The following is a 57,671-nucleotide window of genomic DNA, read 5'->3' on the forward strand; positions in this document are numbered from 1 at the left end:
ACTGGAACATGATTAACGTTCCTCGTCCAAAGCCCGTTCGATAAACGCCCTTATTGCGGTATGATTACGTACAGCGTTTTGCTGTTTAACAGGAGGTACTTATGAGCAAGAAGTCTGCTGGTTTCTTTCTAGGCGCTATTTTTGGTGCTGCTGCTGGCGCTGTAGCTGGTCTTTTCCTGGCTCCACGTTCCGGCGAGGAGACTCGCGCTTTGGCTGCAGATGCTGTCAATGACGCATGGGATTCCGCACTTGATTCTTATGAGCGCACATCTAAGGTTGTGAGCACTAAGATTGACGAGGTCAAGCCTACTGTTGACGCAAAGACCGACGAGCTCCGCGCAAAGGTTGACCTTGCTCGCGAGCGCATGGATCAGCTCCGTGAGTCACTTTCTGACGCTGTGACCTCTGCTTCTAACACTGTCGCAGATGCTGCCGATGTTGTTGCAGACTCCTTTGTTGTTCCAGAGCCAACCGCCACAACCGCTGAGGCTCAGGCTGTTCGCATCGAGAACGTTGAATCCCACGAGCAGGAGCACGCTGGCGAGGGCTACCAGGAGGCATAAGCCTCACTTATAAGCAATGTGACGGGACGCCTTATGACGTCCCGTTTTTTATAGAGAGGTTTCACGTGAAAACAACCGAGCTCCTAGGCGCAAAGGTCCTTCTCCCCAAAAAGCCTGCTACAAAGGGCAAGCACGCGGGAGAAGAGCGGTTTTCCAAGTTAGGAAAAATCCACAACGTGGTTTTTGCACCCTTCAAACAGGGCCAGCCTTCGCAGGTAGTGGGCGTGATGGTTCAGAAGCCCGACATTGCTGGCATGATTAAGCAGGATGACGCGTTTGTCACGCTGGAGTCTCTGGAGACCATTGAGCAGGGGCTTTGCGTAAAAGATCCCGAGAATAACGTCGATAAAGCAGCAATCAAGCGCTTGAACTTGGATTTTGATACCTGCATCTTGTGGCACGGTATGGAAGCTCGCACTAAGAGCGGCAAAACCTTAGGTTACGTAAGTGGCGCTGAGTTTAACCAGTTCACGGGCATGGTTTCGGCATTCCTTGTGGGCGACGGCGCCGGATCAGAGGCACTGGTGGGCTCCTTTGCCATCAAGCCAGAGTGGCTGCTAGGCTACTCCAACGGCGCCATGGTCCTCTCTGATGAGGCAGCAGATGCCCAGCTCACTGGCGGTCTAGCTGCAAAGGCGGGCGAGGGTTACGCGGCAGCTGCCGCAAAGGCTTCTGAGGCCACCGCTAAGGCCGGAAAGGCTGTTGCAGAGGCCACCGAGAAGGGCGCGTTTGCCCTGGGTAAGACGCTGGCCAAGGCAAAGCGTGCTATCGAAGATGCTACCGAGCCTGACGCAGAAGACGATTCCGAGCGCCCAGCTCCCGTTGCTGCAGAGGATGTTCGTCTCGAGAAGCCATCTGCAGAGGAGCAGGTCGCCGCTGACAAAGCCGCTGCAGAAAAGGCCGCTTCGGACAAAGCCGCTGACAAGAGCACAGCTGCTAAGCCTGCAAGCAAATCATCTACGCAGGCCACCGCTAACAAGGCAGCTAAGGGTTTTGGTATGCAACTTGGCCGCATGGGCAAGATGTTCTCTGACTTCAAGGACGAGTTTGACAAGGCAAGCAAGTAATAAGCCGCAGATAATCGCATAAAAATAAAGGGCGAGAAGATCGATCTTCTCGCCCTATTTTTGTGTTGCAGTTGCGTGACGTTTGCTACAAGCCCATGGCCTGCAGAATGAACATCACAATGGTCAGGATGATAACGGTGACGATGGTAAACCAGGTCAGTGCGTTCCAGATGCGGCCGTTGGCGTACTTGCCCATGATGTGTTTGTCGGCCGCAATGATAACCATAAAGACAAGCAGAATTGGCAGCAGAATACCGTTGATGACCTGGGCAGCCATCATAATGCCAAAGAGGCTCATACCCGGAATCAGAACAACCAGCGCAGAAATGACCAGGACGGTTGTAATAATGCCGTGGTAGACAGGGGCCTCCTGCCAGCTACGGTCAGCTCCGCGCTCCCAACCAAATGCCTCGCAGATAGCGCTTGCGGTAATGCCTGGTAGAACGCACGCTGCAAGGAAGGACGCGCCAACCATGCCCAGTGCAAAGAGGGTACTAGCGTACTGACCAGCAAGTGGTTCAAGAGCGCGAGCAGCGTCGGCAGCAGAGTCAACAGAGATTCCGCGAGGGAAGAGGACAGCGCCGGTGGTCAGCATAATGAACCAGGTGATGATCTCGGCCAGGACTGCGCCGGCAACATTGTCTGCACGTTGTGCGGGAATATCGCTGGTATCAAGGTTTTTCTCGACAACATTTGATGCAACCAAGAAGATCATGTACGGACTGATAGTAGTACCAATATTTGCAACTAACAGAGAAATGTATGACGGTTCAGCGGAAGGCTGCGGAATGATGGTGACGCGCAGAGCCTCGCCCCAGTCTGGCTGAGCTAGCACGCCAGCCACTACGTATGTGACAAAAATGCAGCTAATTGCCAGCAAAATCTTCTCGATACGGCGGTACGATCCGCCAACGGTCAGGAGCCACACCATCAGAGCGCTGATAGGTACCGAGACGTACGTTGGGATGCCAAAGAGCTCCATACTGGACGCAATACCTGCGAATTCGGAGAAGGTAACAGCAATGTTGGAGAGCAGCAGCGCGCCCATTGCCAGTGTGGAAAGGCGAATACCAAAGCGCTCGCGCACCAGCGATGCAATGCCTTTGCCGGTAACACAGCCCATTCGAGCTGCGGTTTCTTGAACCACAATCAGCAGGAAGCACATGAGTGGCACGGTCCACAGCTGCGAGTAGCCAAAGGTAGCGCCCGCGCTGGAGTAGGTTGCAATGCCACCGGCGTCGTTTCCAGCAAATGCGGCGAGAAGACCGGGACCCATTGCCATCAAGATGTACTTGAGGCTGTTTTTGTTGACCGGAGCCTTCTCTTTAGATGCGCGTTTGCCCTGCTCGATGGCGTCTTGGCCAGCAGCATCCTGCTCTACAACCGTGCTCTTTACCTCTGCGTTCTCTTGCGCCATTTACATCACACTCACAAGCGAGAGAGCGTAAGAGAGGACGAAGAATGTCACCACCGAAAGGCTCATGGAAATCAGGGTAAGCGTGAGACCTGAAGTTTCCTGGTTTTTCTCCTCACGATGGCGAAGTACAGCCAAGAAAATTGGGGTTAGCAGGAAGGAAATAAGCGTAGAGCCAGCTGCTGCACCAAAGATCTGAATAATGGTCTGGTCAAAGAGCGCGGCGTAGAATACGCCTGCATTTGGATCGTAGGGGTGGAACAGAGCCTCTAGCAGGGCGTGAGCTGCGGCACCAAGGATGCAAATGAGGCCGCTGACCAGAAGACCCAGTAGAAGCGAGCGGAAGGCAAAGCCTAAGATAGAAGGAGACTTCTCGCTGCCAGGATCGTCTGTGAGGAAGAAGTTTGTCACGTAGTTGACGGTATTCTCGCTCAAGTTCAGTGAGATTGGCATAGTAATAGTGCAAAGAGCTGCGAAAATACCCATGGTTGGATTAGATGTTGCAGCTGTTCCTACAAAGGCAGCAATCACAACGGAAGCAACCCAGAACAAAAGCCAGAGGTTGCGGTGGAGGAACCAAATAATGTTGCGGCCACGGTCGCCAGAGTCGGAATCGCTCCTGCCGCCACCAACAATCTGCAGGTCCTCGGCGTGCTCCTCTTCAAGAACGTCAAGAGCATCGTCGACGGTAACAATACCCAGCAGGCGGTTGTCGTCAGAAACAACAGGCATGGCCAGCAGGTTGTACTTTGCAATGTTTCGAGCAACGTCCTCCTGGTCGTCCTCTGGTGAGGCGGTGACCAGGTTCTTATTAGCAATCTCCTCCAGACGAGTTTCTGGTTCGGAGACAATCAGGCGGTTCAGCGAAACGGTTCCGGACAGGCGGCCGTCCTCGTCAGTAAGGTAGAGATAGCGGACGGTCTCAAAGTCTTCGTCCAGGTTGCGCAGGCGATCAAAGGCGTATGCAACGGTTTGATCCTCAGGAATAGAAAGCGCCTCAGACGTCATAATACGGCCGGCAGTGTACTCGCGGTATCCCAGCAGCTGCCTAATTGCGCGCTGCTCCTTAACGCCCATCAAGCGCAGGAGTTTCTCGGCACGATCATAGCTCAGCTCGGAGACAAGCTCGGCTGCGTCGTCTGGGTCCATCTCGGACAGGATACGAGATGCTTCTTTCTCGTTCAGGCCACCGATGAGCTCAACTGCCATGGCGTCATCGTTGAACTCTGCCATTGCGCCGGCGCGCTGCTCGTCATCAAGCTGGGCAAACACCTGGCTACGCAGACGAGAGTCCAGTCGTTCAATGATGTCAGCGACGTCAGCAGGGTGCAGCTCGTCCAGCGTTTTGTGGGAAACGGAGAGCTTAACGTTGGAGAGGTCGCGCTCAACCAGGTCCATGTAACTCCACGCAATGATGCGCTCCTGCATGGGGTGACCCATAGCGCGCGCAATGCGAGTGACCAGGTGCTCTAGCTGGGGAGAAAGGCTGCGCAGCAGACCGCGTGCGCCAACCTCTGCGCCCAGAAGGCGCAGCTGTGTTGAGCTGGTATCGGAAAGCTTGAGGTCGTTTACGCGGACAACACGAATACCACGCGTATCAACAATCTGCTTGTTCAGAATATCTCGGGCGAGAAGAACTTCGTTAGGCTGCAGGTACGAGAAACGAATCTCAGTTGAAGGCACCTTAAGCCTAATGACGTCCTCATCGTAGGTATCAACATACTTGCGCCAAGAAATCATCATTGGCGTGCGGCCAGGGCCCATAAAAGCAAGGGAAGTAATGCGAGGAAAAACTTCTCCGGTAGCAATTCCAAGGTCAGAGACAGAACCAATCTTCTCGCCTTCTGAATCTAGAACCGGATTACCCATTAACTGGGAAAGATAAATCATGTGTGCTCCTTACATGCGTCCGAAGACTAAAGCGTGGCTTTGGCGAGAAACTCCGCGTAATTGCCACGGGGACTGCATTGCGATTTCACCCCTCACGGTGCAAATCGGCACACCGCAAGAGGTCAGCGACTGTGAGGTCGAGGTTTCATGCTGACCTTTCTCTTCATCCAATAGAACGTGAATTGTGCTTGCGAGGACAATTCACAGATGTAACTATTTTAACGATTTTCTCGCGAGGCTGTAAAGACTCTTCACATAATCTAGCTGCTCGGATTTACCTGTAGTCGAGGTGCGACCAACGCACGACCAACGCGATCCGCGAAGCTTGACAGCGCACAAAAAAGCCCGGTACCTGCGGAACGCAGATACCGGGCTGAGCTGGTACAAAGTGTAACGAAACAGCTCTTAGAACTGTACGTTTGGTGCCTGACGAGCGGACTCGTCGGTAACCTGGAAGCTTGTACGTGGGGAACGTCCACCAGCAAGAAGGTTGTTTGGGAAAACAGCGATGATGTTGTTGTAGTTCATGACAACATCGTTGTAGCTCAAGCGAGCGTAGCTGAGGCGGTTCTCGGTGTCAGTAAGCTCTGCCTGGAGCTCCAGGAAGTTCTGGTTAGCCTTGAGCTCTGGGTAGTTCTCAACAACAGCAAACAGGTTGGTCAGAGCATTGGAAAGAGTGCCGGAAGCCTGCATCTTCTCTTCAGGAGTGCGAGCGTTTGCGACTGCAGCGCGAGCAGAAGTAACCGCCTCAAAAGTCTTAGACTCGTGAGCTGCGTAACCCTTAACGGTGTTGACCAGGTTAGGGATCAGATCGTTACGACGCTGAAGCTGCGTATCGATAGCTGCCCAAGCGTTGTCGCACCTGTTGCTTGCGCGAATGATGTTGTTGTGAATGCTAATGGCCCAGAAAACCAGAAGGACAATAACTACAACTGCGGCAATAATCATGCTAAATCCTTTCAATCACTGACAATCCTGTGTCAGCCATCCATTTGGACAGGTTAATTATACCCAAAACTAAAAATCTAAGGCGTTTTTAATTAAAGCTTTTAACTTGCTAACGAGTCTTTTGGTAAATGGAATGCTCGTCCACACACTGGCGAGAAGAACGTTGAGCTAGAAATAACGTGGAATGGAATGAAAGTTCTGAAGGTAAAACGTTAAGTTGAGGTCCGCCAAAAAATGGCGGAGAGGGAGGGATTCGAACCCTCGGAACGGGGACACCGCTCAACGGTTTTCAAGACCGCCGCATTCAACCACTCTGCCACCTCTCCAAAGCGGTAATATCCTACCTCATAATTCAGTTTTTTGCGAGTAGGGGATTTAGCAAGTTAGGTTTTGCTTCATAATTGAGAGTAGATAAATAAGCGTCAGAGTCATGAAAGATTTACGTCAGAATCGCGACAGAACAGCGACAGATTAGTAGCAACAACCAGACAAGAGAGGAGCAGCTATGAGTAACGAAGCGCAAGAGCCTTTGACCCCACAGGCTGCTCTTGATCAAAAGTACATGAAACTTGCTCTTGAACAGGCAGAACTTGCAGCGCAGATAGGAGAAGTACCTATCGGCGCAGTTGTAGTGTGCGATGGAGAGGTTATTGCCGTTGCACATAATCGCCGTGAGATAGATAACGACCCTTCTGCACACGCTGAGTTTCTCGCTATGCAAAAGGCTTCAAAAAAGCTTGGCCGCTGGAGACTTTCGGGCTGTACGGTTTACGTGACGCTGGAACCTTGCTTGATGTGTGCAGGGCTGATGGTCAATGCTCGTATTGATCGCTGCGTGTTTGGCGCGTTTGATCCCAAGGGCGGCGCAACGGGCACGTTGTTTGACGTGAGCAGTGATCCAAGACTTAATCACGAGTTTGCAGTCTCAGGCGGAGTATTAGCAGACGAGGCATCTGCCCAGCTTAAAGCCTTCTTTAAAGAGCGTCGTAAAAGCAAAAGTTTGGAAAAATAAGAAGTCTGGAAGAACTATTTAAAAGATATTTTGATTCCAGCAGCGTTTATCAGCAAAGCTTCCAGACCAATGAAGATTATTACAAGAATGAGCTTTATGGCCATTGAGATACTGAATACAAAAGATAGAGACGCGCTTACTAATAGAAATAATGCAAATGCAGAGATTGTAATCAAAATCAATTTGTTATTACTTTCAGCGTCCTGAGCCTGAACTGTGTCTCCTTGGATATTTTGAACAGTCACATTCTTATTAAAGACTATGGAAAGTGTGATAAAAGAATTTATAAGCACGAGAAGAGCATAGAGATACCAATAGTTGTAAGAAACGAGAAAATAAAGAAAGCAGCCAGATAATGCAGTCCTAAAAAATGAAACCTTACCTGTTCTATAAAATGAATGAAGACCTGCAAAACCGCCAATAAAAGCTAATAACCCATAGGTTAAGTAGGACTGGTGTTTGCTCAGGGTTGGTTGTTTAGATAAATTCCTGCCATCCGTCTCAGCCATAAGGGCCTCCAAAGTATGCCATAAAATACTCTTATAAAATAGTAAAATAATTTATAATAGTATTATATCACAATATGGAATAAATCTCATAAAATGTTCTTTGAAGAATGGACTGTAGGTTTTAAACTACCTGGAAAATGAAGAAATCAAGGTAGTGGCTCTCGGGAACACCCCAAAGAATTGGGTGGTCAGGAGCTTGTTGGCGCTCTTCAATTTGTTTAAGCTGCACGTTGGTATGGTGAGCTGCCTCGGCAATTGCCTGGGCGAGAAGATCTCTGGTCATGAAGTGTGAGCAGGAACAAGTTGCCAGGTAGCCACCTCGAGGCAGTAGCTTCATGGCCGCAGCGTTGATTTCCTTATAGCCACGCATGGCGCTTCGAACCTTGTCGCGTGTCTTAGTGAATGCGGGTGGATCCAGAATGATGAGGTCAAACGGACCTCCCTCTGCTTTGAGCTGAGCGCGGTCTTGCGCTAACTCTGGGAGGTATTCAAGAACATTTGCACAGGTAAAGTCCATGCGGTCTGCCAAACCGTTGAGTTCTGCATTGTGGCGAGCAAGGTCAATGGCAGTTTGGCTAACGTCTACACAGCGGACAAATTCTGCTCCACCAGCTGCGGCGTTAAGACCAAAAGGACCAACGTGGCAGAAACAATCCAGTACACGGCGACCTTGTGCAAGCTGACGGACTGCTCGGCGGTTATATTTTTGATCTAAGAAAAAGCCTGTTTTTTGACTATTCTCCAGGTCAAGATTGAACTTGAGTCCGTTTTCTGTTGCAAGAACATGAGTTGAAGGCAGAGTAAGGGTGCTTTCTGCAATCAAGCCATTCTCGTCCGGTGAAGAGCCTGTCCACCAGCCTTTATGTTGCGGAAGTCCTTCTTTAAGGCGCGAAGGAGAATCGTTTCTTTCGTAAATGCCGTCGATTACCTGGCCGTCTGCAGAGAAAACTTCAAGTAGCAGTGGATAGATAGCATCACGCAGACGCTCCATGCCAACGGTTCCTACCTGCGCAACAAGCACATTCTCGTAGCGGTCAACGATTAAGCCAGGAAAGCCATCGGCCTCAGAGAAGATGACACGGCAACAATTGGTATCGGGCTCAGTGCCTGGTAGAGCGCGGTTTCCCATAGTGGTTTTGCGATGTTCCCACGCCCAGCTAATCTTGCGACTCCAAAATGCTTCATTGAGCCTATCGTTGGCGTTTCTTGTCACAATTCTGACGCGAATCTTGCTCATTTCTGACAGAAGACCAGTTCCCTGGTAGGTGCCGTTCTCTTCGAAGACATCAACAATGCAACCATTTTGAGCACACTCGCCACTTTCTGGAGATGGCTCTACACGGATGACCTCGCCCTCAAAGACCCAAGGATGTCCGCCTGCAAGTGCACGAGCAGCTTTCTTGGTGATAATAACCTGTGGATAAGGGCGGAGTTGCTTCATGATGGTCCTTCTCGCGAGAAGTGCTTACAAAAGGCTTGGTGCTTGTATGTGCTCAGTGTCGATGCTCAAAAAGTTACATAAAAAAATTGCAGAGAGCCATAAGAGGGAATATTGCCTGCTTGATAGCTGCAGAGCGTTTGTCGGGAGAAGTCACAAAGAGAAGAATTGCGGCAAATTCCATTGAACAAACAGCAAAGACAACAAGCGCTTTACCTAGTGGATTTCTGTTAGCCATCAAGAAGACGCCAACGAATACCTCAATAGCAAGAAAGAGATTATAAAATCCCTGGTTAAAAGCCATCTTCTCAGTGCTCTCTGCCTCTTCTTTTGTCATGTTAAAGGCCTTGAGCGCACCGTCAGAAGTCCAGGCAAATGACTCAAGATAAAATATGACCACGTGTAAAACTGCAGCTCCAAGAGCAAAAATTATACCAGCATTACTAAAAGGGCCCATGTTTTATTCCTTTACTGTATTAGTTACCTGCGTTTTGATTATAGATTACGTGTGTCGGCCATATCTGCCGCCAAATCCAAATCCTTTGCCCCTTGACCTTGAGCCCGAGAACATCGAACGTGTGGTCTTGGTGGTAGAGCGGGAATCCTGGAGCATAATGCGCCCCTCATCATAAGAAAAGCCAGGTAGATCCCATGCAGGAATCAACGCCTTTGTGAAATATTCAATTTCTCTAAGCGGCGTAACTTCGTCTGGTCCCATGAATGTATAGGCCTGACCTGCGGCTCCAGCGCGACCTGTTCGGCCAATGCGATGAACGTAATCCTCGGGATCAAGCGGCACGTCAAAGTTGATAACGGCGTCAATGCCCTGGATATCAATGCCGCGGCTCATAACATCGGTTGCAACAAGAACCTGAATAGCGCCGCTGCGGAATCGCTCCAGCGCTCTTGCGCGAGCCTTTTGCGGACGGTCGGCATGCATAACATCAACCTTTAGACCTGCGGCTTTGAGGTTTTTGTAAATGCTGTCAACGCGCGACTTTGTCCTACAGAACACCAACACACGCTCTGGCGCAGGATCAAAGGAGTCGATAAGTGCCTTTAAGAGCTGCGGCTTTTGCCCTTGGGTAACTGAGCACAAATGTTGCTCGATTGTTGCCGCAGTTTGTCCGGTTCTTGCAATCTCAATGCGCTCTGGATCTTTGAGCAGCGCATCTATGGTTGAGGTAATTGACGCGGGGAGCGTTGCCGAGAAAAGCAACGTTTGGTGCGCCTTGGGCAGCTGTTCCATAATGCGGCGGACGCTTGGCCAAAAGCCCATGTCAAGCATGCGGTCTGCCTCGTCAAGCACCAGCACCTGGATGTTCTCTAGGCTTGTATGTTTCTTGTCGAGAAGATCAATCAAGCGGCCAGGTGTTGCCACCAGCACATCGCAACCTTTTTGCAGCGCGGTTATCTGGTGCTTGTAACGAGCGCCACCAGTAACAATGACGGTTTGCTGACCAGTGGATGTGCAAACGCTTTTAGCAACGTCGTCAATTTGGGCCGCAAGCTCTCGTGTTGGCGTGATGATGAGCGCGCGGGGATACGCGTTGCGTTTGGCGGTCGCGTTGCATTTTGCGCTGCCGCGCTTGGCGCTGCCGCGCTTGGCGTCGCGTCCGGAGGCTACGTTGCGTCCGGCGGCTGCGTTGCGTTTGTCGTCGAGTTTCTCGGCCTCACGGGGTTTCTCGACAGCAATGCGCTGCAGCGTAGGCAACATAAACGCCGCAGTTTTACCTGTTCCCGTTTGCGCAGACGCAACAACGTCCTTGCCCGCTAAGACGGCGGGAATTGCTGCGGCCTGCACGGGAGTAGGCGCGTTGAACCCAAGTGTTGCTACGCCTGCCAGAATTTGCTCGTTTAGCCCGAGCTCGGCAAAAGTTATTTCCATACAAACAAGTATACTTATGTGCAACGATTAGCTAAAGGAAGTTGCCATGCCTATTAATATTCCAGATGGTTTACCAGCTAAGAAGACGCTGCAAGAAGAGCGCATTTTTGCGCTTGAGGAAGAAGTTGCAGAACACCAGGAGATTCGCCCGCTGCGCCTGGCAATTTTGAATTTAATGCCTAAGAAAATTCAGACTGAAACGCAGATTCTCCGTCTGATTTCAAAGTCTCCTATACAGGTTACGTGTGACTTTATGCGTATCTCTTCGCATGAATCTAAAAACACCGCTGCAGACCATCTGGTCACGTTTTATTCAACTTTTGATGACTTCAAAGATAAAAACTATGACGGTTTGATTGTTACCGGCGCTCCTATCGAGGACCTTAAATACGAGGACGTTGATTACTGGGATGAGTTTTGTCGCATTGTTGACTGGTCTCAGGAACACGTCTTTTCTACCATGTACCTGTGCTGGGGCGCACTAGCCGGCCTCTATTACCTGCACGATATTCCCAAGAAGATGCTGGGCGCTAAGCTTTTTGGTATTTTTCCGCAGCGTTTATGCGATGAGTATTGCTTCCTCACCAATGGATTTGACGAGGTACATTACATGCCACACTCTCGTCATGCCGCGATTGAGACATCAGCTCTGGTAGATCATCCTGAGCTTGCCGTGCTTTCTGAGGGATTTACCAGCGGTCCTGCACTTCTCGCCACAAGAGACTTTCACGAGATTTTTGTAACCGGTCATTTTGAATATGATCGCGACACACTTGCAGAAGAGTATTGGCGTGACTTCCACAAGGGTCTGCCTATTCGCTTGCCAGAGAACTACTTCCCTGATAACGATCCAGAAAAGCAGCCGCTGTTTACCTGGCGCGCGCACGCCAACTTGCTGTATCGCAACTGGATTAACTGGGTGTATCAGATGACGCCGTATAACACAGACGAGATACCTGCGGCTATTGCAGATCTTCGTCAGCGTGTTTCCGAGGCTGACCCTGACGCAAGGATGACTGGTAGGTTCTAAGCTGGCGTTTACACGGTGACCGAATTGCCAGCGCTTGTAACTGGTTGGACGCCATCAATACAATAAAATAATTGATTGATACACGCGTATGAAGATACGTGTAGAAACACGTATAGAGAGGATACGTTGATGAAGGTTGTAATTGCTTCAGATATTCACGGCGCTGCCGACTATTGCGAGAAACTCATGCAGGTCATTGAGGAGGAGCAGCCAAAGTACGTTTTGCTTCTGGGAGATCTGCTTTATCATGGCCCTCGCAACGATCTTCCTGCAGATTATGCACCAAAGCGTGTCATTGAGATGCTGAATAGCATTTCCGATAAGGTTATTGCGGTCCGCGGAAATTGCGAGGCAGAGGTTGACCAAATGGTCCTGGACTTCCCTTGCATGGCTGATTACAACATCTTGTTTGACAAAGACCCCAAGACGGGCAAGCAGTTCACCATTTTCTTTACGCACGGCCACGTTTTTGGCCCTGGTATTCATAACAGCGTTGATAAATGGCCTCAGACGCCAAGTATGGACGCGTTTGTGTACGGTCACACGCACAGAAAAGTTAACATGCAAAGCGCTGACCACCCAGAGGTCACCGTGTTCAACCCAGGCTCCGTGGGTATTCCAAAAGACGGCACCCATAGCTGCGGAATCTACGAGGACGGCGAGTTCAGGCACGTCATCCTCGGCGAGTAAGTCTGTGATATCCACACGCAAACAACAAGGCGAGAAGATCGATTGATCTTCTCGCCTTATTTTGTGTCGCTGCTTCAGAGGTCTAGTGCATAGAAATGGTCATGAATTCATAGCCATGCGCATGTCGCGAGATGGAATATTCAAACGCACGACCGTCGTCGATATAACCGATTTGCTCAACCTCTAAGAGGGGATCGCCCGTGCTAATTTCTAGTCTCGAGGCTTCAACCTCTGTAGGCATGACGGCTCTAATAACGCGGTGCGCATTGGCAATTCTGAGCCCAATTTCGCTCTCAATATAGTTGTAAATCGAGTGCTCCAGATGAGCCTTTTTAAGATTGGGTACTAAGCTGATAGGCATGTAGGTATACTCGATGACCTGCGCAATTCCTTCAACAAGCCTGACACGCACAATTCTATAAACAAAATCTTCGGTAGTAATATCAAGAGCTTTAGCAATGTATTCAGAGGGTCGCTCAACTTCAAAGGTGTAGACCTTTGATTTGACGCGCTCACCTCGGGCGGCGTGCTCAGCCATGAAGCCTTCCATTTGACCGGAGACTTCTTTACTTGGCTTAATTTGTGTTCCTTCTTCCAGCTTTTTGACAAAAGTGCCAGAGCCTTTTCGCCTGAAGATAAGCCCTTGCTGTTCAAGAACTTCTAGTGCCTTATTAATGGTAATTTTGCTCACTTCATATTGCTCACAAAGCTGAGCAACGGAAGGCAGACGAGAATAAGCAGGATATGTGCCTATAGCAATATCAGTTTTAAGATCCTGAACAATCAGTTCGTACTTATTCATGACACCTCCTCAGGTAGCAAAATTTTACTTTGCATTCTATCTGATTTGCATTAGTATTCTACATAGAAAATCTAACATATCTGTTTTATAAAGTTGACATGTTAGGTTTAATACGTTTGAGAAAGGATAGGCATGTCGTATCAGTTGCCTGAGAATTTCTTCTTTGGTGGGTCAATGTCTGGCCCACAGACTGAGGGTAAATGGCAAGACGGCGGAAAGCTGCCAAACCTTTGGGATACCTGGTCCAACCTGGACATCCACGCATTCCACAATCGCGTTGGCTCCTATGCCGGAAATGACTTTACAGAAAGAATGGAAGAAGATCTTCAGCTTCTCAAGTCTCTTGGCTTGGATTCCATCCGCACTTCTATTCAGTGGAGTCGTTTGCTGGACATTAACGGCAACCTTAATCCAGAGGGCGAGAAGTACTATCACCACCTTTTTGCTGTTGCTAAGAAGGTTGGTATTGAGATTTTTGTAAACCTCTATCACTTTGACATGCCTGAATACCTCTTCAACCGCGGTGGCTGGGAGTCCCGTGAGGTTGTTGAGGCGTATGCACATTACGCACGTATTGCTTTTGAAACGTTTGGAAAAGAAATCCGCTATTGGTTCACTTTTAACGAGCCAATTGTTGAGCCAGAGGTTCGCTACACATTGGGCGATTGGTACCCCTTTGTAAAGAATTACTCTCGCGCTCGTGCCGTTCAGTACAATATTTCACTTGCTCACGCGCTTGGTGTTCGCGAGTATCGCCGCGCAAAAGCAGCAGGTTTTATGCTTGAGGATTCTCGCATTGGCCTTATTAACTGCTTTGCACCACCATATACCAAAGAGAATCCTTCTGAGGCAGACCTTGAGGCGCTGCGTATGACTGACGGCGTTAACATTCGCTGGTGGCTTGACCTGGTAACCAAGGGAGAGCTTCCACAGGATGTCATTGATACGCTGCAGACTCGTGGCGTTGACCTGCCTATCCGCCCTGAGGACAAGCTCATTCTTGCCGATGGCGTAGTGGATTGGCTGGGTTGCAATTATTATCACCCAGAGCGTATCCAGGCTCCTGCAAAAGATACTGACGAGAATGGCATTCCAAACTTTGCCGATCCCTATATTTGGCCAGAAGCAGAGATGAACGTTTCTCGTGGTTGGGAGATTTACCCACAGGGTCTTTACGACTTTGCCATGAAGGTTCGCGATGAGTATCCAGAGCTTGAGTGGTTTGTTTCCGAGAATGGCATGGGCGTAGAGCGAGAAGATCTTAAGAAAGACGAAAACGGCGTAATTCAGGACGACTACCGTGTTGATTTTGTCCGTCGTCATCTTGAGTGGATTGCTCGTGCAATTCAGGACGGCGCAAAATGCCGTGGTTATCACTACTGGGCCATCATCGATAACTGGTCTTGGGCAAATGCTTTCAAGAACCGTTACGGCTTTGTTGAGGTTGACCTGGAAGATAACTACAACCGCCGTCTTAAGAAATCAGCTGAGTGGCTTAAGCAGGTTGCCACTACACATATAGTTGACTAGAAACTCGTGAAAGGAGTTTGCTCATGGCAAAAGATAATGGCCAAGCATCGTTTCTAGATAAATTTGCAGAAGTTTCTGCAAAAGTAGGTAATCAAGTTCACTTGAGGAGCCTGCGCGATGCATTTGCAACTGTCAGCCCAATTTATATTTTGGCTGGTATTGCAGTACTGATCAACAACGTTCTGTTCCCACTCATCTTTGCAAACGACCCAGTTACCCTGGCTAATTTCAAGGTTTGGGGTGCAGCTGTTGCTCAGGGCACTCTGAGTTTCTCGGCAGTTATTCTTGCAGGCATTATTGGTTATTGCCTTGCTCGTAACAAGCGTTTTGAGAACGCAATTTCTTGTGTTGTTATTGGTATTGCGGCTCTTATCATCATGATGCCTCAGAGCATTGTTGCTACCGCAGGTGCTGTTCTTCACGCAGCTAACGCCGCTGACGCAGCCGCTGCAGCAGTTGCGCTTCCTGTAGCTGATGTTGCTAAGCTCCTGCCAACTGGCTATGCAGTTACCGGCGTTGATGTAACTGGTGCTTTCTCCACTTCCTTCACCGGTACTAACGGCCTCTTTGGTGCAATCATCATTGGTCTGCTTTCCACCACCATCTTCATCAAGCTCTCCAGCGTTAAGCAGCTGAAGGTCAACCTTGGTGAGGGCGTTCCACCAGCGGTTGCAGATTCTTTTAACACCATGATTCCTATGATGTTGACCCTTACCGTCTTTGGTATTGCATCTGCTCTTCTTGCAGTTTGCGCTGGCACTGACCTTATGACCATCATTGCAACAAGCATTTCTGCCCCACTGAAGGGCCTCATGAATGCTGGTCCATTTGCAGTCATCATCATCTACACCTTTGCAAACCTGCTCTTCTGCCTTGGTATTCACCAGTCCACCATCTCCGGTGTTCTGATTGAGCCAATCCTGACCATGCTTATTGTTGACAACATGGCAACCTTCGCAGCTGGTCAGCCAATTCCTCAGGACCACTACATGAACATGCAGATCATCAACACCTTTGCTCTGATCGGTGGTTCTGGTTGTACTCTGATGCTGCTTTTTGACACCTTTGTCTTCTCCAAGAACAAGGCTTCTAAAGACGTTGCAGCACTTTCTCTTCTCCCAGGTATCTTCAACATCAACGAGCCGGTTATTTACGGTTACCCAATCGTCTTTAACCTTCCTCTGATGATTCCATTTGTTCTTGTTCCAGATTTGTTCATCGGTCTGACCTACCTGTTTACCAACCTTGGTTGGATTAGCCCTTGCGTTGCAATGGTTCCTTGGACCACCCCAGTCTTCCTGAGTGGTTGGCTGGCAACCGGTGGCGACGTTCGCGCTGTCATTTGGCAGGTCATCGAGGTTCTTCTCGCCATGGCAATTTACCTGCCATTCATGAAGATCTCCGAGCGTGCACAGGCCAAGCAGGCTGAGGCTCTTGCAGAGAACGCTCAGGATGCAGAGTAGTTTGTAAGCTTATAATCTGAGTATCACTTGAAGCCAGCCATCGTATTCGGTGGCTGGCTCATCAAAAGGAGATCACATGAAAATCTTACTTGCTTGCAACGCCGGAATGTCCACCAGTCTGCTTGTTCAGAAGCTTCAGAAAGAGGCTGCTTCTCGCGGTTTGGACGTAGAGATTATTGCAAATCCTCTTAACAAGGCACTTGAGCTTATTGACGGTGCAGACGTCTTTTTGCTTGGACCTCAGATTGCGTATGCAAAGGCAGACGTTGAGGCTGCAGCAGGATCTATTCCTGTAGCTGTTATTCCTATGGTTGATTACGGCAGGATGAACGCTGCAAAGATCCTTGACGACGCACTTGAGCTTATTAAATAAGCGATAAAAGATTTTCTGAGCTCCCAGGTGCTCACGAAAGAGTATGGGGTAAAAAATGGCTTTAGATGATGGCATGACTGCTACGCAAGAAGCAGCCTTTGAGATTATTGCTACCGTTGGAACGGCAAAGTCAATGTACATTGGCGCAATCCAGAAGGCAAAAACAGGCGATATTGAAGGCGCTCGTGCAGATATTCTTGCTGGTACAGAGATCTTTAATGAGGGTCACAGCACACACCTGAATATGTTGCAGCAGTCCGCAATTGATAACAATAACGTTGAGTTCTCGCTCATCTTGCTCCACGCAGAGGACCAGCTTATGCAGGCCGAGTCTTTCCGCATCATTGCTGAGGACTTCATTGACGTGTACGAGAAGCTCCTTAACAAGTAGCTGGCGAGAAAAACATGTGTGCAGAGACGCTTCTTGGCGCGTAAGCGGCCGGCACGAAGATCGTGGCGTGTAGAGTGTCAGCCGCGTAGAACAACGCTCATTTCACAAACAAATGGCGAGAAGATCGATCGGTCTTCTCGCCATTTTTATCTTGCGACGTGCGGTTTTCTAGCGCGTGTTACTTTCTAGAAAGCGTGTCAGTGTTCCAAGTGCTGCTCTGAGAGCTGATAGTAACGGTTTTGCCGCCGTTGGTAGAGGATAGAGTAAACGGCTCGCTCCTACCGCTGACCTGGCCATTGAAGTCGAGCTCAAGCTTGTTTTCGTCGCCAGTCCAGGTGCCGCGAACCTCAGGCTGACCACCGATGCGCCAAATGACCGTGCCGTCCTTCTGGATGACAACCTCCATTGACTTGCCGTCAGTGCCGGTGCCGCTGTAGGTACCAACCCATTTTTGGGCCTTCTTGCGGTCTTCCTCGGATTTCTTATCTTTGTCCTTCTGCTCTTGCTCTTTTTTGTTCTTCTCGGCAACTCCAGATTTGAGGCTTTCACCCTTCTTTATCTGGTCAGAAACGCGAGAGTGATATGAGTCATACGTTGAATTAGCTCCGGTGTCATCGCCCCAGATTTCCTTCTCGTGCTCTATATCGCCGAGAAGAGCCTGCAGCTCAACAAGCCTGTTTGAAACGGACTTGAGGTCAAGCGTGGTTGCAGAATCGGTATCGTTAAAGCTGTTTGCAGCAAGTCTGCGCTTGTAGTCGGCCTCGAACCAGTCGCGGATGCGCTTCTGACCATCCGAAATTGAGCTGTTTAGGATGTTAACGCCCGAGTCATCGGTGCCGTTTGGAAGGCGGAACTGGCCGTTTTTCTGGTCGCCGGTGATTTGCTCTTCAATTTGATCGAGCTTCTCGTATTGATTGAGGAGCTCAACGCGGCTGCTGTCGCTGCTTGGATTGACGCCAACGCTTTCAATCTGCTCTTGATAGCTGGCAATACGCTGTTGAACGGCACTGCGCTTGGCTGCGTCGTCTTGATGGGATTGGAAAACCCAAGCAACGGCCAATGCGCCTACAACCAGGACAGCTGCAAGCAGGCCAAAGACAACTTTGCGGAGTGCGTCCGAGCCGTCCTTGGTTTGCTTGCGTTCAACGGAGCTAGGTCCGCTTGAAACGACGGTGAACTGCGATGGGTCAAAATGCGAAATCGCAGTTGAATCAAGGTCGTCAGAGGTAAAGACGTTGATGCGGTCAGGGTCGTTGATAAAAGTCGTGGGCTCCTCGGCGTCAGCGATGACGGTGGGGTCGGCGATGACGGTGGGGTCTTCGGCAGCGGCGGGGTCGGCGTCTGCGATGGCGCCAGCGCCCGCAACAACGGTAGGAGCCTCATCTGGGGAGATGTAGGAGTCGTCAGCGGTAGCCTCTAGGAGCGAGGTTTCTGCTGCGGTTGCGTCTTCGTCATCTGCTGGGTACTCTGCAAGGACAGTTGCGTCTGGATCGGCGCTATCTGGGTCAGTGACGGTATCAGCTGGCTCATCAGCCTCTGCTGGTGCGATAACCTCGGTGGCTGTGATGGAGTTGTCGGGTGCGGTTTCTGGTGCAGGTTCTGTGGGCTCAGCGAGCATATCGGGTTTCTCGACGTCCGTAACGTCAGCGACGTCCGAAAGCTTCTGTCCGCAGTTGGAACAGAATTTTGCGTGCTTGCCAATTTCAGCTCCGCAGTTGGGGCAATTCATAGAGTCGCTCCTTAAATCGCCAGTTAGACTCAGTGGCTTTTAATTACACTGGGTTACTATTGTAGCGTTAACAGGAGAAACGCCAAAATGTTTTTAGTTTTGAGGGCGGCTGCACGCGCTGAGAGCCGCGGGATATGGCCCAGCGTTGCGTGTTGCGAGCGCGGATTAGAGCAGAGAAACGCCTGCTTCAGCGCAATGATCCTCGGTTTGCTTGTCCCAGATAGATGCCTGCACCTCTCCGACGTGCGCTTTTTCTAGCAGCAGCATGCAGAGACGGCTCTGACCGATGCCGCCACCAATGGTAAAGGGCAGCTCACCGTCAATGAGCATCTTATGGAATGGCAGCTCAAGACGGTCCTCGCATCCAGCGATTGCCAGTTGCGACTTAAGTGCCTCGGCGTCAACGCGGATGCCCATACTGCTGATCTCAATCGCAGAGTCCAAGGTCTCATCCCAGAACAACAGGTCACCGTTAAGCGACCAGTCGTCGTAGTCGGGTGACCTAAAGTCGTGAGGTTGGCCAGAGTTCAGAGCACCGCCAATACCCACGATAAAGGTGGTTGGATGCTCGCGAACAAACAGATCTTCTCGCTGCTTGGGTGTCTGGGTAGGGTAGAGGTCCTCAAGCTCCTGCGAGGTCACAAAGGTGACTTCGCGGCTGATCTGCGTGTTAAGCTGCGGATAGTGCCACTTGAGCTCGTCGAGTGTGCCGCAGATTGCCTCGACAATGCGGCAGACAGCGTCTTCCAGCGTGTCGGTGTTGCGCTCGTCTTGCGTGATGATGCGCTCCCAGTCCCACTGGTCCACGTAAATGGAGTGCAGGTTATCGGGCTGTTCGTCGCGACGGACAGCGTTCATGTCGCAGACCAGGCCGCGGCCGACGGCAAAGTTGTAGCGCCAGAGTGCATAGCGCTTCCACTTAGCAAGCGACTGGACTACCTCGGCGTTTTTGCCCACGTTTGGCAGGTCAAAGGCAACAGGATGCTCGACACCATTGAGGTTGTCGTTCATGCCGGTAAGCGGATCAACAATCAGCGGAGCGGTGACGCGCGACAGCTTCAGCGCGGCACACAGCTTGGTCAGAAACACGTTCTTGACCTGCTCAATAGCTTTCTGCGTATCGTAAAGCGAAAGGCTAGAACGGTAGCCCTCGGGAATCTTGGTCATGGGGTCTCCTTGGAAGAGAGCGCTAAAAATTTGATTGCGCTGATTTTGCCTTCTTTCTTTAACCCTTTGGCGAGAAACCCGTGTGATTTAACCGTTTTGTCAAAAAGACGGATACAAGTCGTGTGTAGTAGAAAAAAAATAAATGCAGGTTATTGTGGGACTGTGACCTCAAATATTGCATCTCAAAAATTTTTAGAAAGTTTGCATACCTCATCCAAAGAGGGGAATATAGGTAATAAATAGTAATCATTCCTATTTATTAGGAACCAGATAGAAAGGTTTTAACTATGCTAAACGATAAGCTCAATGTTCTTCTCGCTAACTACGCTGTTGAGGCTCACAAGATTCACAACTTCCATTGGTACGTCAGCGGCCCTTCATTCTATAACGTGCATACTGACCTCGACGAGGTTTACGGTGCAATGTATGACCAGCTTGACGAGGTTGCAGAGCTCATCCTGATGAACGACGGCTCTCCACTGGGCTCCATGGATTCCTTCCTCAAGAACGCAACTCTTTCCGAGGCAGCAGAGGGTTTCAAGAATCCCCAGGAGATTTACCAGGCTATTCTTGCTGACTACGAGGCAATCCGTGCACTCGCAACAAAGATCAAGAAGGACGCAGACGCTGAGGATAATTTCCTTGTTTCCGCAGCAATGGACGAGCACATCGCTCTTCTCTCCAAGACCATTTGGATGATTAAGCAGTCCAACAAGTAAGTTTGGCAAATACCCAGCCGGTTCCAACGACCGGCAAAACCTTGTGTTTCTTTCTTTCCCATGTTTTGAAAATGTCGTCGGTTTTCCGGCGGCATTTTTCGTGGGCGCATCTGATCCAAAACCGATGCAATAATGTGTGACTCACTGGTGAATGTAGATTTTTGGAGCTCGATTAATCCAAAAGTGAACTAATTATGTGTCGAGAAATCCACTTTTGGATCGGGTGGACACATAATTACCCGGGTTTTAGATCAATCGACACTGAAAAATCTGCAAGGCATTCCACGACTAGGTCAACTGTCCAACGTGGTGGACACATGACCGCATTTCAATGACTACTATCTGCACTGTTGTAAGTGTTCTTGTTCAAAAAGGCGTTTAACAGGCAAAAGACACATCAAACATAGGAGGAATTATGTCTTTAACACGTCGCGAGTTCATTTATGCAGGTGCTTCTAGTTTGTTCGCACTAGGCTTGGCGGGTTGCGGAAACAGCGGCACAACATCCACCTCTACTTCTGATGCACAGAAGGAAGAGCCAAAGAAGTCAGAGGAGAAGCAGCCGGAAAAATATGAGGTGACCATTGGCACTCTCACACAAATCGCTGATTACAACGGTGACCCAGCAGCAAAGATCACGTTCAGTTTTACAAACAACTCTGATGAGACTGCTGCATTTATGAGTTCAGTGCGCGTAGAAGCGTATCAGGACGGTCAGCAACTTGAAAATGCTGTTTCCAGTGATGTTAATTGGGAAAGCACCATGACAAAGATCAAGACCGGCACAAGCCTTGATGTTGAACAGGCATACAAGCTCATTAGCTCGTCCGATGTTGAGGTAGAGGTGTATCCGCTTTTTGGCAAGGATAAGCTTGCAGCTCAGACTTTTAGCCTGCAGTAAGTTTGCTGTTATCGCTAGACAATCGACACAAAAAAGAGAGCCATCACAAGGTGGCTCTCTTTTAGTTTACGTTGGGATAGCGTAAATGAGGTGTACTTTCCAGGGTGACAATACCCTTAGTGTCCACTTTGTTGGACACGTGAAATTTCGGAAGCATTTAGATTTGTTGCAACAGAGAAAGGAGTTGTAATGGGTCTTGATGCGTTTGTTCGTTGCAGGTGTTTTGAAGAGGGAAAACTTAAACCCGGTCCAATACCTTTTGAAGACCTTTACATTGATGATGAAGAGTTTATCTGTTCAAAGCTTTTAGATCAGAAGCGTAAAGAGCTTAGCTCTGAACAGTTTGAGGAGCTCTATGGAGACCTAGAGCGTGATTTTGTTGATTGGACATATAATGCCTGCGAGCATGAAGATGGTGAAATTTGTTCCGAAAGAGTTGGTAATTTTTGCGGCTTGTTAAGCATTGGTGCAGTTTTAAGTTCAGATGAGGGCGAGTCAAAGTATCCTCTGTTAAATAATATGCTTCCTGATGGCAATGGAGGTGTTTATCCAGTTGAAAAAGCGCAGCCTACCCTTGATGAACTTGATAGATTCATAGAAGAGCATTCAAAGATCCCGGGATATCAGCTCATTGATGAGGAGACGAATAAAGTTCTTATCTCCTGCGCGGTGGATGACGGTTTTTGTCTTTACAGTGACAAATATATTGATTATGGATTCACAGAGGACGCAATGTATTTCCATCAGCTTAAGCCTTCACGTATATTTTACGCTGACCATTTTTGCCAGATTCCAGCTGATGATTTTAAGCAGACGCATAAGGTGGTCGTTTTTTGTGATGATTCAAATAACAGTGCGTCAAACTTTAAAATGACTTTACCAGGTCCAATTGATAGTGAATTAGACAATTCTGTTTTAAGAAGCTTTTCTGTTCAAAAGGCAACTTTAGACTTCAAAGAAACCGGTCATTTTTGGAGGCTAAATAAAATTAGGAACCTCCTTGTAGCATCTATAGAAACAAAACATCCTATTTGTTGGTGTTAAAAACACATGGGCTGCGCTACCTGATTGTGGTCTGACATCATGCCGTCTAGAGATTCAAAAAAGAGGACTACCACCAGGTAGTCCTCTTTTAGTTTGCGCTGGCGAGAAGAACGATGCACTTGAACGATCTTCTCGCCAGATGTTGATCTTAGTAGGTAGGGTTCTCTACCTCAACCTTGTCGACCTCCTGGAAAGGAGCAAGGGTTGAGACCATAACGATGGGCTCGTCATAAGGGTTGTTGACGTAGTGGACCTCGCCGGGCTCAATGTGGATGAAGTCGCCAGCCGAGAGGGTGTGAACCTCGCCGTCTACCACAATGTCAATCTTACCCTGAAGGATGTGGAAGTTCTCCTCCATGATGTTGTGGTAGTGGGCCTGGAAATCCTGGCCTGGCTGGAACTGGACCATGGCATAGTTCATGCGAGGGCCCTTCATCAGGTACTTAGGGCCGTGATCTCCGCACCTATACTCAAAATCGTTCTCGTTGACAATAAACATCTTGCTTTCCTTTCAGGCGCAACTTGTACTGCGACCAAACGTTCTTTTTGCGTGCCACGCGTAACCGCGGCGCGGTGGAGTCCCGGCGTTTACAGACCAGGCGCTCTCCACATGCTCTTGACCTTGCCCTCTTCTGCAAGCTCAAGCTGACTCTTGTAAACATCCTTCCACTGGACATACAGCTGGTCGTAAACAGCCTTGTTGTCTGGGTTGGGGGAGAATGTCTTATCCCATTTAACAACGCGCTTTGCACCCTCAGCGATGCTTGGGTAGATGCCCACACCGTAGCCTGCAAGAACAGCGGCGCCCAGAGCAGTTGCCTCTTTGACCTCTGGAATGCGAACGTTCTTGCCGGTAACGTCGGCAACAATCTGTGCCCACAGAGAACACTTGGAAGCGCCACCTGCAAAGATGAGCTCGCTTGGCTCATTGCCCGTAGCTTCTTTGACCAGTTCAATATGGCCGCGGACGAGAAGGGCGGTGTTCTCCAAAATTGCGCGATAGAAGGTGTACTTATTGAAACGCTCTGGATCAAGCTCAAAGTTGGTGAACGTTGGGCTTGCGTGGATCCAGTGGATGTAGTTCATAACGTCACTGAAGCAGCAAAGCATACCGTGGCTACCAGCAGGAATCTCTGCAGCGCGCTCGTTCATGATCTCATACACGTCATCAATGCCGCGCTCTTTTGCTTCGGCCTTTTCTGCCTGGCAGAAGCCGTCACGATACCAACGCATAACCAGACCAGGCTTGAATGCCAGAGCTTCGTACTGCCAAATCTGTGGAATAGCGTGGCAGTTTACACGGACGCGATAATCTGGGTCCGGAGTGCTCTTATCGGTGTTGAACTCGTACTGCCAGAAGCTACCACCAAAAACGCCAGCCTGGCCAGGCTCGCAAGCGCCAACGCCAATCATGCCCAGCTGGCAATCACCGCCGCCGACAACAACAGGTGTACCTTCGGCAAGGCCCGTCTCTGCTGCGGCGTCTGCAGTTACAGTGCCAAGAACTTCTCCGCACTCGATAACCTGGCCAAAGAGATCATCACGAAGACCGCACTCCTTTGCAATCTCTGGATCCCAAGCGCGTTCTTCCAAGCTCATGATGCCGGTGGTACTGCCGTTTGATGGCTCAACCGCCAGAATACCGGTGAGCTTGTAAGCAAGCCAGTCGTTGAACATTCCAATCTTGGCTGCCTTGTTGTAGATCTCTGGCATCTTGTTCTTAACCCAAAGAAGACGAGGCAGAGCGCCTAATGCATAGGTCTGACCACTCTTCTGGTAAATCTTCTTCTCAAGCTCTGGATCCATATCAATGAGCTGCTTGACCTCGTCAACGCTTCGAGCGTCAACGTTAGCACACGCCCAAATCTCGTTGCCGTCCTGGTCATACAGGAGAATGCCCTCGCGCATGCAAGTAGTGGAAATACCAGCGATTTCTTTAGGATTAATGGAGGTCTTTGCCAGAACCTCTTTAATGCAGTCCAGAGCAAGCTGCCAGTCAGCAACCCAATCAAAGTCCATGCTGCCAGGCCAACGAGGGTCCTCGTGGTGCTCCCACTCGCGCTGAGCAACCCCAACCTGCTCACCGTCAACACTAAAGAGAACGGCGCGAATACTTCCTGTTCCCGCGTCTAGTGCAAGAAGATACTTGCTCATCAGATCCTCCTTGTTTACGAAAGAAGCAGCTCAGCAGCGGTGTCTGAATCCGTAATCAGCACGTTCAGATAGCCGCCGTTAAGTACTGCCTTAATTGCCGAAACTTTATCTTTGCCACCAGCAACGCCAACAACGTTCTTGAGCTGGCGAAGCTTGTCCAGATCGGTACTAATGACGCGATCCTCAATTTCTGTCTGAATAAGGTTGCCGTCTTTATCCATAAAGTGATTCAGGACGTCGCCGACGGCTCCCTGCATTTTAAGCACGGTCAACTCGCCCTCGTTCAGGATGCCGTTGCGCAAAACGGTAGCGCCCTCAACTGCAGCGCCGATGCCAACCACACTCATGTCTGCATATTCCGTCATAGTGGACACGTCTTGCAGGCTTTTTTCGTCAAGAAGTGCATCGCGCACTTGGCGAGAAGAGACAACAAGTGGAGACGGCGTCAGGAACAGGTGCATGGAGTAGGCGGTTGTGCCAACGGATGGCAGGTAGTAGCTCACGCCGCCCGTAAGGCTAACAACGTTGAGTGACTCCTCGCGGTTCTTGGCGAGAAACCCCAGCATGCGGCTGACGGTATCGCCGTAGCCAATGTTGAGGTAGCCGTCCTCGCGCAGGTGATCAGAGACGTAGTGAGCTGCACCCTGAGCAATAGACTGGTTGATTGCAGAGCTGTCCAGGGGAGTGGGAACCACAAAAGCATCCTTGAGGCCAAAGCGGTCAATAAGGAGCTGTTCTGCGGAAACGCGCTGGCTATCGTTCTTTCTGAAGCTGAACTGAACAATGCCCTGAGCGCGAGCTTCCTCAAGCAGACGAATAACTTTTGCACGAGAAACGCCCATGACTTCAGCAATCTGAGCCTGGGTGTTATCTTCCATGTAGTAATACCATGCAGCCTTGGTGGCTAGTGCATAAGTTTGTTCGTCCATGCATCCTCCTGTTGATACTTTTGTTTAATGATAAAACATTTGTATCTAACATACTAGACTTCATTATAGTAATTATTCTCCCTATTAACAGGAAGATATACTACAAATACCATAATTGCGTATAGAGGTATTGCGGACTATTGTTCATGATACAATCAAAAATACCATTCACGGCAGTAATAATACCGTTTGCCGTGACGGTGCTTTGAAGAATGCCTATTTATAGATATCTTCAAAGTGTGAGATTTTGTACGGCCGTTTGTTATTTTTGGTAGGAGGTACTATGGGTGAAACTTTTGACATCGATATCGATGCCACTGACCCAAAGTCGCCTGAAGGAAAAGATGTGTGCGAGCAGTGCGACACACTTCTTTCCGTCCGCGGAATCAAGAAGTCATTTGGTTCCAACGAGGTATTAAAAGGCATTAACTTAGATTTGGCGCCTGGAGAGGTCATCTCTCTTATTGGTGGCAACGGTTCCGGTAAATCTACCCTCATGAAGATCATCATGGGTATTTACTCTGCCGATGAGGGAGAAATTTCTATCGATCGTCAAAAGGTTGATATCTCCAACCCTAAGGCCGCGCTTGCACACAGTATTTATATGGTTCCTCAGGAGCCAATGCTGTTCCCTAACATGACCGTTAGAGAGAACATCACCATTGGTTTTGAGGCTCCTAAGGCAGAGCTCAACAAGATGCTCGAAGACACCATGAAAGAGATTGGCTGGGAGCTTGACCTGGACCGCAAGGCAATGACGCTTTCCATTGCTGAGCAGGGCATGGTTGAGATTCTCCGCGGTCTTATGCGTCACTCCGAGATTCTTATTCTTGACGAGCCAACTTCTGCACTTACCTTTGACGAGGTACAGAGCCTCTTCAAGGTAGTCCAGGAGCTCAAGCAGAAAAACATTGGCATCATTTACATCACGCACCGCCTGGCAGAGGTCTTTGAGATTTCTACCAGCATTGGTATTCTGCGCGACGGCGTTATGGCTATGCGCGGCAAGGTAGAGGACTTTACGCGAGAAGATCTTGTACGCGGACTTCTTCCACCAGACGCAGCAGAGATTAAGAAAGAGATTGCCGAGAGCGCAAACATTGATTACGACGCAGAGCCAATCTTTGAACTTGCTGAGTTCACCGGCTATGGCTTTGCCGACGTAAACCTCAACATTTATCCAGGCGAGATTGTTGGTCTTGCGGGTATCGTTGGTGCTGGTAGATCAGAGATGGCTACCACCATTTACGGTATGGATAAGGTTTTGGGCGGCAAGGTATTTGTCGATGGCAAAGACATTACCGGCAAGTCCACCAAGGACGTTATTGCTGCAGGTCTGAGCTATGTCCCAGAGGATCGCTTTAACGACGGTCTGTTTAGAATTCGTGACGTTGCCGAGAACACCACAAGCTCTCTGCTTGCCAACTCTTCCCTGGGTAAGCTGCTGCTCAACCGCAAAGAAGAGGATAGGGTTTCTCAGAACTACGTTGATAACTTCCGCACCAAGGTCACAGGCCTTGATCAGGAGGTAGGCGGCCTCTCTGGTGGCAACCAGCAGAAGATTGTTATTGGCCGTGCATTCTCGGTTGCTCCAAAGGTTGTTATTTTGGACGAGCCAACTCGTGGTATTGATGCTGCTGCTCGTGGCGATGTATACGCTGTTCTGCAGGAGCTCCGTAAGCAAGGTGTTTCTATTCTTCTGATTTCTTCTGACATGGAAGAGATTATTGAGCTTGCAGACCGTGCGTTCACCATGTACCAGGGACGCATTAATCACGAGTTCAAAAAAGAAGAAATTACGCAGGACAACCTCATGTCCGCTGCATTTGGATTGTAGGAGGTGACGTATGGATCTTGTAAAGCGCCTTCTCAAGGCTAGGGGACTGAGCAGCCTCGCATTTCTGATTGCTCTCTTTATTATTGTTGGTGCAATGAATCCCGCATTCTTGACACCTGCAACAATTGCTGCCTGCTTTAACACGTCCGTTGTCTACACATTGGTCGCTGTTGGTGTGGCCTTCACCCTGTTCATTGGTGAGATTGACGTTTCTGTTGGTTCCAACCTGGGTCTTGTTGCTGTAGTAGTTGGCAGCATGCTCAGAGATGGAACTCCACTTCCTGTTGCTTGCCTGGTAGGTATTCTTATTGGTGTAGCAATTGGTCTGGTCAACGCCTGGGGCGTTGCCGTTATGAAGGCTCCATCGCTCATCTTTACCCTGGGTACCAACGGTGTTCTACGCGGTATTGTTTACGTGTACACCAATGGTCAGTGGGTTGAGAACCTTCCTAAGGAGTTCAAGGACTTCTCGGCAGTAACCGGTATTGGTGACTTCACGGTTTACTACTGCGCAGTTATCGCACTGGTTATTCTGATTCACTTTGCACTAACCCAGACCCGTCGTGGTCGCTGGTTTGCAGCAGTTGGCGATAACGCTAACGGTGCAACCCTGGTTGGTATCCCAGCTCTTCAGACCAAGATTCTGGCATACGTCATCTGCGGCGTTATGGCAGCTATCGGCGGCATTATCTTCTGCAGCCGTATTGGCTTTGTTACCCCAATGAGCGGTAACGGCTACGAGATGAAGGCTATTGCAGCCTGCGTTCTTGGTGGCGTTAGTCTGCTTGGTGGCGTTGGCTCCGTCCTTGGTGCAGCTGTCGGTTCCGTCATCATGGCATCCATCAGCTACCTGTTGGTCTTCATGGGCTTCTCGTCAAATTACGACAACGCAATTACCGGTGTCATCCTGATTGTCATTGTTGTTGTGGACGCTCTGCTTCAGCACCGCTCCATTGTTCAGAACAGACATGCCCGTCTGAACGCACGTGTTTCTCCAAAGGCAACTTCTGAGGTTCTTGCAGAGCAGATTGCAGACTTTGGTGAGACAGCTATGAGCCCTTTGGGTAAGAAGGGCGGTGTTCGCTAATGATGAAGACGCTTAAGGGATTCTTGTCCAAGGGTCAGACAAGTTGGAACATGATCCTCATTGGCCTGCTGGTACTTGAGTTTGTGATTTTTGGTGCTGCAAATGGCAAGTTCTTGCGTCCAGCACTGCTGTTTACCAGCATTAACGATAACCTGCCAGTCTTTATGATTTCGCTCTTTGTAACGCTTGTCATGGTTACTGGCGGTATCGACATTCAGGTTGCTTCCCTGGTTGGCCTCACGTCCATCACCATTGGCGTTGGCTGGCAGGACTTTGGTCTTCCTATCTGGGGCGCCGTGGGTGTTGCCTTTGTCCTGGTTGTTGCTTGTGGCGCGCTTTCGGGCTTCTTGATTGCGTACTGTCGAGTGCAAGCAATGGTTGTTACCCTAGGCGGCAGCTTCCTGTACTCCGGTCTGGCGCTGCTCATCTCCACGCTCTCCAAGACCGAGAGCTACCAGGGAATTGGTGGCTTCCCCGAGGACTTCAAGTTTGTATCTAACTTCCAGCTCTTTGGCGTCATCCCATTCCAGCTTCTTATCTACATCCTGATGCTGGTCGTCGCATTTATTCTGCTGCACAAGACCAAGTATGGTCGTCGCATCACCCTGGTTGGCGTTAACCAGAGTGCAGCTGAGTTCTCCGGCATTAACAGCCGAGCAGTCATCATGTCCACCTACATGCTCACCGCAGTTTCCGCTGTTATTGCAGGTGTTGTTCTGACCGCTTACCTGGGTACCGCTAAGTCCGACCTTGGCGCTGACCTTACCATGGACATCATCACCGCAGTTGTTTTGGGCGGCACGCTCTCCACTGGTGGTAAGGGCTCCATCGTTGGTACCGCGCTTGCTTCGTTTGTCATTGCATTCCTGCGCTTCGGCTTGCCACTGTGCTTCAAGGTAAGCCCACAGTACCTGGATATTCCTGTTGGTGTCCTGCTGGTTGTTGTCATCGTTGCTCGATCGGCAGCAAGCGGAACAAATATTGGTACGTTTTTGAAATCGCTGCTTTCTAGCAGCAGTAAAGCCAAGGCATAAGCTTTGGGGAAATTGTGCCTTAGGCACAGACAAGGGAGGTTACCTATGCAAGAGATTACTCGTCGTGGTTTTATTGGTGCCGCTGGTATCACCGCAGTTAGCGCTGGCCTCGCTCTGGCAGGCTGCAATAATGGTGGTGGCGAGAAGAAGGAAGAGACCAAGAAGTCCGAGGGCGGCGGAGACGTCAAGGGTAAGACCGTAGCATTTATTCCTAAGGTCACCGGTAACGCATTCTTCGAGTCCGCAAATAAGGGCGCACAGGACAAGTCCAAGGAGTGGGGCTTCACCGTTGATTACATCGGCGACGCAACCGCTTCCGTTTCCGCTCAGGTTTCCGTCATCAACCAGGCAGTTGCTAACGGCGTAGACGCAATCAGCATCTCCACCGTTGACGCAAAGGGCGTTTCCGACGCACTGAAGAAGGCAACCGCTGCTGGTATCGTAGTTACCACTTGGGACTCCGACGCTAACCCAGAGGATCGTACCCTCATGGTTTCCCAGGGTACTCCAGAGATCCTTGGTCAGATGCTTGTTGACATGGGCGTTGCTGGCCTCAAGGAGCGCGGCAAGGACCCAGAGAAGGACGAGATCACCTACGTCTGGCACTACTCCCAGGCAACCGTTACCGACCAGAACTCCTGGCAGGTAGCTGCACAGAAGATCATCAAGGAGAAGTATCCTAAGTGGAAGAACGTCCACGAGAACTACTACTCCAACCAGGACGCTGAGCAGGCAATCACTATTGGTGAGGCAATTCTCGACGCTTACCCAGATATCGACCTAATCATCTGCAACGACTCCACCGCTCTTCCTGGTCAGCTCCAGGCTGCAGAGAACAAGGGCTACGACGAAAAGAAGATCACCATCACCGGTTTTGCTTCTCCACAGTCCATCAAGTCCTACTGCGAGCACGGCACCATCTACAACTGGGGCCTCTGGGACTGCGCAGTTCAGGGCGCTATGGGCTGCTACGTTGCAGCATTCCTTGCAGCTGGTAACGAGGTCAAGGTTGGCGACACCATCTCCATCCCAAGCATTGGCGATGTTAAGGTTGAGCCTAACGACTCCATCGCCGAGGGCGCAAAGACTGGCGACAAGAACAACGGCGTTGTCCTGCTTCCTGAGCGCCTTGTCTTCACCAAGGAGAACATGAACAACTACTCCTTCTAATCAAGGCGTAAGTTCACGGCGTAAGTTTGCGGCTGGCGAGAAGACCGATCTTCTCGCCAGCTTATGAGGTAATTCAGCCGCAGAGGGAAGTGGTCTTCCTAGGGCGGTCGCCCAAAGAGGCGCGTCCAAGAAGCGCGTTCTCTTACGAGGCAGCTTCGCCGAAGAAGGCGCCTCCTCTGCGTGCTTTAAGGTTTTATTGAAAGGATTTTCATGGCAGATCTGGACGGATTGAAAGTAGCTAAGGATTATCACGTAGACACTCCTTTTGCTAACAATCAGGGATTTTATGTAAAGGGTGCAAACAACCTCGACTGGGGTATGCAGAAGCACCTCTCCAACATCTTTGATCCAAAGAGCGGCAACACTGTAATGTTCGCATTTGACCACGGTTACTTCATGGGTTCAACCGCTGGTCTCGAGCGTCTTGACCTGCTGCTTCCACAGCTTGCTCCTTACGTTGACTGCTTCATGGGAACCCGTGGCGCAATCAGGACCTGCGTTTCTCCTGAGGTTTCTAAGGGCATCGCTCTTCGTGTTTCTTCTGGTTCTTCTATGTTGCAGGCAGACCTCTCTCACGAGGTTATCGCTGTTGACATCGAGGACGCTATCCGTATGAACGCAGACTGCATGGCTGTTCAGACCTTCATCGGCGCTGATGGCCAGCTCTCCAGCATCGATAACCTGAGCCAGGTTATCAACGCTGGCTTCCGCTACAGCATTCCTACCCTTGGCGTTTGCGCTGTTGGTAAGGACATGGAGCGCACCGGTCGCTTCTTCAAGCTTGCAACCCGTATCATTGCTGAGATGGGCTGCCAGATTGTTAAGACCTACGACTGCGAGGGCTTCGAGGAAGTTGTTGCAGCATGCCCAGTTCCAATTGTTGTCGCTGGTGGCAAGAAGCTTGCTGAGCGCGACGCTCTGCACCTTGCATACGACGTTATCCGCAAGGGTGCGCGCGGCGTTGACATGGGCCGCAACATCTTCCAGAGCACCCATCCTCTGCAGATGGCTGAGGCTGTCCGCATGATCGTTCACGAGGGCGCAACCGACGCTCAGGCATGGGAGTTCTTCGAGGACGCAACCCACTAAGCGCGCACAGGTCCACGCGACCTCCAAGTGCGGCATTGTCGCAGGTACGACGGGTGCGAGCCCGCACGACCTCCGGGCGTAAAAGCGCTGATCACACGTGGTTTTCTCATGTGGCGAGAAACATACTGACCTTGAGCTGGTAATCCTTTCGGATTACCAGCTTTTTTCTGTAGCGTGTTAGCATTGTCTTTAAGCTTGGCGCGCAAAACAGTGCAGCTTTGGTAGGTCTCGCTGGGGATCGCCTAGCTTTTAACCACGATAACCAGAAAACTAGAGCATCTTGCCTGACGGCTAGGTGGTCTCACTAACCGATATACATTTATATGCATAAACTATATTTAATATGCTGAATAATGAATAGAGAAATATAAAGAATTTAACTATGGGTAAATTCCGCTTCTAAGGAACACACCTATGACAGATATTCTGCACAATTGCGGGCATATTACACACCTAATGAAGATAATCTGCACGTTTGAGGTATTTTCAGCGTAATGTATACGTCTTTTTGACAGATTATCTGTCTTAGGTGTGTTTTGGAGGTCCGAAATTTGCCTCCTGAGTCGATGACGAGAAAGCCCGTTTTTTCGCAAGCTATGTACCTGCGATTTTATGTGATTGCATATTTTATAAGTTCGGAGATTTATATAAAAAATTTCATGGCAACTTTTGGGTCACACTTGAATCACATTCAAGATGTATTTAAGAGCTATTGCCATGTCATTGCCATGACATTCGTAGAAATCCAAAAGATATTTGTGCAGCTATTTGTAACCCTTTCCGGAAAATTTAAATCAGCTTAACAGCGATTTAACACCCCTTCTGTTGTACTAGAGCCAGGAGAAGGGAGTATCTATGAAATCAAAGCAAACTTGCGGCTGGAGCTGCCGCCTACGTATCCTACCTATTCTATTTTTGCTGCTAGGATGTGCATTTGTAGTCTATGGCGCTTCTCGCGGAGAGGTTAGTGTCGTATTGGGAAAAGCGGTACGAATCTGCCTTGAGTGTGTAGGTATTGGTTAGGTGACCTGCGGTGAAAGTGCTCTCAGGGATAAAATTTCTTGGAAAGAAAGTGCGAGAATTTATCACTAAAAGAGGTTTTGTACAGGCATGCGCAACCTTTCTGACCAACCCTCACCTAACAAATTTTGCTAAGGGAACTATCTATACTGGTCCTGCAAAGTCAGTCTGTGTTCCTGGGCTTAATTGCTATTCTTGCCCAGCAGCTACGGGCGCTTGTCCCATTGGAGCATTTCAGGCGGTAGTTGGATCTTCTAAATTCAGCTTCTCGTATTACATTACGGGCATTTTGATTCTTATTGGAACTTTGCTGGGCAGGTTTGTCTGCGGATTTCTTTGCCCATTTGGCTGGGTACAAGATCTTCTCCACAAGATTCCATTCCCAAAAAAATTTAGCACTAAAAAGCTCAAAGCCTTGCGCTACTTGAAGTACGTCATATTAATTGTGCTTGTCTGGGCTCTACCAGCTTTGATTCAAAATGCCGTAGGAATGGGAGAGCCTTATTTCTGTAAGTATGTTTGTCCACAGGGAATTCTTGAGGGAGCAATTCCGCTTTCTTTAGCAGATGTCAGCATTAGGGCAGCTCTGGGCACACTTTTTACGATGAAGTTCAGCATTCTGGCAACTGTCGTACTGTTGAGCATCATGTTTTATCGTCCTTTTTGCAAATGGATTTGCCCGCTCGGGGCTTTTTATTCTCTGTTCAATCGCATCTCAATTTTGCAGTATCGAGTTGACGAGAAGACCTGTGTAAGCTGCGGAAAGTGTGCGCGTACATGCAAGATGGACGTAGATATTACGAAGAATAACGCAGCTCTTGAGTGCATTCGCTGTGGAGAGTGCATAAAGGTATGTCCCGTTCATGCGATTGATGCAAAACTCCTGTTAATCAACAAGAAAATTGAGCAGTCGGAAAAGGTTGCTACAGCAAAGCACTTGGCTGATCTACAGGCGACAAGCTCAATAAAGTAAGTGTCATAAAACGTGTATAGCTACGTTTCGTACGTAGAAAAGACAGAAAGGACTATGAAATGAAAAAATTCGTAACAAAATCTCTGACGTATGTCGCCGGCCTACTTATGGCAGTTGCGCTTGTTGGATGTAGCGTCGGCGGCACTGGCAACACAGGCACAACAACCGCTCCAACTGCCGAGCAGCAGAATTCCGCTGCAGTTCCACCTGAGGCAGCATCAAAATTGCACCTCAAAGACGGTGATACCTTCCCAGATTTTAAGGCAACAGATATCACTACTGGCGCTACCTATGACAACACCGTCTTTGGACAGAATAAGGTCACTGTTTTGACCTTCTGGTTCAATGGCTGTACTGGTTGCATTCAGGAGATGCCAATGCTTCAAGAACTTGCTGATACCTATAAGGACAAAGGTGTCAATGTCTTGGGTGTCAACGCTGAAGCCGCATATACAGACGACGCTAAGAAGGAGGCTGTGAATATTCTCCAGAAGCAGGGCGTTACCTATGGAAACGTCGCTCTTGATCCGCATAGCGACGGCGGCCACGTTATCGAAGGCCTAACAGCGTTCCCAACTACTATGGTCATCGATCAGAACGGTAGACTCGTGGGCGATCCAATCACCGGTGGAGCCAACAAGCTCCAGGGTAGCGAACTTCAAAAGCGCGTTGACCAGGCTCTCGCTCAAGCAAAGTAGGTTATAGAAACTTACATACCGCTCACGGCACACGGCGAGAAGAACTTCTCGCCGTAGGGTTCAATCGGTTAGCATTTGTAGTGTTGTAGAAGTACGCCTGGGCTGAGTCACTTGAGCTTGGCCCAGGCGTACTCTAATACTTGCAAATAGCATCAAGCTGCATTTGAAAGGGAAGAATTGAAAATCCTTGTAGTGGAAGATGAAAAAGAGCTTCTTGCCTCTATTGGAGAGGGGCTTGAGCTGGACGGTTATTACGTTGATCTTGTTGACAACGGCACTCAGGCTCTTGAAATGGCTCAGCTTGAACAATATGACCTGATTCTACTTGACCTCAACCTTCCTGGTATCGATGGGCTTGATTTGCTACGCGCCCTGCGTGCAGAGCACTCAGAGACTAAAGTATTGATTCTTTCTGCGCGGTCATCGGTATCTGATCGCATTGTTGGATTAGATGCGGGCGCTGATGACTACCTTATAAAACCCTTTGCGTTTGGTGAGCTCGAGGCCCGTATGAGGACACTCTTGCGCCGCGAATATACGCATGGAGAAGCGTCTTTGACGTTGGGAGAACTTCGGTTTGACACTACGGCTCGACAAGTTTTTGTTGGAGACGCTCAGGTTAATTTCACCAAGAAAGAGCTCGCAATTCTAGAGTATCTGATGCGACATGCTGGAGCGGTTGTGAGCAGTGAAGAGCTCATGACTCATGCATGGGACAGCAACGTGGACTTATTCAGCAATTCTGTGCGTGTTCACATTTTTTCAGTACGAAAAAAGTTACGAGAAGCTCTTGGATATGACCCAATTTCTAACAAAGTAGGAGAGGGTTATTGCTTTAAGAGGGACAGCGATGACTAAGATAAGTGAAATAATCCCAAAGCCAATGCAGTCAATTCGCGCCCAGCTCACCCTTTTTATGGTGGGTTTATTGGTGTGCTGTTGCGTTGTTTTGACTTGGCTTGTGTATCGCTCGACTTCTGAGCTGCTGGAACTAGCGGCAGCCAACGCCATCAATCAGGGAGCCCTTTCTATCGTTTTGGATGTAGATGCTATCGAACGCTCTATTTTGTTTGACGCGCTGGGTATCTTGCTTGTTGTGATTGTTGCAGGAAGCTGTGTAGCTTACTTTTTAATTGGCCACTATACCAAGCCAGTTCAACAACTCTCTGCTCACATGAAAGAAATTAGTCCAAATACATTGTCTGATTCCATTGCAATTGAAGGCGGTGGAGAAGAGATTCAAGAGCTGGTTAAGTCATTTAATCAGATGACTGAGCAACTAGATGAAGCATTTGCAATGCAGAGGCGCTTCTCGGCTAGCGCAGCTCACGAGCTTAGAACGCCAATTGCAGTGCTAAGAACCAAGCTGGATGTTTTTAAGAAAAAGAAACGCGAACAGCATGAATATGACGAGCTTGTAACTACGATAGAGACATACATTGACCGCCTATCTTCCATCATCACTGACCTTTTGGAATTTGCGGAGACATCTGAGCTAGGAGAGGTTGAGGACGTTTCTCTTGATTCAGTAATTAAAACGGTCGTGGATGATCTTGAATCGGTTGCTCAAAATAATATGATCAACATGCAGATTGACGAACAGTCCATGACTCAATCTGAAGCACAGACCTTTATCGTTAAAGGAAATACCAACCTGCTATATCGAGCTCTTTACAACCTGGTTGAAAATGCCATTCGTTATAACAATGAAGAAGGTTCAGTCAACATTACTCTAGAAACCAGGGGTCAAGAAGGCGTGATTATAATTGCCGATACAGGAGTAGGCATAGCTCCTGAGCAAAGAGAACTTGTATTTGAGCCGTTCTACAGGGTGAATAAGTCACGATCCAGAGAGTTTGGCGGTGCGGGTATTGGTCTCTCGCTGGTTAAAACTATCTTAAAGCGACATGGAGCTTCCATAACAGTCTCTGAAAACAACCCTCAGGGTTCTGTATTTACCATTAGGATTCCGCTGGTTAATTCAATAGATTTTGACTAACTTCTACATACTTTATCGGTGCTGCCGTTTGGAGACAGGACAAAATAAGACAGAATGCTATGAGTCAATACAGGGTACAATTGTCCTACATAATAATACCTGTTCAAAGGCAGAAATGATGTTTTTAAAAGAACGCCAAGATAAGATTGTGGAGTTCGTTAATACAAACGGAAGAGCTACAGTAATTGAGCTTTCAGAAAAGTTTAGCGTTACTGAAGACTGCATCAGGAAAGACCTTAAGCACCTTGACGGTCAGGGTCTTTTAAAGCGTGTTTACGGTGGTGCTATCAGCACATCGGTCCAGCCTAACTGGAATATCAGCACTCGCATCAATACCAAGATCCCCGAGAAGCGCATTATTGCAGACAAGGCTTATGAGCTCATTGAGCCAGGTGAGACCGTCTACCTGGACATTTCCACAACTAATATCGCCTTGGCAGAGAAAATCGCTGCTGGCACTAAATACATGACGGTCATTACCAATATGATTGACATTCTACAAGCACTGAGTGGAAATCCTGCCATCAAGGTTATTTCGACCGGTGGAACCGTTAACTATGAGCTCAACAGCTTTTACGGATCGGCGGCAATTCAGACACTCGAGTCATATCATTTTGATAAGGTGTTCATGGGTGCTATTGGCATTAACTTGGATACGGGTGAACTTCTCACCTACGATATTGACGACGGAGCCGTTAAGCGCCAGGTAATCAAGACGGCCTCTCAGGTTATTCTTATGGTTGATCATGAGAAATTCAGTTCATCGGGAAGTTATGCCTTTGCGCACTTCGATGATGTTACGACAGTAATTACAGATAAGTTGACGGAGAAGCTCAAAGATCAGCTTGCTGCCTTTGACGTGATTTGTAAGTAGATTAGAATCCACAACATAATCTCTAAAACAAACCCCGCTTGATAAATTCAAGCGGGGTTCATGTTCTGCATGTAATTTTGCCTGTGCTGTAGGCTATTTACCAGCTTTGCCTAGCCAAGTTCTGACTTAACCTTTGCGATAATTGCAGGAGCAGACTTGATAACGGTTGCTGCAGGAAGCTTAATCTTTGGAAGATCAGCAAACCTCTCGACATCCTTGATGGGCATGTCAGTGGTAAGAACAACTGCTGTTGCGCCAGCAAGATCCTCAGCGGTAATAGCGTTCTCGATGCCAATAGAACCCTGAGTCTCTACTTTGCACTCGATCTGCTCTGCTGCACAAGCGTTCTTCAGAGCCTCAGCTGCCATGTATGTGTGAGCAACGCCAGATGGACAAGCAGTTACAGCTAAAATCTTCATAGCCGCTCCTTAGAACTCGATAGTAATCTCGACATCGTCATCTGCTGCAGTCTTGGCGGACTCCTCAGTGATATCCTTCTTGAATATCGCAACAAGGCCAAGATAGATTGCAATACCGATTGCAAGGGAAACCAGGTAAGTGCCAGCAGAAGTGACAGGAAGAACTACTAGACCACCCCAAGCAGCGTTGCAGTAAACGCCAAGAGCGCCAGCAATAGCACCAGTGATAGCACTAGAAACGATGTTAATTGGCATCATGTGTGCTGGATCAGCGGTGGTGTAAGAAATTGCACCCTCGGTAATGCCGCACATACCCATGACGATAGAACCAATACCTGCGTCACGCTCAGCCTCGGTGAACTTCTTCTTGAAGACGTAAGAGGCAATACCTGCCGCAATTGGAGGAAGGCAGATGGCAATTGCAATAGGGCCAAAGAACTGTGCATTGTGTCCAGCAAGAACCTCGGTGCCAACAACAGCAACGCCGGTGGAGTATGCAACCTTGTTGATTGGACCGCCCAGGTCAAATGCAATCATTGCACCACAGATAGCACCAACAATAACTGCGCTTGTACCGTTCATGCTAGAAAGCCAAACAGTAAGGGTGGTAAGAAGCCATGCGCAAGGAGTGCCAACAACGCAAATCATAATTGTTCCAACAATCAAGGAAGTGCAGATTGGAACAATCATGATTGAGAGAAGAGACTGCATTGCTTTTGGCAGCTTGACCTTTTTGAGTGCTGCTGCAAGGTAGCCGCAGAGAAGGCCAGCAATAATGCCGCCGATGAAGCCGGAGCCAACGTTAACTGCTAGCTGGCCACAAATAAGACCGGGAGCAATACCAGGACGATCGGCAATTGCGAATGCGATAAATGCAGAAAGAACTGGAACCATAAGGCCAAGTCCAACGCCACCAATCTGGCTGAGAACATCAACAACAATGTTTGATGCTTTGACTGCACTCTCAGTTGCAATGGTGTTCATTGAAAGCATTGCAGCTACAGCGTAGAGAACGCCACCTGTAACTACAACAGGAATCATGTATGAAACACCACTCATCAGGTACTGCTGAATCTTTTTAGCCTGACTTGTTGAGTCTTTAGCTTCCATTAGGCTCTCCTTTACTAATGATTCTTTATTGCTTTAGCGTATATAACGCCTTGACTCCGTATTATTGTGTATTGTTTTCACCGAAATAATATAGAAATACAGTCGAAATGCGTCAATGAATAATTGACATGTAAATAAACTTTGTCGTGAACGGCCTATAAATAACGCTAGACGGTATTCATTATTATTGTTTTGGTCGGAAAAATAGAAAATCAATACAAAACAATTGAAAATACGGAAGAAACAAAATACAATCAATGGTAATTTCGAACTTTAAGGGGGAGTTAATGTTATCTCAGCGCACGCAAGCTATTAAGGATTCCTTGTTTGCTCAGCCACGCCAGGTGACCATGGAACGCGCCCGTCTTTATATGGAGAGTTACAAAGAAACGCAGGGTGAAGCACCTGTAATTAGACGAGCAAAGGCATTTAAGCATCTGCTAGAAAACCACAAGATTGTTCTTGATGACTATGATCTTCTCGTCGGTAATAGGACAGATACACCTCGAGCAGGTGTTGTCTCTCCAGAAATGTCGCCTTATTGGATTCTGGATGAGTTGGACAAATTCCCAACTAGACAGCAGGATCGTTTTGAGATTTCTGAGGAGGATAAGACTTATTACAAAGAGGTGCTTTATCCTTTCTGGACAAATAAATCGCTGAATGATTGGTATAAGGCTCATCTTGCTGAGAATCTAGCTGAGGCACAGAAGACTCGTATTTTCTCGGTCGCTCAGACTGATAAGGGTCAGGGTCACATCATTTGCGATTTCCCTTTGGTGCTACAGAACGGTTTTGATGCTCTTCTTGCAGGGGCTGAGCAGAAACTTGCTCAGGATGGCGAGAATGACTTCTATGCAGCGGCTGTTATTGTACTTAAGGCAACGATTGCCTACGTACAACGTTACGAGGCAGAAGTGCTTCAGGCAAAAGAAAGTGCTCCTTCTGAGGCTCGTGCTCAGGAGCTCGATCGTATTGCGGAGATTCTGCACCACATCGCAACAGAACCAGCTCGTGATTTTTATGATGCTCTGCAGCTCACTTGGATTACCGAGCTTGTACTTCAGCACGAGAGTAATGCAAGCTCTATTTCTCTTGGACGCATGGATCAGTATCTTGCACCATTCTATGAGGCAAGCCTTGCTGCGGGTGAGAGTCCAGAGTTCCTGCGTGAGCTTATTCAGTGCTTCTATCTTAAGACAAATACAATTGTTTTCCTGCGCTCTACCGATTCTGCCCAGTTCTTTGCGGGCTTCCCAAGCGGCTTTAATCTTGTAGTTGGCGGCGTCGACAGCGAAGGAAATGACTGCGCCAGTAAGCTTTCTTATTTGCTTCTTGACGTGCAGAAAGATACTCGCTTACCACAGCCGAACCTTTCGCTGAGAATGCATAAGGGTACCCCAGAGTCTTTGCTGGAGAAATCTGGAGAGATCATTCGTCTGGGCGACGGCATCCCTCAGGTCTTTAATGACGAGGTCAACATCGCATCCTTCGTGTCTCGTGGTGTTTCTGAAGAAGACGCTCGTGACTATGCAGTTGTAGGCTGTGTTGAGCTCTCTATTCCAGGAAGAATGTACGGCCTGCATGACATTTCTATGTTCAATATGGTCCGCTGCCTGGAGATTACTCTTGAGCGCAATCCAGAGGGCTTTGCATCTTTTGATGGCCTCAAACAGGCAGTTAAAGAAACTATTGCAGAGTATGTCGGCCTAATGGTTGATGGCTGTAACGTTTGTGATCAGGCTCATAAGGAGACTTCGCCAACACCTCTCCTTTCTATACTGGTTCACGACAGTCTTAAGACCGGTCGCGACATCACCGATGGCGGTGCTCGTTATAACCCATCTGGCGTTCAGGGTGTTGGTACGGCAAATCTTGCAGACTCCCTGCTTGTTATCAAGCGCGTCATCTTTGGTGAGGACGAAAACGGCAACTCCATTGAACCTGTTATGACCTATCAGCAGCTTATTGAGCTTCTGAAGCGCAACTGGTCAGCGGAGGGTGACGAGAAGACCCGTCAGTCCTTTATCAATAATTATCCAAAGTACGGAAACGATAATGACGAGGTTGACCTTCTTGGTTCTGAGTTCTTGGAGTTCTACGGAAGAGAAGTCGAGAAGTACCAGAACGTTCGCGGTGGATTCTTCCAACCTGGCAGCTACACCGTTTCTGCTCATGTTCCATTAGGCGCAGCATGCGGTGCAACTCCAGACGGACGCGTTGCGGGGGAACAGCTTGCTGATGGAGGTCTTTCTCCAATGGTTGGTCGCGATAAGAACGGTCCAACTGCAAGCCTTCAGTCGGTTAGCAAACTCAAAAACGAGCTGGACACCAACGGTAGCCTGCTCAACGTTAAGTTCTCTCCTTCCGTTCTTCAGGGCGAACTGGGACTAAAGAAGCTCTCTGCATACCTTCGTAGTTTTTCTCGCCTTGGTCTACAGCACATTCAGTTCAACGTTGTGGATCGTGCAACGCTTCTTGATGCACAGCAGCATCCTGAGAAGTACCAGAACCTAGTAGTTCGCGTTGCAGGATATAGCGCTATGTTTGTTGAACTGTCTAAGGCGATCCAAGATGACATCATCAACCGGACGGAACATGTGCTGTAAGAGCGACATAGTCACTAATATCCAGAGATATTCTCTCCATGATGGTGGAGGAATACGCACGGTTGCTTTTCTAAAAGGATGTCCTTTTAGATGCCCCTGGTGCTGTAACCCAGAGAATCTTTCCTTCGAGCAGGAGATTTCTTTTCACAAGAGCTTATGTATTGGTTGCTCGGTTAGAAAAGATGGCCGTCTGGATGCAAATGGATGCCCTTGTGATACTCCTGTTTCTGAGTGCCCAACCGGTGCTAAAAGGTTTGAAGGCACTGAACACAGAGTAGACATCCTCGTTGATAAGCTATCAAGAGACAAGGTCTTCTTTGACGAGAGCGATGGGGGAATTACGCTTTCCGGCGGAGAATGTCTTGCAGGTAGCAAGCGCCAAGAGTATGTTATGAACGTGTTGCAGGGATGCAAAGATAAAGGCATTAATACGGCACTTGAAACAACACTTGCTGTTCCGCTTGTTGATGCTGAAAGGCTGGCACGCGTTTGTGATGTATTTTTGGTGGACTTCAAGCTTGCTGATAAAGAGCGCAGCATTGAGGTTACTGGCATTGACACAGACGTAAGGGACGAGAATATCCGTGCACTTGTGAGGCTCGGAGCGACGGTAATTGCTCGCGTTCCGCTTATCCCTGGATATACTGCGTCAATTGTAAACGCACAAAGTAACGCTGAGGTAATTTGTGCACATGGGATTAAGCAGGTTGATCTTTTGCCATTTCACAAGCTAGGTGAAGGAAAGTATGAATCATTAGGGATGACATATGAGTGTGCAGATAATGAGTTAATTACGGAGAGCGAGCTTTCTGATATTGAGAACGTGTATAAAAGCTTTGGTTTAAAAGTGGTTCGACACGGTGAGTAATCGTCGAAATATATAAAGGAGTTAAGCATGGAATTTATTTTGGACACAGCAGATCTTGAGGCAGTTAAACAGCTCGATGAACTTTTGACCATCGAGGGCGTTACAACTAACCCTTCGATTATTACCAAGAGTGGTAAGACACCAGAGCAGGTTATTAAGGAGTTTGTTGAGTACCTTCGCCCAGAGCAGAAGTTTTTTGTTCAGGTTGTTTCAACTGACTATGAGCAGATGCTTGAGGAAGCTCGTTACATCTGCAGCCTTCGTCCAAAGAACACCTATGTAAAGATTCCTGTTACCCACAACGGTTATAAGGCAATTAAGCAACTTAAGTCTGAGGGTCTTGGCGTTCTTGCGACCGCTATCTATTCTGCTGATGAGGCATTCCTTGCAGCAATGAATGGTGCAGATTACCTGGCTCCTTATGTTAACCGTATGTGTAATTACGGTGACGGCATTGGCCAGGTACTGGATTTACTTCAGATGCTTGAGACTCAGGGGTTCGAGAATACCAAGGTTATTGCAGCTTCCTTCAAAAATGTTGAGCAGGTTCATGCTCTTATTGCCGCCGGTATCCAATCTGTAACCGTTCCACCAGAGGTTGTATTTACTATGATTGACCACCCAGGAACAAAGATCGCTGTTGATGAGTTCTCCGTTGCTTGGCGCGAAGCTTACGGTAGGAATACCCTGCTGGGATAAGGCTTTCTAACAAATATTTTAGTGTAAGGGAATAAGGCCTCGATGAGTAATCATCGAGGCCTTATTGTTATCAGCTAAAAGGCAAGATAAATAAAAAATGATTAATAATTTGATATATAAGAAGCTTCCCATTTGTTTCAAAGCGGATGAATAAAATGATATTTGTTCGAGCTTGGAACGGCATATAACCTAATTATGAGGTGAAAATAAAATGAAAAGTCGAGTGGAAAATCTATTTAATATATTGTGCCGAGGAGCTGAACAAATTTCTGTTGAGAAATTTGCAGCTCAGCACGATGTATCCTCTCGAACTGTATATAAAGACTTATCTACTTTGAATCAACTCTTGGTTGCTCAAGGTCACGCCCCAATTCAAAATACTAGAGGTATTTTGATATATGAAACCCCAGTTGAAATTGAGTTTTCAGAGCTGGTAAAAAAAGACGATATTTTTTATCTTGATCCAGAAATGAGAAGGCGAGTCATTCTCGACCTTGTTATCTTGTGGGCAAAGGAGATTTCAATCTCAGAACTTCAGCAAGTTATTGGGGTTTCAAAAAATACAATCCAGAGGGATTTGGATGAAATTAAAAGGAATTTCATTGGAAGTGACATCTATTTAGACACCACTCCTTTCAGAGGTATGTCAGTCACAGGTAATGAATTCAAAATAAGAGGTCTTTTCGCTGATTATTTGACAAAAGACTGGCCGTATTTATATGCGTTTATAAGTGAGCAAGATGCTGAACAGCTCAATCAAATAAAGAACTCGATAGATGAAATATCAAATTGTCTTCAAGTTGAATATTCGGAAAATGCTCAGCAAAGATTAATTGCTTACATGCTTGTATCTGCTGAAAGATTTAAAGAAAATAAGCAACTCGACCTTCCTAGCAACATTAATAAAGAGGATTTGCTGGGCAGTCCTGAATACGGTGCAGTAAATAAATGCATAGGTTATTTAAAAGAACTATATGGTGAAGATATTACAGAGGACGAGCTGTACTTCCTTTCAGCAAAATTTAGAGAATCAACTGTTGTTGGGATGAGCGATTACATCTCCGAAAACTGGATTAGGTTGAGAATTCTAGTTTCTGAATTCATCGATAAAATGGATCAGTTGGTCGCGTCATCAAATTTTTCTAATGATGACAAGCTATTTGAAAGCATACTTAATCACCTAAGACCTGCATATTGGCGTGCTGTAAGTGGAGAGGCAATATACAATCCGCTTTTAAATTATGTGATAAATGAGTTTGAAGATTTATATAGAGCAACAACTGAATCAATTTCTGTTTTGGAAAAAGGGCTTTCGATATCTTTTTCTGAAGACGAAATTGCATTTCTTACTATGTTCTTCATGGCCTCTCAGGAAAGAACAAAAAAGCCTATTGAGCTAAGACCTAAGGTTATCGTGGTGTGCCACGCCGGTGTGGCTACATCCGAAATAGTTTCTTCAAGGCTAGAGTCAAAGTACGAGGTTTCAGTACTTGGAACTTTTGGATCTAATGAAGCACAGAAATGGCTGGAAAGTAACAGCGTTGATTTTGTTGTCAGCACGTTTCCTTTTACGTATAAGAACGTCAAGGTTGTTGAAGTCTCTCCTCAGTTTGATTTAAAAGATCAAAGAAAAATAGAAAATGTTCTCAGAGTAAGCGAAAGAACTATTTCCCCAGATGAAATTACGTCTATTGTTTCACAAACGGTTTCTCTCAGTAAATCTGATGAAGAGGTCTTAAAGCGAAAACTTGCAGAGTATTTAGGTTTTTTACCTAAACAAGATAAAGAAGAGAGGTATTTCCCAATGCTAGAAGAGGTCCTTACAGAAGACTTAGTTGAGACACATTATTGTGCCAAAGATAGTGATGATGCAGTTAGAGAGGCTGGAAGATTACTAGTTAAAAAAGGTGTTGCAAAGGAAGAGTACATTGAGGCAATGATAGAAAATGTCCGAATCAACGGAACTTATATTGTTATTGCCCCAGGTATCGCAATGCCTCATGCAAGACCAGAAGAAGGCGCTCTAGGTATTGGCTTTTCGCTTATCACCCTTGAGCAGCCAGTAAATTTTGGTCACCCAAAGAATGACCCTGTTCAGCTAGTGGTTGCTCTTTGCGCGATTGATCATCAAACCCACTTGAACGCGCTTGCAGATTTGGCAGAGCTTCTAAGTGATGAAGAAAATGTCCAAAAGATATTAAAAGCAGACAAAGCTGCTGAAGTAATTGCAATTACAAGTAGGAGGTAGGCAATTATGATCAAGGTTGTAACAGTATGTGGCGCTGGTGTTGGAAGCAGCATGATGATGCGGCTCTTTACTCAGCAAATTTTAGATGCTGAAGGAATTGACGGAACTGTTGATGCGTCCGACATCGGCTCTGTAGATCCTTCTGCATATGATTTGATTATTACCACATCAGACTTTGCTGATGCACTGAGGGATAACTCTGTTCCAATAATTCGCATCGATAACATGATGGATAAGGCGTATCTAAAAGAGCAGCTAATGCAGCACATTAATCAGATGGAAGGATAGCGTCATGGAGATTTTTCTTTATATCGTCAATCATTATCTAAGCCAATCGGTATTTATCATTGGACTAGTCGTTGTAATCGGAATGATTGCAATGAAGAGACAGTGGAGTCAGCTTCTTCCATCTGCGATTAAAGCAATGATTGGCTTTACAATGGTCAATGTTGGAGGACAAACGCTTGGAATGGCGCTTTTGCCCTTGGCAACAATGATTGGAAAAGCTTTCGGAAATGGTTCTGTTCCTGCCACTGATATTGGCACTGCTAGCGCTGAATATATGACCGATCTTGGCACAGAGCTCTCTCTTATTTTTGCTTTCGGATTTTTGATTAACTTGCTTTTGGCAAGATTTACAAAATTTAAGTTTGTTCATCTTTCAGCTCATGTTGCATTCTTCTTCGCAGGTCTGATTGCCGCCCTACTTAAGTACAACACACCTCTTGATTTTTGGGGAATTGTGGCAGTTGGATCAGTGCTTCTTGGCTGCTATATGACCTTCTCTTGCGCATATGTCAATCACTGCATTAAGGGAGTTAAAGGTGGAGAAGAGATTACCCTTGCTCACTCAAGCTCTACTGGTCTTCTGATTTCTACATATCTCGCGAAAGCTTTTGGTAACAAGGAGCACGATCTTGAAGAGATCAAAATTCCAAAGCAGTTTGCTTTCCTTCGTGAGATGACTATTGCTCTAACGTTGGTAATGACTTTGCTGTTCCTTTGCGTAAGCATTGTTGCAGATCCTACATGGGTTATGGAAAATATTTCTGGAGGACAGGACGTCTTGGTCTATTCAATTCTTCAGGGTATTAGCTTTGGTATGTGGATTACCGTTATTATTACTGGTGTTCGAATGATGCTTGCAGAGATCATTCCAGCTTTCCATGGTATTGCAGATAAGATTATCCCTGGAGCAAAGCCCGGTCTGGATGTTCCGCTACTGTTCCCAGGCTATCCAACCTGCGTGATTGTTGGATTCCTTTGCAGTCTTCTATCTGGACTTGTAGGCATGGTAATTCTTGCTGCAGTTGGATATCCAATTATTGTTTTCCCAGCGCTTATTCCAACGTTCTTTACTGGTGCAGCAACTGCAATTTTTGGTAATGCTCATGGTGGTGCTAGGGGTGCAGTAATTGGCTCTCTTGCCAATGGCTTCATTCTTATTTTTGGTCAAGCTTTGCTGCTTCCATTTGTTGGATCTTATGAGCCAATCATGCGCATTCTCTCTGAGACCGACTATTGCGTATATGGTCCACTTCTTGGCTTCATTCTTCACGCCCTTCCATTCTAAGGATCTCTAATGCAAAAGTATTCCAGCAGTAATGAGCACAATGAACTAGCAAGAAAATTGGCGCTGTACTTGCCGCTGGGGTACCCAAATTGGGAAATGTTTTACCATGTCCTTCAAGAAATTGAAGGACATGGTATCGGATGTCTTGAGATTGGACTGCCAGTAAGTAATCCTTTTATGGATGGCGAGACAATCAAAAAGACACATGAGCAAACATTACCAATGTTGAATGCTGATATTGTTAAAGAAGAGCTATCTAAAGTCAGGAAGATTTTTTCCTCTCGTATTGTGCTTATGACGTATGCAGAGGGATTGGAAAACTTTAAAGTTAAAGAGCTGCCCTATTGGATTTACGATGCAGTTCTTTGTGTTGATGGCGTTCAATCCCGTAATGATTACTCAGGAATTGTAAGAATATTATCTGAAGCTATGTCGGACTTAGAGATGGAACAAGCTATCAACGAGTCTACTCATTTTGCATATGTGGTCTCAGCTGCAGGTAAAACAGGGGGAGACTTATCAAGTCAGCATGCGTATATCGAGACGATCAAAAGGCTAAGAAAGTTTTCCGATTTGCCTGCTTTTGTAGGATTTGGTATCAAAGACAATAAGGGTATAAAAGAGGTGCTTTCAAATGGTGCTGACGGGGCAGTAATTGGCTCTGAATTCATTAGGCAAATTAATGAAGGGGATGTAGAGGAAATCAAAGGATATTTAGACGAGATTTGCTCAACTTAATATTTATGAATTAGAGATTCTAACTTAAAACGTTTTAAGAATCTTAAAGCTATAATAAAGACACCTGACATCTGATTAAACGATTTAATTGGAGTTGAAGTGAAATTTTATTATGGGTTTCTTAGGCCAAGTTCTATGCAGACACATAAAAAGAAGGAAAGCGAACAAGAGATTTTAATATCAAGAATTGTTCTATTTCTATTTGCGATAACGTACTACCCTTATCAATATGGCAGAATGCTGGCATATGGGGTTACAAGTTTTAATTATTTTTCCGATTGGAGGGGTCAGATTCCTCAAATAATAATATTCGGCACCATTTTTGCTGTAATACTTCTTGCTTGTATTTGGTCTGTAAATAAATTTAATCGGTCAAATGGATTTAGAATTTTCTGTCTCTCTATTTTTTTTCTAATTTTAGAGATAATTATCAAAGTATTAATTGTGTACTTCAGTGTAGTATTGACGATAATTGGGATTTGCATATTATTTTATAATTTTTTATCCGGCTTTAAGAATAAAAGACTGCTCAGCGTATTTAAGGATGTAGTAATAATGACATTATTACTACTAATAATTAACGGTGCTGTTTTCTTTTACCCTCAAGCTATTAAATTCATTTTTAGCAACGAGCTTATAGCCGCTTTTACAATCTTTCTTGTTCCGATAATTTTTCTTATTTTATATCTGTCATTTTTAGTGTATTACTTAGTTGATTTTAATACATATAAAAATATTTTGGATAAAACAATTAACCTAAAATTAGATACCTCAATAGATACCTTAAAAGGCTGGATTGCTAAAACTAAAATTTCTCTTTTGCTCGCAATTACATTAGTTACTGGTATTCTTTCAATTTATTTCGGCTATAGAATTTCAGAATTATCCTACAAATATTTAATAACTTCCGAAGCTTCTGTCAATGGTGCCAAAAGTGTAGAAGTTGTTGTTTATGATAGTGGTGAATATTATTGCTTAGAGAACGCGGATTTATTGTCAAACAATGATGGTGTTGTTAGCATTATCATCCATGCGAATAATTACAGATGGGTAAGGAAGGATGCGATAAAGACTTATTTAATTCAAGTTTCCAGTTCTACAATACAAGAATCATAATTTATTTATAGAGAACATTAAAAAAATCTACTACAAACTGACTTAGATTATGTATATAAGTCAGACATAGGGGTATAAGCAAAACCGTAAAGCAGAAACACGGTATGTGTTCACGGTTAGCTTGTGCCCCTTTTCAGGTCATCTACCTGTGGGGTTTCTCGCCAAACGGAACACGTACATAGGAAAGGATGATTCACAATGGGTAAGATTCTTGGAATTGACCTGGGTACTACAAACTCAGCTATGGCTGTCCTCGAGGGTGGAGAGCCAACTATTATCGTAAACGCCGAGGGAGACCGCACAACTCCTTCCGTCGTCGGCTTCCGTGCTGACGGTGACCGCATTGTTGGTAAGGCAGCAAAGAACCAGGCTGTTACCAACCCTGTAAACACTGTCTTCTCCATCAAGCGTTTCATGGGCCGCAAGTTTGACGAGGTCCAGTCTGAGATCAAGACTGTCCCTTACAAGGTTAAGGCTGGCACCGACGGTCGCGCAGTCGTTGAGATTGACGGCGTTGACTACACTCCAGAGCAGATCAGCGCTATGACCCTTGCAAAGATGAAGGCAGATGCCGAGAAGTACCTCGGTGAGCCTGTAACCGACGCTGTCATTACTGTCCCAGCATACTTCAACGACGCACAGCGTCAGGCAACCAAGGACGCAGGTAAGATTGCTGGCCTCAACGTTCAGCGTATCGTCAACGAGCCAACCGCAGCAGCTCTTGCTTACGGTCTGGACAAGAAGGATCAGGACCACAAGGTTCTTGTCTTCGACCTCGGCGGCGGTACCTTCGACGTTTCCCTGCTTGACCTTGCAGACGGCGTTGTTGAGGTTCTTGCAACCAACGGCGACAACCACCTGGGCGGCGACGACTGGGATCAGCGCGTTATCGACTGGCTTGCAGACAAGTTCAACTCCGACAACGGCATTGACCTCCGCAAGGATCCAATGGCACTTCAGCGTCTCAAGGAGGCTGCAGAGAACGCCAAGAAGGAGCTCTCCAGCGCTCAGCAGGCACAGATCAACCTGCCATTCATCACCGCAGACGCATCTGGTCCTAAGCACCTTGACTACACCCTGACTCGTGCAGAGTTCGAGCGCATCACCCGCGACCTTCTCGACCGCTGCAAGGCTCCTGTAACCAAGGCACTCCAGGACGCAGGCCTTCAGCTCTCCGACGTCAGCGAGGTCATTCTGGTCGGCGGCTCCACTCGTATGCCAGCTGTTCAGGACCTAGTCAAGAGCATGACCGGCAAGCAGCCTAACATGTCCGTAAACCCAGACGAGGTTGTTGCAGACGGTGCAGCTGTTCAGGGCGGCGTTCTTACCGGCGACGTCTCCGGCATCCTGCTGCTGGACGTAACTCCACTGTCCCTGGGTGTTGAGACCCTCGGCGGCGTTGTTGACAAGGTCATCGACCGCAACACCACCATCCCAACTTCCAGCACAAAGGTTTACTCCACCGCAGCTGACAACCAGACTTCCGTTGAGATTCACGTCCTCCAGGGCGAGCGCGAGATGGCTTCTGACAACAAGAGCCTTGGTAAGTTCAACCTTACTGGCATTCCTGCTGCTCAGCGTGGTATCCCCCAGATTGAGGTTACCTTTGACATCGACGCAAACGGCATCTTGAAGGTTACCGCTAAGGACAAGGCAACCGACAAGTCCCAGGAGATCACCATTTCTGGCTCCACCGCTCTGTCCGACGACGAAGTTGACCGCATGGTCAAGGACGCAGAGTCCCACGCTGAGGAAGACAAGAAGCGTAAGGACGAGATTGAGGTCCGCAACCAGGTAGACTCCCTGGCATACAGCACCGAGCAGACCGTCAAAGACCTTGGCGATAAGGTCCCAGAGGATCAGAAGAAGGCTGTTGAAGAGGCTGTTGCTGAGGCAAAGACCGCACTTGATGGCACCGACATTGAGGCAATCAAGAAGGCTGGCGAGCAGCTCACCGAGGTTGGTCAGAAGCTCGCAGAGATTGTCTACGCAGACGCTCAGGCTCAGACCGCAGGCAACAACGGCGCAGCAAGCAACCCTTCTGAGCCAGACGTTGTTGATGCAGACTACGAGGTTGTCGACGACGATAAGAACCAGAACTAATCTGAGTTTCTCGGCATATGCGCTTGGGTAACTTGGTGCAGCAGCTGGTAGACAATGTGATATGACTCGGAGGCGGCTGGCGGAAACGTTTGGCCGCCTTCTACACATAGGGAGGTGATGGCGGTGGCAACAGAAAATCAGAACAAGGTTGACACTACCTTTGATAACGAGAATAACGGTGATGAAACCGTAGGCGCCGTTGGCGTTGTGGGAGATGGTTCCGCAAGTCAGACGCTTGATGGCAACGAGTCCGCTGCCAACGGCGCAGCTGGAGTGGCTGGCGCAGGCCGTCCGATGACCGAAGAAGAGATGGTTGCTGAGGCAATTCGTCGCGGAGAAGAGACGGCTGAGGCAGAGATTGCTGCTGACGCTCAGCGTGCAGCTCAGGAGCGCGACCGCCTGCAGAACGAGCTGGACTCGGTCTCTGACCAGATTGAGGCAGCAAAGCAGCAGGCAGCTGAGGCAAATGATCGCTTCCTTCGCCTGCAGGCTGACTGGGATAACTACCGTCGTCGTACCGCTCAGGAGCGTCTTGATGAGCGTCAGCGTGCAACAGAGAAGCTGGTAGTTGACCTGCTTCCTGTCATTGATGACCTGGAGCGCGCAATTGAGCACGCGGACAACCTGACCGACCCTGCAGCTCAGCAGTTTGTTGAGGGCGTCTCCGCAGTATGCAATAAGCTTGTGGGCGTCTTGAACAAAGAGGGCGTTGAGGTAGTCAATCCTGTTGGCGAGGCTTTTGATCCTCTATCTCACCAGGCAGTGAGCCAGATTGAGGATACCCAGGCGTATGATGAGACCGTCGCCCAGGTGTACCAAAAGGGCTATCGTATGGGCGGCAAGGACATTCGTACTGCAATGGTTGTTGTTACCCACGGCGGCCCAAAGCGTCCAGCTGAGCCAGAGGCTGCTGACGGCGCAGCTGCTGAGGGCGAAACCGTAGACGGCGCTGCCGCAAATGGCACAACTGCGAACGGTGTAGCTGAGTAGGACAGAGTAGTTTTAGAGAGGAGGCCGTGCTGAATGGCAGGTAGTAAGACTTTTTATGACGTTCTTGGCGTGAAGCGCGACGCCTCGAAGTCTGATATTCAAAAAGCGTTCAGAAAACTTGCAGCTAAATACCACCCTGATAGGGGTGGCGATGAAGCCAAGTTCAAAGAGATTTCGGAAGCGTACAACACGCTCTCTGACGATAAGAAACGCCAGGAGTATGACCAAATGCTCGCATTTGGCGGTATTCCTGGAGGTGGATTTGGTGGTCGCCAGGGTGGGTTCACCTATACCACCAACGTAAACGGCGCCAATTTTGCCGATTTCTTTAGCGGCTTTGGTGGCGGTGCTGGTGCAGGATCCAACGGCTTTGACTTTGCCGATATCTTTGGCGGGCGAGCAAACCGTCCAGTTGCAGGCAGTGACCTTACTATGTCCGTAAATGTATCGTTTGACGAGGCGTTTAAGGGAACTTCTCGCAAGGCAACGTATCGCGTGCCTTCAACTGGTGAGGAGCAGTCGCTGACCATCAAAGTGCCAGCTGGCGCTTACGATGGCATGAAGCTGCGCTACAAGAAGCACGGCGAGTACGGCGTTAATGGCGGTCCACGAGGCAACCTTGTGGTTACCATCAACGTTGCGGCTCACCCGGTCTTCTCGCGAGATGGTGCTGACGTGCGCATGAAGCTGCCAGTAAGCATCTACGAGGCGGCTTTAGGCACCTCGGTTGACGTGCCAACGCCTGACGGAACTACGGTGCGACTCAAGGTTCCCGCAGGTACGCAGAGTGGAAAGACGTTCAGGTTCAAGAACTTGGGCGCTCCTCGCGTGAAAGATCCTGCAACTCGCGGTGCGCTGTATGTTTCGGTGGATGTCAAGGTTCCAACAAAACTTTCCAAGAAGGAGCGAGACGCTCTTCAGGCGCTGCTTGACGCCGACGAGCGCAGCTACCGAGAGGAGCGGTAATGGCTCGAAAGAAGGACGACGGTCGTAACAAGCCGCTCTACATGATCAGCGTTGCGGCCGAGCTCACGGGCATGCATCCGCAGACGCTGCGCGTGTACGAGCAGAAGGGCCTGATCAACCCCGGCCGTTCCAGGGGCAACACGCGCCTGTACTCTCGCGCGGACATTGACCGCCTCAATCTTGTCTCCAAGCTGACGGACGAGGGCATCAATCTTGCCGGTGTTGTGCGCATTTTGGACATGCGCGAGCGAGCTCTCGAGAAGGACGATCTTATCGATGAGCTGCGTGAACGCATTCGCGTGCTTGAGGATGAGCTCCATGAGTACCACATGCGCGAGCGCATCACCTCGCTTGTTCGTTACAGCGAGACCAGTCCAGAGATGGTGATGCAACGTCTGCTTGGTATGCCTAGCTCCGCTCCTTCTGACGCCAACGCCGAAGGCGACCCAACGCAGCCAAAGGAATCGTAAGACGACGAGGCAAGTGTTACTAGTAAGGTGACCAGCTCTCCGCACATGTATGCGGAGAGTTGGTTTTTTGTTTGGTTACCATTTACCGAATACCGAATACCGAATACCGAATACCGAATACCGAATACTGAATACCGAATACCGAATACCACATGCAGTCATAACCTTTTTAAAACGAAATCTCTTTTAAAGGAGATGGCATGCTTAAATACCTTTACGCTCAACAAAAGAGCAAACTAATATTCTTTGTAGTCTTCTCTCTTTTAAGTAGTTTGTTCGAAATTGCACTTTCATTTGTAATGCTTCAATCCGTTAATCTTGCCATGGATGGCAATTTGTCGGACGCATTGAATGATGGGCTCTGGTTTGGCCTCTATATATTCTGCTATTTTATTGTTGACTTAATTTGCAGGCGTTTGCGCTGGTCAGTTATACAGGGCTGTCAGATGCATTTACGCGATGAACTGATTACAAAGATATTCAATCGTTCAATTCCTGAGTTCCACTCATTCAATACAAGTCATTGGCTCTCAATCCTTACTAACGACCTTGATTTACTTGAGGAAACATATTTCCGCGTCTTTATTGATCTCTTGATAGATGTCTTTTCTGGTGTAGTAAGCCTAATAATTTTGCTGTTTATTTCGCCGTGGCTTGTACTGTTCATTTTATGCATGATAGCTGTGCAGATGTTTGTACCTAACACAATGTCTGGAATCATTTCTAACAAGCGAAAAGAACAATCTGAGTCAGCTGAGCATTTTATTGCTACAGCAAATGAACATCTTGAAGGATTTGATTTGCTTAGAAGCTTTCACCTAACAGAGGCTTCGCGGGTTGCCATGAGCAGTGCGAATCAGGCTTGGGAGAAGCAGAAATTTGGTGCTCGGTACTTTAGTTCTTTAGCTCGCTTACTCTCATTCACTGTGGGTCAAATTATTTACATTGGAATTTATTTTATTGGCGCCATTCTTACCCTTAATGGATTAATGACAGTAGGAATGATGGTTGCGGCATCTCAGCTTGTTGTCTACATAGCAAATCCTATTCAAAACATAAGTGATTCAATTACTGATATGAGAAGTGCAAAAGAGATAATTACTAAAATACAAACGCTTCTTAATGAAGCTCCAGCTACAGAAAGTGGGGCAGAAAATACCCCTGAGCGTTTTGCAAATCTAACGGTCAATCATGTTTCGTATGGCTATGACAAGGACAAATTAGTTTTATCGGATATTAGTTTTACTTTGGAACGTGGCGGAAAGTATCTACTAGAAGGAAGTTCGGGAAGTGGAAAGACAACACTAATCAAGCTGCTAACGGATGCTCTGAGCCCAGATAACGGAGACATTTGTTTGGATGGTGTTCCAATCAAGCAATTCAAAAGTGAGCAATATGCTCGATTTATAATCCCTTGCTCTCAGCAAACGTTTATTTTTAACGCGACTATCAGGGATAACGTTACGCTGTTTTGCCATGAGTTTACTGATGAAGAAATTATTGATGCTATAACAAAGTCAGGCTTTTCTGAGATTCTTACCAGATATCCAGATGGAATCAATCATATGATTGACCAGGCAGGAAGTAGTCTTTCTGGTGGAGAACGACAGCGGTTAGCTCTTGCACGAATCTTTTTGTTTAAGCCACAAATTGTGATTTATGACGAGAGCTTTGCCCATTTGGATTCCGATTCTGTTCAGAGTCTCATTGATTTGATCTTAAAAGATGATGAGAGAACCGTTATTATGACGTCTCATCAAGTGACCCCTGAAATAAGAGAACACTTTTATTCCCTTGTTTTAAAAGACGGAAACATCCAGTCTGAAACTGATTAATCAGTGCTTCTTGACCTAGTTGTAATACGTGAATACAATGATATAACTAGGTAAAGGAGTGCTCATGGACAGCATTGTAACTGCTCGTATTCCTGTTGAAGTCAAAAATCAGGTTTCCGAGATTCTTGAATCGCTTGGTTCAAACACCACCCAGCTGATTAATGCAGCCTTTGAATATGTGCTGGTAACAGGCAAACTTCCCGATGCTCATGAAAGCACTTCGTTGGAATCTTCTGCCAAAGGGTCTTCTCGTCAATTGAGCGAGAAGGACAAAGAGCAGCTCTCGGCACTCTTTGGAAAGATTTCAGTTCCCGCACCGGCGTCGTTTTGGAATGATTTAGGCGATGGTACCTACAAAGAAGCAATCAGCGAGTGGAGGTCAAGTGACTATGAAGCTCTTGATTGATACTAACGTTTTGCTGGATGTCTTTTTGTGTAGGGAGCAGTTTGTTGCTGATGCAAAAAAGCTTTTTATAATGAAGCAGTTTAGGGACGCTGAGCTGTGGATAGCAGCTCAGTCATACACAGATCTCTACTATGTGGGCGCTAAGGCTCACGGCTCTGCTCGTATGCAAGAAATCCTGAAAGAGGTGTTTCCGCTGCTCAACGTATGTTCTTTTGATGGAGCGGATATTTCAAATGCACTGTCGGAGCAGTGGGAAGACTTTGAAGACTGTCTTATTTGGCGCGCAGCAAAAAAGATAAAGGCAGATTATATCGTCACAAGAAACACGGCAGATTTTGTTCGCTCGGATATACCAGTGCTTACACCTGCCAAGTTTTTCTCGACAATAGAGACTGAGCAAAATCTTGTCTATGAAGAGGCTGAATTTTAGAGGCAGTAAGGCGCGGGTAGGGCTGCAAAAGCTTAACGCTTGGCTGCGAAAAAGCTCAGAGCGCGGCTGCGAAAAAGCTCAGTACAACTTAATAAGAAAATCTACTACAAACACACTTAGATATGTATTAAAAGTCGTGCTTGGGGGTATATAGAATCCGATGAAGATTCAGTCCCCGGCACGACTTTTGTTTGGGGTAGGAAGGTGATTTTATGAGACTAGATAAATGGGCCGTAACCGCCCAGGAAGCGCTGCAGGCAGCTCTTGGTATTGCTGGTGATGTAGAGGCTTCCGAGGTTGCACCAACGCACCTGCTTAAGGCGCTGCTGGACAGCAATGAGCGCAACCTGCGTTCTATCTTGGAGAAGATTGGCGCAGATCCTGACGCCATTGCTGCACAGGTAGACCAGGCGATCTCTAAGGCTCCAAAAGTAAGTGGAGCACAGATTGGCATTGGCAATGACCTTCTCAAGGTTATCAACGAGGCAGAGAAGCTTGCCACTAAGTTGGGAGATTCCTACGTTACCTCCGAGCATCTGCTCACTGCGCTGGCAAACGACAACACTGATGCAGGTAGGATTCTTCGCGACGCCGGCGTTACTGCTAAGCGCGTGGAAGAGGTCTACAACGAGCTTCGTGGCGATGAACGCGTAACCTCTCAGGATGTAAAGCCGCAGTTTGAGGCCTTGGAGCAGTACGGTCGCAACGTGACCGATCTTGCTCGCCAGGGAAAGCTTGATCCAGTTATTGGTCGCGTCGAAGAGATTCGCCGTACCATTCAGGTTCTGAGCCGCCGCACCAAGAACAATCCTGTTCTTATCGGCGAACCTGGTGTTGGTAAGACCGCAATTGTGGAAGGCCTGGCAGAGCGTATTGTTTCTGGCGACGTTCCAAGCACCCTGCGCGACAAAGAGCTTGTTGAGCTTGACATGTCTGCCCTGGTAGCAGGCGCAAAGTACCGTGGTGAGTTTGAGGATCGCTTGAAGAGCGTGGTCAAAGAGGTGGCCAAGTCTAACGGCCAGATTATCCTCTTCATCGACGAGCTTCACACCATCGTAGGCGCTGGCGCTTCCGAGGGATCCATGGACGCTGGTAACATCTTGAAGCCAGCGCTTGCTCGTGGCGAGCTCCGTGCAATTGGTGCTACTACGCTGGATGAATACCGCAAGTATATCGAGAAGGACGCTGCTCTTGCGCGCCGTTTCCAGACCGTACTTGTCTCCGAGCCTTCTGTTGAAGACACCATTTCTATTCTGCGTGGCCTCAAGGAGAAGTACGAGCAGCACCACCGCGTCCGTATTACGGACTCCGCTCTGGTTGCAGCAGCAGACCTCTCTAACCGCTACATTTCTGATCGATTCTTGCCAGATAAGGCAATTGACCTGGTAGATGAGGCGGCATCAAGGCTTCGTATGGAGCTGGATTCTATGCCAGCAGAGATTGATGCGGTTGACCGTCAGCTCACTCAGATGCAGATTGAGGAGCAGGCTCTGATGAAGGAGGAGGACGCTGCTTCCAAGGAGCGCCTGGAGAATCTCCGCGCAGAGATTGCAACGACGCAGGAGAAGCTTGATGGTATGAAGGCCAACTGGCAGAACGAGCGCGGGGCAATTGACCTGGTACAGGACTTGAAGTCCCAGATTGAGGACGCAAAGACGC

56 protein-coding genes and 1 tRNA gene (2 of these 57 only partly in view) are annotated in these 57,671 nt (G+C 47.9%); 41 read left to right on the forward strand and 16 right to left on the reverse strand.

Features of this window, described 5'->3' with window-relative positions; genetic code table 11:
* The 3 genes from ACO5GU_RS03630 to ACO5GU_RS03640 all read left to right on the forward strand — a co-directional run.
* Positions 1-44, forward strand: partial view of a cyanophycin synthetase family protein gene (locus ACO5GU_RS03630; RefSeq protein ID WP_484930166.1) — the final stretch only. Its footprint begins 820 nt before the window's first position; the window shows 44 of its 864 coding nt (coding positions 821-864); the start codon falls outside the window, past its left edge; the stop codon is at positions 42-44.
* 57 nt (positions 45-101) lie between these two features.
* On the forward strand, positions 102-563 hold the full coding sequence (locus tag ACO5GU_RS03635) for a YtxH domain-containing protein (RefSeq protein ID WP_035432996.1): 462 nt from the start codon (positions 102-104) through the stop codon (positions 561-563).
* Positions 564-628: 65 nt separating this feature from the next.
* A complete protein-coding gene (locus tag ACO5GU_RS03640) occupies positions 629-1,630 on the forward strand; it encodes a hypothetical protein (protein ID WP_484930168.1) in 1,002 nt (333 codons plus the stop codon).
* 85 nt (positions 1,631-1,715) lie between these two features.
* Here ACO5GU_RS03640 and ACO5GU_RS03645 read toward each other — a convergent pair whose 3' ends face one another.
* The 4 genes from ACO5GU_RS03645 to ACO5GU_RS03660 form a co-directional block, all read right to left on the reverse strand.
* Entirely contained in the window at positions 1,716-2,912 is a 1,197-nt protein-coding gene (locus tag ACO5GU_RS03645) for an Nramp family divalent metal transporter (protein WP_187468933.1), read from the reverse strand.
* A gap of 135 nt (positions 2,913-3,047) precedes the next feature.
* Positions 3,048-4,934 (reverse strand): magnesium transporter, encoded by a 1,887-nt coding sequence (locus tag ACO5GU_RS03650; protein WP_484930170.1) that lies wholly within the window; start codon positions 4,932-4,934, stop codon positions 3,048-3,050.
* Positions 4,935-5,339: 405 nt separating this feature from the next.
* Complete coding sequence (locus ACO5GU_RS03655; RefSeq protein WP_314007138.1) at positions 5,340-5,882, reverse strand: LemA family protein; 543 nt, start codon at positions 5,880-5,882, stop codon at positions 5,340-5,342.
* A gap of 235 nt (positions 5,883-6,117) precedes the next feature.
* Positions 6,118-6,208 (reverse strand) — tRNA-Ser (locus ACO5GU_RS03660).
* A 179-nt stretch (positions 6,209-6,387) separates the two neighbouring features.
* Here ACO5GU_RS03660 and tadA point away from each other — a divergent pair.
* Complete coding sequence (gene tadA, locus ACO5GU_RS03665) at positions 6,388-6,894, forward strand: tRNA adenosine(34) deaminase TadA (RefSeq protein WP_484930172.1); 507 nt, start codon at positions 6,388-6,390, stop codon at positions 6,892-6,894.
* A gap of 14 nt (positions 6,895-6,908) precedes the next feature.
* On the opposite strand, the gene ACO5GU_RS03670 is transcribed toward tadA, so the two are convergent.
* The 4 genes from ACO5GU_RS03670 to ACO5GU_RS03685 form a co-directional block, all read right to left on the reverse strand.
* Positions 6,909-7,403 carry a hypothetical protein gene (locus tag ACO5GU_RS03670; RefSeq protein ID WP_484896582.1) on the reverse strand — a complete coding sequence of 165 codons (495 nt, stop codon included), beginning with the start codon at positions 7,401-7,403 and terminating at the stop codon, positions 6,909-6,911.
* Between the two features lie 121 nt (positions 7,404-7,524).
* Positions 7,525-8,844, reverse strand: a complete 1,320-nt coding sequence (locus ACO5GU_RS03675) for a class I SAM-dependent rRNA methyltransferase (protein WP_484930174.1) — start codon at positions 8,842-8,844, stop codon at positions 7,525-7,527.
* 73 nt (positions 8,845-8,917) lie between these two features.
* Positions 8,918-9,298, reverse strand: coding sequence for a DUF1304 domain-containing protein (locus ACO5GU_RS03680; protein WP_314007060.1), 381 nt, complete (start codon positions 9,296-9,298; stop codon positions 8,918-8,920).
* 45 nt (positions 9,299-9,343) lie between these two features.
* Positions 9,344-10,729 (reverse strand): DEAD/DEAH box helicase, encoded by a 1,386-nt coding sequence (locus tag ACO5GU_RS03685; RefSeq protein WP_484930176.1) that lies wholly within the window; start codon positions 10,727-10,729, stop codon positions 9,344-9,346.
* A 46-nt stretch (positions 10,730-10,775) separates the two neighbouring features.
* Here ACO5GU_RS03685 and ACO5GU_RS03690 point away from each other — a divergent pair, with 46 nt between their 5' ends.
* Positions 10,776-11,759, forward strand: coding sequence for a homoserine O-succinyltransferase (locus tag ACO5GU_RS03690; protein ID WP_314007066.1), 984 nt, complete (start codon positions 10,776-10,778; stop codon positions 11,757-11,759).
* Positions 11,760-11,888: 129 nt separating this feature from the next.
* Positions 11,889-12,449, forward strand: coding sequence for a phosphodiesterase (yfcE, locus tag ACO5GU_RS03695; protein WP_035437323.1), 561 nt, complete (start codon positions 11,889-11,891; stop codon positions 12,447-12,449).
* 82 nt (positions 12,450-12,531) lie between these two features.
* On the opposite strand, the gene ACO5GU_RS03700 is transcribed toward yfcE, so the two are convergent.
* Positions 12,532-13,251, reverse strand: a complete 720-nt coding sequence (locus tag ACO5GU_RS03700; RefSeq protein ID WP_484808435.1) for a GntR family transcriptional regulator — start codon at positions 13,249-13,251, stop codon at positions 12,532-12,534.
* Between the two features lie 132 nt (positions 13,252-13,383).
* Between ACO5GU_RS03700 and ACO5GU_RS03705 the strand changes: the two genes are divergently transcribed.
* The 4 genes from ACO5GU_RS03705 (at position 13,384) to ACO5GU_RS03720 (ending at position 17,008) form a co-directional block, all read left to right on the forward strand.
* Entirely contained in the window at positions 13,384-14,781 is a 1,398-nt protein-coding gene (locus tag ACO5GU_RS03705; protein WP_484860658.1) for a glycoside hydrolase family 1 protein, read from the forward strand.
* Between the two features lie 23 nt (positions 14,782-14,804).
* Positions 14,805-16,244, forward strand: a complete 1,440-nt coding sequence (locus ACO5GU_RS03710) for a PTS sugar transporter subunit IIC (RefSeq protein WP_484930178.1) — start codon at positions 14,805-14,807, stop codon at positions 16,242-16,244.
* Positions 16,245-16,320: 76 nt separating this feature from the next.
* Complete coding sequence (locus tag ACO5GU_RS03715) at positions 16,321-16,617, forward strand: PTS sugar transporter subunit IIB (protein ID WP_314019325.1); 297 nt, start codon at positions 16,321-16,323, stop codon at positions 16,615-16,617.
* A gap of 55 nt (positions 16,618-16,672) precedes the next feature.
* Positions 16,673-17,008, forward strand: coding sequence for a PTS sugar transporter subunit IIA (locus ACO5GU_RS03720; RefSeq protein WP_484930180.1), 336 nt, complete (start codon positions 16,673-16,675; stop codon positions 17,006-17,008).
* 178 nt (positions 17,009-17,186) lie between these two features.
* Here ACO5GU_RS03720 and ACO5GU_RS03725 read toward each other — a convergent pair whose 3' ends face one another.
* Together ACO5GU_RS03725 and asnA are read right to left on the reverse strand one after the other, a co-directional pair.
* Positions 17,187-18,737, reverse strand: a complete 1,551-nt coding sequence (locus ACO5GU_RS03725; protein WP_484930182.1) for a zinc ribbon domain-containing protein — start codon at positions 18,735-18,737, stop codon at positions 17,187-17,189.
* A gap of 165 nt (positions 18,738-18,902) precedes the next feature.
* Positions 18,903-19,904: an aspartate--ammonia ligase gene (gene asnA / locus ACO5GU_RS03730; protein WP_484930184.1), complete on the reverse strand. Its 1,002-nt coding sequence runs from the start codon at positions 19,902-19,904 to the stop codon at positions 18,903-18,905.
* Positions 19,905-19,913: 9 nt separating this feature from the next.
* Between asnA and ACO5GU_RS03735 the strand changes: the two genes are divergently transcribed.
* From ACO5GU_RS03735 to ACO5GU_RS03750, 4 genes are all read left to right on the forward strand, one after another.
* Positions 19,914-20,147: a hypothetical protein gene (locus ACO5GU_RS03735; RefSeq protein WP_484930186.1), complete on the forward strand. Its 234-nt coding sequence runs from the start codon at positions 19,914-19,916 to the stop codon at positions 20,145-20,147.
* A gap of 44 nt (positions 20,148-20,191) precedes the next feature.
* Entirely contained in the window at positions 20,192-20,623 is a 432-nt protein-coding gene (locus ACO5GU_RS03740) for a Dps family protein (RefSeq protein ID WP_484930188.1), read from the forward strand.
* A gap of 415 nt (positions 20,624-21,038) precedes the next feature.
* Positions 21,039-21,524 (forward strand): DUF5067 domain-containing protein, encoded by a 486-nt coding sequence (locus ACO5GU_RS03745; RefSeq protein WP_484907640.1) that lies wholly within the window; start codon positions 21,039-21,041, stop codon positions 21,522-21,524.
* Between the two features lie 189 nt (positions 21,525-21,713).
* Positions 21,714-22,568, forward strand: coding sequence for a hypothetical protein (locus ACO5GU_RS03750; RefSeq protein ID WP_311139426.1), 855 nt, complete (start codon positions 21,714-21,716; stop codon positions 22,566-22,568).
* Positions 22,569-22,716: 148 nt separating this feature from the next.
* Here the strand turns inward: ACO5GU_RS03750 and ACO5GU_RS03755 are convergent, their stop codons facing one another.
* The 3 genes from ACO5GU_RS03755 to ACO5GU_RS03765 all read right to left on the reverse strand — a co-directional run bounded on the left by ACO5GU_RS03755 (position 22,717) and on the right by ACO5GU_RS03765 (position 25,651).
* On the reverse strand, positions 22,717-23,067 hold the full coding sequence (locus ACO5GU_RS03755; protein ID WP_035437342.1) for a cupin domain-containing protein: 351 nt from the start codon (positions 23,065-23,067) through the stop codon (positions 22,717-22,719).
* A gap of 89 nt (positions 23,068-23,156) precedes the next feature.
* The gene (gene lsrK / locus ACO5GU_RS03760) at positions 23,157-24,722 is read right to left on the reverse strand and encodes an autoinducer-2 kinase (RefSeq protein ID WP_484930190.1); all 1,566 of its coding nucleotides are present in this window, start codon (positions 24,720-24,722) and stop codon (positions 23,157-23,159) included.
* Positions 24,723-24,736: 14 nt separating this feature from the next.
* A complete protein-coding gene (locus ACO5GU_RS03765; protein ID WP_484846107.1) occupies positions 24,737-25,651 on the reverse strand; it encodes a sugar-binding transcriptional regulator in 915 nt (304 codons plus the stop codon).
* A gap of 283 nt (positions 25,652-25,934) precedes the next feature.
* Here ACO5GU_RS03765 and ACO5GU_RS03770 point away from each other — a divergent pair, with 283 nt between their 5' ends.
* The 11 genes from ACO5GU_RS03770 (at position 25,935) to ACO5GU_RS03820 (ending at position 37,432) form a co-directional block, all read left to right on the forward strand.
* Positions 25,935-27,488, forward strand: coding sequence for a sugar ABC transporter ATP-binding protein (locus ACO5GU_RS03770; protein WP_484810579.1), 1,554 nt, complete (start codon positions 25,935-25,937; stop codon positions 27,486-27,488).
* A 10-nt stretch (positions 27,489-27,498) separates the two neighbouring features.
* The gene (locus ACO5GU_RS03775; RefSeq protein WP_484930193.1) at positions 27,499-28,575 is read left to right on the forward strand and encodes an ABC transporter permease; all 1,077 of its coding nucleotides are present in this window, start codon (positions 27,499-27,501) and stop codon (positions 28,573-28,575) included.
* Entirely contained in the window at positions 28,575-29,609 is a 1,035-nt protein-coding gene (locus tag ACO5GU_RS03780) for an ABC transporter permease (protein ID WP_484849826.1), read from the forward strand. Before ACO5GU_RS03775 ends, ACO5GU_RS03780 begins: the two co-directional genes overlap by 1 nt.
* Before the next feature lie 45 nt (positions 29,610-29,654).
* Positions 29,655-30,779 (forward strand): substrate-binding domain-containing protein, encoded by a 1,125-nt coding sequence (locus ACO5GU_RS03785; RefSeq protein WP_484814577.1) that lies wholly within the window; start codon positions 29,655-29,657, stop codon positions 30,777-30,779.
* Between the two features lie 210 nt (positions 30,780-30,989).
* On the forward strand, positions 30,990-31,868 hold the full coding sequence (lsrF, locus tag ACO5GU_RS03790; protein WP_484930195.1) for a 3-hydroxy-5-phosphonooxypentane-2,4-dione thiolase: 879 nt from the start codon (positions 30,990-30,992) through the stop codon (positions 31,866-31,868).
* An 855-nt stretch (positions 31,869-32,723) separates the two neighbouring features.
* A complete protein-coding gene (locus tag ACO5GU_RS03795) occupies positions 32,724-32,891 on the forward strand; it encodes a CD1871A family CXXC motif-containing protein (RefSeq protein ID WP_484930197.1) in 168 nt (55 codons plus the stop codon).
* A 49-nt stretch (positions 32,892-32,940) separates the two neighbouring features.
* Positions 32,941-33,861, forward strand: a complete 921-nt coding sequence (locus ACO5GU_RS03800; RefSeq protein ID WP_484918308.1) for a 4Fe-4S binding protein — start codon at positions 32,941-32,943, stop codon at positions 33,859-33,861.
* Between the two features lie 59 nt (positions 33,862-33,920).
* Positions 33,921-34,559 (forward strand): TlpA family protein disulfide reductase, encoded by a 639-nt coding sequence (locus ACO5GU_RS03805; RefSeq protein WP_484930199.1) that lies wholly within the window; start codon positions 33,921-33,923, stop codon positions 34,557-34,559.
* Positions 34,560-34,736: 177 nt separating this feature from the next.
* Complete coding sequence (locus ACO5GU_RS03810) at positions 34,737-35,417, forward strand: response regulator transcription factor (protein ID WP_484918309.1); 681 nt, start codon at positions 34,737-34,739, stop codon at positions 35,415-35,417.
* Positions 35,410-36,558: a sensor histidine kinase gene (locus ACO5GU_RS03815; RefSeq protein ID WP_484930202.1), complete on the forward strand. Its 1,149-nt coding sequence runs from the start codon at positions 35,410-35,412 to the stop codon at positions 36,556-36,558. The genes ACO5GU_RS03810 and ACO5GU_RS03815 overlap by 8 nt, the downstream gene beginning before the upstream one ends.
* Positions 36,559-36,676: 118 nt before the next feature.
* Entirely contained in the window at positions 36,677-37,432 is a 756-nt protein-coding gene (locus tag ACO5GU_RS03820) for a DeoR/GlpR family DNA-binding transcription regulator (RefSeq protein ID WP_484930204.1), read from the forward strand.
* A gap of 110 nt (positions 37,433-37,542) precedes the next feature.
* Here the strand turns inward: ACO5GU_RS03820 and ACO5GU_RS03825 are convergent, their stop codons facing one another.
* A complete protein-coding gene (locus tag ACO5GU_RS03825; RefSeq protein ID WP_484930206.1) occupies positions 37,543-37,851 on the reverse strand; it encodes a PTS fructose transporter subunit IIB in 309 nt (102 codons plus the stop codon).
* Between the two features lie 9 nt (positions 37,852-37,860).
* On the reverse strand, positions 37,861-38,961 hold the full coding sequence (locus ACO5GU_RS03830; protein ID WP_484930208.1) for a PTS fructose transporter subunit IIC: 1,101 nt from the start codon (positions 38,959-38,961) through the stop codon (positions 37,861-37,863).
* A gap of 287 nt (positions 38,962-39,248) precedes the next feature.
* On the opposite strand from ACO5GU_RS03830, the gene ACO5GU_RS03835 reads away from it, so the two are divergent.
* The 16 genes from ACO5GU_RS03835 to clpB form a co-directional block, all read left to right on the forward strand.
* Complete coding sequence (locus ACO5GU_RS03835) at positions 39,249-41,570, forward strand: formate C-acetyltransferase/glycerol dehydratase family glycyl radical enzyme (RefSeq protein WP_484930210.1); 2,322 nt, start codon at positions 39,249-39,251, stop codon at positions 41,568-41,570.
* A complete protein-coding gene (locus ACO5GU_RS03840; RefSeq protein WP_484930212.1) occupies positions 41,536-42,438 on the forward strand; it encodes a glycyl-radical enzyme activating protein in 903 nt (300 codons plus the stop codon). Before ACO5GU_RS03835 ends, ACO5GU_RS03840 begins: the two co-directional genes overlap by 35 nt.
* A gap of 27 nt (positions 42,439-42,465) precedes the next feature.
* Complete coding sequence (locus ACO5GU_RS03845; protein ID WP_314019514.1) at positions 42,466-43,137, forward strand: transaldolase family protein; 672 nt, start codon at positions 42,466-42,468, stop codon at positions 43,135-43,137.
* Between the two features lie 223 nt (positions 43,138-43,360).
* Entirely contained in the window at positions 43,361-45,385 is a 2,025-nt protein-coding gene (locus tag ACO5GU_RS03850) for a BglG family transcription antiterminator (RefSeq protein WP_484930214.1), read from the forward strand.
* Between the two features lie 6 nt (positions 45,386-45,391).
* Entirely contained in the window at positions 45,392-45,673 is a 282-nt protein-coding gene (locus ACO5GU_RS03855) for a PTS sugar transporter subunit IIB (protein ID WP_314008124.1), read from the forward strand.
* Positions 45,674-45,677: 4 nt separating this feature from the next.
* Complete coding sequence (gene ulaA / locus ACO5GU_RS03860; protein WP_314019512.1) at positions 45,678-46,958, forward strand: PTS ascorbate transporter subunit IIC; 1,281 nt, start codon at positions 45,678-45,680, stop codon at positions 46,956-46,958.
* A gap of 9 nt (positions 46,959-46,967) precedes the next feature.
* On the forward strand, positions 46,968-47,696 hold the full coding sequence (locus tag ACO5GU_RS03865) for a tryptophan synthase subunit alpha (protein ID WP_484930216.1): 729 nt from the start codon (positions 46,968-46,970) through the stop codon (positions 47,694-47,696).
* Between the two features lie 99 nt (positions 47,697-47,795).
* Positions 47,796-48,812, forward strand: coding sequence for a hypothetical protein (locus ACO5GU_RS03870; protein ID WP_484930218.1), 1,017 nt, complete (start codon positions 47,796-47,798; stop codon positions 48,810-48,812).
* 198 nt (positions 48,813-49,010) lie between these two features.
* Positions 49,011-50,915, forward strand: a complete 1,905-nt coding sequence (gene dnaK / locus ACO5GU_RS03875) for a molecular chaperone DnaK (protein WP_484930220.1) — start codon at positions 49,011-49,013, stop codon at positions 50,913-50,915.
* Positions 50,916-51,038: 123 nt separating this feature from the next.
* Positions 51,039-51,905 (forward strand): nucleotide exchange factor GrpE, encoded by an 867-nt coding sequence (gene grpE, locus ACO5GU_RS03880; RefSeq protein ID WP_484930221.1) that lies wholly within the window; start codon positions 51,039-51,041, stop codon positions 51,903-51,905.
* 33 nt (positions 51,906-51,938) lie between these two features.
* Positions 51,939-52,871: a DnaJ C-terminal domain-containing protein gene (locus ACO5GU_RS03885; RefSeq protein ID WP_484930222.1), complete on the forward strand. Its 933-nt coding sequence runs from the start codon at positions 51,939-51,941 to the stop codon at positions 52,869-52,871.
* Positions 52,871-53,341, forward strand: coding sequence for a heat shock protein transcriptional repressor HspR (locus ACO5GU_RS03890; protein ID WP_484848158.1), 471 nt, complete (start codon positions 52,871-52,873; stop codon positions 53,339-53,341). Before ACO5GU_RS03885 ends, ACO5GU_RS03890 begins: the two co-directional genes overlap by 1 nt.
* 200 nt (positions 53,342-53,541) lie before the next feature.
* Complete coding sequence (locus ACO5GU_RS03895; protein ID WP_484930223.1) at positions 53,542-55,176, forward strand: ABC transporter ATP-binding protein; 1,635 nt, start codon at positions 53,542-53,544, stop codon at positions 55,174-55,176.
* A gap of 64 nt (positions 55,177-55,240) precedes the next feature.
* On the forward strand, positions 55,241-55,582 hold the full coding sequence (locus ACO5GU_RS03900) for a hypothetical protein (protein WP_484930224.1): 342 nt from the start codon (positions 55,241-55,243) through the stop codon (positions 55,580-55,582).
* Positions 55,566-56,012: a PIN domain-containing protein gene (locus ACO5GU_RS03905; protein WP_484930225.1), complete on the forward strand. Its 447-nt coding sequence runs from the start codon at positions 55,566-55,568 to the stop codon at positions 56,010-56,012. Before ACO5GU_RS03900 ends, ACO5GU_RS03905 begins: the two co-directional genes overlap by 17 nt.
* Positions 56,013-56,224: 212 nt before the next feature.
* Positions 56,225-57,671, forward strand: the 5' portion of a protein-coding gene (gene clpB, locus ACO5GU_RS03910; protein ID WP_484930226.1) for an ATP-dependent chaperone ClpB. Its footprint extends 1,136 nt past the window's final position; the window shows 1,447 of its 2,583 coding nt (coding positions 1-1,447); its start codon is at positions 56,225-56,227; the stop codon falls past the right edge of the window.

The organism is Lancefieldella sp., assembly GCF_057237245.1.

What these genes read in the sequence shown, in the direction of transcription:
- ACO5GU_RS03635 (WP_035432996.1), top strand. Translation starts at nt 102, where the DNA reads ATGAGCAAGAAGTCTGCTGGTTTCTTTCTAGGCGCTATTTTTGGTGCT.
- ACO5GU_RS03645 (WP_187468933.1), bottom strand. Translation starts at nt 2,912, where the DNA reads ATGGCAATGGGTCCCGGTCTTCTCGCCGCATTTGCTGGAAACGACGCC.
- ACO5GU_RS03650 (WP_484930170.1), bottom strand. Translation starts at nt 4,934, where the DNA reads ATGATTTATCTTTCCCAGTTAATGGGTAATCCGGTTCTAGATTCAGAA.
- ACO5GU_RS03655 (WP_314007138.1), bottom strand. Translation starts at nt 5,882, where the DNA reads ATGATTATTGCCGCAGTTGTAGTTATTGTCCTTCTGGTTTTCTGGGCC.
- tadA (WP_484930172.1), top strand. Translation starts at nt 6,388, where the DNA reads ATGAGTAACGAAGCGCAAGAGCCTTTGACCCCACAGGCTGCTCTTGAT.
- ACO5GU_RS03670 (WP_484896582.1), bottom strand. Translation starts at nt 7,403, where the DNA reads ATGGCTGAGACGGATGGCAGGAATTTATCTAAACAACCAACCCTGAGC.
- ACO5GU_RS03675 (WP_484930174.1), bottom strand. Translation starts at nt 8,844, where the DNA reads ATGAAGCAACTCCGCCCTTATCCACAGGTTATTATCACCAAGAAAGCT.
- ACO5GU_RS03680 (WP_314007060.1), bottom strand. Translation starts at nt 9,298, where the DNA reads ATGGGCCCTTTTAGTAATGCTGGTATAATTTTTGCTCTTGGAGCTGCA.
- ACO5GU_RS03685 (WP_484930176.1), bottom strand. Translation starts at nt 10,729, where the DNA reads ATGGAAATAACTTTTGCCGAGCTCGGGCTAAACGAGCAAATTCTGGCA.
- ACO5GU_RS03690 (WP_314007066.1), top strand. Translation starts at nt 10,776, where the DNA reads ATGCCTATTAATATTCCAGATGGTTTACCAGCTAAGAAGACGCTGCAA.
- yfcE (WP_035437323.1), top strand. Translation starts at nt 11,889, where the DNA reads ATGAAGGTTGTAATTGCTTCAGATATTCACGGCGCTGCCGACTATTGC.
- ACO5GU_RS03700 (WP_484808435.1), bottom strand. Translation starts at nt 13,251, where the DNA reads ATGAATAAGTACGAACTGATTGTTCAGGATCTTAAAACTGATATTGCT.
- ACO5GU_RS03705 (WP_484860658.1), top strand. Translation starts at nt 13,384, where the DNA reads ATGTCGTATCAGTTGCCTGAGAATTTCTTCTTTGGTGGGTCAATGTCT.
- ACO5GU_RS03710 (WP_484930178.1), top strand. Translation starts at nt 14,805, where the DNA reads ATGGCAAAAGATAATGGCCAAGCATCGTTTCTAGATAAATTTGCAGAA.
- ACO5GU_RS03715 (WP_314019325.1), top strand. Translation starts at nt 16,321, where the DNA reads ATGAAAATCTTACTTGCTTGCAACGCCGGAATGTCCACCAGTCTGCTT.
- ACO5GU_RS03720 (WP_484930180.1), top strand. Translation starts at nt 16,673, where the DNA reads ATGGCTTTAGATGATGGCATGACTGCTACGCAAGAAGCAGCCTTTGAG.
- ACO5GU_RS03725 (WP_484930182.1), bottom strand. Translation starts at nt 18,737, where the DNA reads ATGAATTGCCCCAACTGCGGAGCTGAAATTGGCAAGCACGCAAAATTC.
- asnA (WP_484930184.1), bottom strand. Translation starts at nt 19,904, where the DNA reads ATGACCAAGATTCCCGAGGGCTACCGTTCTAGCCTTTCGCTTTACGAT.
- ACO5GU_RS03740 (WP_484930188.1), top strand. Translation starts at nt 20,192, where the DNA reads ATGCTAAACGATAAGCTCAATGTTCTTCTCGCTAACTACGCTGTTGAG.
- ACO5GU_RS03745 (WP_484907640.1), top strand. Translation starts at nt 21,039, where the DNA reads ATGTCTTTAACACGTCGCGAGTTCATTTATGCAGGTGCTTCTAGTTTG.
- ACO5GU_RS03750 (WP_311139426.1), top strand. Translation starts at nt 21,714, where the DNA reads ATGGGTCTTGATGCGTTTGTTCGTTGCAGGTGTTTTGAAGAGGGAAAA.
- ACO5GU_RS03755 (WP_035437342.1), bottom strand. Translation starts at nt 23,067, where the DNA reads ATGTTTATTGTCAACGAGAACGATTTTGAGTATAGGTGCGGAGATCAC.
- lsrK (WP_484930190.1), bottom strand. Translation starts at nt 24,722, where the DNA reads ATGAGCAAGTATCTTCTTGCACTAGACGCGGGAACAGGAAGTATTCGC.
- ACO5GU_RS03765 (WP_484846107.1), bottom strand. Translation starts at nt 25,651, where the DNA reads ATGGACGAACAAACTTATGCACTAGCCACCAAGGCTGCATGGTATTAC.
- ACO5GU_RS03770 (WP_484810579.1), top strand. Translation starts at nt 25,935, where the DNA reads ATGGGTGAAACTTTTGACATCGATATCGATGCCACTGACCCAAAGTCG.
- ACO5GU_RS03775 (WP_484930193.1), top strand. Translation starts at nt 27,499, where the DNA reads ATGGATCTTGTAAAGCGCCTTCTCAAGGCTAGGGGACTGAGCAGCCTC.
- ACO5GU_RS03780 (WP_484849826.1), top strand. Translation starts at nt 28,575, where the DNA reads ATGATGAAGACGCTTAAGGGATTCTTGTCCAAGGGTCAGACAAGTTGG.
- ACO5GU_RS03785 (WP_484814577.1), top strand. Translation starts at nt 29,655, where the DNA reads ATGCAAGAGATTACTCGTCGTGGTTTTATTGGTGCCGCTGGTATCACC.
- lsrF (WP_484930195.1), top strand. Translation starts at nt 30,990, where the DNA reads ATGGCAGATCTGGACGGATTGAAAGTAGCTAAGGATTATCACGTAGAC.
- ACO5GU_RS03795 (WP_484930197.1), top strand. Translation starts at nt 32,724, where the DNA reads ATGAAATCAAAGCAAACTTGCGGCTGGAGCTGCCGCCTACGTATCCTA.
- ACO5GU_RS03805 (WP_484930199.1), top strand. Translation starts at nt 33,921, where the DNA reads ATGAAAAAATTCGTAACAAAATCTCTGACGTATGTCGCCGGCCTACTT.
- ACO5GU_RS03815 (WP_484930202.1), top strand. Translation starts at nt 35,410, where the DNA reads ATGACTAAGATAAGTGAAATAATCCCAAAGCCAATGCAGTCAATTCGC.
- ACO5GU_RS03820 (WP_484930204.1), top strand. Translation starts at nt 36,677, where the DNA reads ATGTTTTTAAAAGAACGCCAAGATAAGATTGTGGAGTTCGTTAATACA.
- ACO5GU_RS03825 (WP_484930206.1), bottom strand. Translation starts at nt 37,851, where the DNA reads ATGAAGATTTTAGCTGTAACTGCTTGTCCATCTGGCGTTGCTCACACA.
- ACO5GU_RS03830 (WP_484930208.1), bottom strand. Translation starts at nt 38,961, where the DNA reads ATGGAAGCTAAAGACTCAACAAGTCAGGCTAAAAAGATTCAGCAGTAC.
- ACO5GU_RS03835 (WP_484930210.1), top strand. Translation starts at nt 39,249, where the DNA reads ATGTTATCTCAGCGCACGCAAGCTATTAAGGATTCCTTGTTTGCTCAG.
- ACO5GU_RS03840 (WP_484930212.1), top strand. Translation starts at nt 41,536, where the DNA reads ATGACATCATCAACCGGACGGAACATGTGCTGTAAGAGCGACATAGTC.
- ACO5GU_RS03845 (WP_314019514.1), top strand. Translation starts at nt 42,466, where the DNA reads ATGGAATTTATTTTGGACACAGCAGATCTTGAGGCAGTTAAACAGCTC.
- ACO5GU_RS03855 (WP_314008124.1), top strand. Translation starts at nt 45,392, where the DNA reads ATGATCAAGGTTGTAACAGTATGTGGCGCTGGTGTTGGAAGCAGCATG.
- ulaA (WP_314019512.1), top strand. Translation starts at nt 45,678, where the DNA reads ATGGAGATTTTTCTTTATATCGTCAATCATTATCTAAGCCAATCGGTA.
- ACO5GU_RS03865 (WP_484930216.1), top strand. Translation starts at nt 46,968, where the DNA reads ATGCAAAAGTATTCCAGCAGTAATGAGCACAATGAACTAGCAAGAAAA.
- dnaK (WP_484930220.1), top strand. Translation starts at nt 49,011, where the DNA reads ATGGGTAAGATTCTTGGAATTGACCTGGGTACTACAAACTCAGCTATG.
- ACO5GU_RS03885 (WP_484930222.1), top strand. Translation starts at nt 51,939, where the DNA reads ATGGCAGGTAGTAAGACTTTTTATGACGTTCTTGGCGTGAAGCGCGAC.
- ACO5GU_RS03890 (WP_484848158.1), top strand. Translation starts at nt 52,871, where the DNA reads ATGGCTCGAAAGAAGGACGACGGTCGTAACAAGCCGCTCTACATGATC.
- ACO5GU_RS03895 (WP_484930223.1), top strand. Translation starts at nt 53,542, where the DNA reads ATGCTTAAATACCTTTACGCTCAACAAAAGAGCAAACTAATATTCTTT.
- ACO5GU_RS03900 (WP_484930224.1), top strand. Translation starts at nt 55,241, where the DNA reads ATGGACAGCATTGTAACTGCTCGTATTCCTGTTGAAGTCAAAAATCAG.
- ACO5GU_RS03905 (WP_484930225.1), top strand. Translation starts at nt 55,566, where the DNA reads ATGAAGCTCTTGATTGATACTAACGTTTTGCTGGATGTCTTTTTGTGT.